General features: G+C 56.2%; 59 protein-coding genes and 1 other annotated feature (1 of these 60 cut by a window edge). Of the genes, 22 read left to right on the top strand and 37 right to left on the bottom strand.

Annotated elements, in window-relative coordinates:
• Nucleotides 1–785, top strand: partial view of an AAA family ATPase gene (locus tag IM299_RS17390; protein ID WP_193357863.1) — the 3' portion only. It extends 304 nt beyond the left edge of the window; 785 of the gene's 1,089 nt are visible here — the last part of the coding sequence; its start codon lies off the left edge, out of view; its stop codon occupies nt 783–785.
• Between the two features lie 186 nt (nt 786–971).
• Nucleotides 972–1,775, top strand: a complete 804-nt coding sequence (locus IM299_RS17385) for a DUF4225 domain-containing protein (protein WP_041911687.1) — start codon at nt 972–974, stop codon at nt 1,773–1,775.
• Here the strand turns inward: IM299_RS17385 and IM299_RS17380 are convergent.
• The 5 genes from IM299_RS17380 to IM299_RS17360 form a co-directional block, all read right to left on the bottom strand.
• Nucleotides 1,753–2,082, bottom strand: coding sequence for a hypothetical protein (locus IM299_RS17380; protein ID WP_041911688.1), 330 nt, complete (start codon nt 2,080–2,082; stop codon nt 1,753–1,755). The two genes, IM299_RS17385 and IM299_RS17380, sit on opposite strands and share 23 nt — an antisense overlap.
• A gap of 234 nt (nt 2,083–2,316) precedes the next feature.
• Complete coding sequence (locus IM299_RS17375; RefSeq protein WP_193357862.1) at nt 2,317–3,276, bottom strand: GlxA family transcriptional regulator; 960 nt, start codon at nt 3,274–3,276, stop codon at nt 2,317–2,319.
• Between the two features lie 26 nt (nt 3,277–3,302).
• Nucleotides 3,303–4,082 (bottom strand): MBL fold metallo-hydrolase, encoded by a 780-nt coding sequence (locus tag IM299_RS17370; protein WP_041911690.1) that lies wholly within the window; start codon nt 4,080–4,082, stop codon nt 3,303–3,305.
• A gap of 122 nt (nt 4,083–4,204) precedes the next feature.
• Entirely contained in the window at nt 4,205–5,005 is an 801-nt protein-coding gene (gene nlpA, locus IM299_RS17365; RefSeq protein ID WP_028014989.1) for a lipoprotein NlpA, read from the bottom strand.
• Nucleotides 5,006–5,152: 147 nt separating this feature from the next.
• A complete protein-coding gene (locus IM299_RS17360; protein WP_041911691.1) occupies nt 5,153–5,572 on the bottom strand; it encodes a GNAT family N-acetyltransferase in 420 nt (139 codons plus the stop codon).
• 186 nt (nt 5,573–5,758) lie between these two features.
• Between IM299_RS17360 and IM299_RS17355 the strand changes: the two genes are divergently transcribed.
• The 5 genes from IM299_RS17355 (at nt 5,759) to IM299_RS17335 (ending at nt 12,490) form a co-directional block, all read left to right on the top strand.
• Nucleotides 5,759–6,328 (top strand): TetR/AcrR family transcriptional regulator, encoded by a 570-nt coding sequence (locus IM299_RS17355; protein ID WP_028014987.1) that lies wholly within the window; start codon nt 5,759–5,761, stop codon nt 6,326–6,328.
• 148 nt (nt 6,329–6,476) lie between these two features.
• On the top strand, nt 6,477–7,598 hold the full coding sequence (locus IM299_RS17350) for an efflux RND transporter periplasmic adaptor subunit (protein WP_193357861.1): 1,122 nt from the start codon (nt 6,477–6,479) through the stop codon (nt 7,596–7,598).
• Entirely contained in the window at nt 7,598–10,708 is a 3,111-nt protein-coding gene (locus IM299_RS17345) for an efflux RND transporter permease subunit (protein WP_193357860.1), read from the top strand. Before IM299_RS17350 ends, IM299_RS17345 begins: the two co-directional genes overlap by 1 nt.
• A complete protein-coding gene (locus IM299_RS17340; RefSeq protein ID WP_193357859.1) occupies nt 10,708–12,072 on the top strand; it encodes an efflux transporter outer membrane subunit in 1,365 nt (454 codons plus the stop codon). The genes IM299_RS17345 and IM299_RS17340 overlap by 1 nt, the downstream gene beginning before the upstream one ends.
• 121 nt (nt 12,073–12,193) lie before the next feature.
• Nucleotides 12,194–12,490, top strand: coding sequence for a YicS family protein (locus tag IM299_RS17335; protein ID WP_193357858.1), 297 nt, complete (start codon nt 12,194–12,196; stop codon nt 12,488–12,490).
• Between the two features lie 44 nt (nt 12,491–12,534).
• On the opposite strand, the gene IM299_RS17330 is transcribed toward IM299_RS17335, so the two are convergent.
• Nucleotides 12,535–13,485, bottom strand: a complete 951-nt coding sequence (locus IM299_RS17330) for a LacI family DNA-binding transcriptional regulator (RefSeq protein WP_041911696.1) — start codon at nt 13,483–13,485, stop codon at nt 12,535–12,537.
• 293 nt (nt 13,486–13,778) lie between these two features.
• Here IM299_RS17330 and IM299_RS17325 point away from each other — a divergent pair, with 293 nt between their 5' ends.
• The 6 genes from IM299_RS17325 to IM299_RS17300 all read left to right on the top strand — a co-directional run bounded on the left by IM299_RS17325 (nt 13,779) and on the right by IM299_RS17300 (nt 19,673).
• On the top strand, nt 13,779–14,093 hold the full coding sequence (locus tag IM299_RS17325) for a PTS sugar transporter subunit IIB (protein WP_014830072.1): 315 nt from the start codon (nt 13,779–13,781) through the stop codon (nt 14,091–14,093).
• 11 nt (nt 14,094–14,104) lie between these two features.
• The gene (locus IM299_RS17320; protein WP_041911697.1) at nt 14,105–15,430 is read left to right on the top strand and encodes a PTS sugar transporter subunit IIC; all 1,326 of its coding nucleotides are present in this window, start codon (nt 14,105–14,107) and stop codon (nt 15,428–15,430) included.
• Between the two features lie 17 nt (nt 15,431–15,447).
• Nucleotides 15,448–16,824 (top strand): glycoside hydrolase family 1 protein, encoded by a 1,377-nt coding sequence (locus tag IM299_RS17315; RefSeq protein ID WP_136344023.1) that lies wholly within the window; start codon nt 15,448–15,450, stop codon nt 16,822–16,824.
• 5 nt (nt 16,825–16,829) lie between these two features.
• On the top strand, nt 16,830–17,132 hold the full coding sequence (locus tag IM299_RS17310; RefSeq protein WP_028014979.1) for a PTS lactose/cellobiose transporter subunit IIA: 303 nt from the start codon (nt 16,830–16,832) through the stop codon (nt 17,130–17,132).
• A 138-nt stretch (nt 17,133–17,270) separates the two neighbouring features.
• Complete coding sequence (locus IM299_RS17305; RefSeq protein WP_193357857.1) at nt 17,271–18,650, top strand: carbohydrate porin; 1,380 nt, start codon at nt 17,271–17,273, stop codon at nt 18,648–18,650.
• A gap of 117 nt (nt 18,651–18,767) precedes the next feature.
• Nucleotides 18,768–19,673, top strand: coding sequence for an EamA family transporter (locus IM299_RS17300; RefSeq protein WP_048957721.1), 906 nt, complete (start codon nt 18,768–18,770; stop codon nt 19,671–19,673).
• A 1-nt stretch (nt 19,674) separates the two neighbouring features.
• Here IM299_RS17300 and IM299_RS17295 read toward each other — a convergent pair whose 3' ends face one another.
• From IM299_RS17295 to nepI, 3 genes are read right to left on the bottom strand one after another with little or no spacing between them, the layout of a single operon-like run.
• Nucleotides 19,675–19,941: a Txe/YoeB family addiction module toxin gene (locus IM299_RS17295; protein WP_041911701.1), complete on the bottom strand. Its 267-nt coding sequence runs from the start codon at nt 19,939–19,941 to the stop codon at nt 19,675–19,677.
• Nucleotides 19,916–20,188: a type II toxin-antitoxin system Phd/YefM family antitoxin gene (locus IM299_RS17290; protein WP_045631197.1), complete on the bottom strand. Its 273-nt coding sequence runs from the start codon at nt 20,186–20,188 to the stop codon at nt 19,916–19,918. Before IM299_RS17290 ends, IM299_RS17295 begins: the two co-directional genes overlap by 26 nt.
• A gap of 56 nt (nt 20,189–20,244) precedes the next feature.
• Nucleotides 20,245–21,435, bottom strand: coding sequence for a purine ribonucleoside efflux pump NepI (nepI, locus tag IM299_RS17285; RefSeq protein WP_193357856.1), 1,191 nt, complete (start codon nt 21,433–21,435; stop codon nt 20,245–20,247).
• Between the two features lie 207 nt (nt 21,436–21,642).
• Between nepI and IM299_RS17280 the strand changes: the two genes are divergently transcribed.
• On the top strand, nt 21,643–22,641 hold the full coding sequence (locus IM299_RS17280) for an aldo/keto reductase (RefSeq protein ID WP_193357855.1): 999 nt from the start codon (nt 21,643–21,645) through the stop codon (nt 22,639–22,641).
• A gap of 62 nt (nt 22,642–22,703) precedes the next feature.
• On the opposite strand, the gene IM299_RS17275 is transcribed toward IM299_RS17280, so the two are convergent.
• Genes IM299_RS17275 through IM299_RS17240 form a run of 8 tightly spaced genes read right to left on the bottom strand, consistent with a single transcriptional unit; the run spans nt 22,704 to nt 28,628 of the window.
• The gene (locus IM299_RS17275) at nt 22,704–23,879 is read right to left on the bottom strand and encodes an acetyl-CoA C-acetyltransferase (RefSeq protein WP_193357854.1); all 1,176 of its coding nucleotides are present in this window, start codon (nt 23,877–23,879) and stop codon (nt 22,704–22,706) included.
• Complete coding sequence (locus IM299_RS17270; RefSeq protein WP_028014973.1) at nt 23,876–24,289, bottom strand: carboxymuconolactone decarboxylase family protein; 414 nt, start codon at nt 24,287–24,289, stop codon at nt 23,876–23,878. The genes IM299_RS17275 and IM299_RS17270 overlap by 4 nt, the downstream gene beginning before the upstream one ends.
• A complete protein-coding gene (locus IM299_RS17265) occupies nt 24,276–25,496 on the bottom strand; it encodes an MFS transporter (protein WP_041911706.1) in 1,221 nt (406 codons plus the stop codon). Before IM299_RS17265 ends, IM299_RS17270 begins: the two co-directional genes overlap by 14 nt.
• Before the next feature lie 21 nt (nt 25,497–25,517).
• Nucleotides 25,518–26,168: an HAD family phosphatase gene (locus IM299_RS17260; RefSeq protein ID WP_045260826.1), complete on the bottom strand. Its 651-nt coding sequence runs from the start codon at nt 26,166–26,168 to the stop codon at nt 25,518–25,520.
• A gap of 3 nt (nt 26,169–26,171) precedes the next feature.
• Entirely contained in the window at nt 26,172–26,396 is a 225-nt protein-coding gene (locus IM299_RS17255; RefSeq protein WP_041911708.1) for a 2-hydroxymuconate tautomerase, read from the bottom strand.
• Nucleotides 26,397–26,403: 7 nt separating this feature from the next.
• Nucleotides 26,404–27,237, bottom strand: coding sequence for a hypothetical protein (locus IM299_RS17250; RefSeq protein WP_028014969.1), 834 nt, complete (start codon nt 27,235–27,237; stop codon nt 26,404–26,406).
• Nucleotides 27,230–28,006: an AfsA-related hotdog domain-containing protein gene (locus IM299_RS17245; protein WP_028014968.1), complete on the bottom strand. Its 777-nt coding sequence runs from the start codon at nt 28,004–28,006 to the stop codon at nt 27,230–27,232. The genes IM299_RS17250 and IM299_RS17245 overlap by 8 nt, the downstream gene beginning before the upstream one ends.
• 10 nt (nt 28,007–28,016) lie before the next feature.
• Nucleotides 28,017–28,628, bottom strand: coding sequence for a hypothetical protein (locus IM299_RS17240; protein ID WP_193357853.1), 612 nt, complete (start codon nt 28,626–28,628; stop codon nt 28,017–28,019).
• A gap of 187 nt (nt 28,629–28,815) precedes the next feature.
• Here IM299_RS17240 and IM299_RS17235 point away from each other — a divergent pair, with 187 nt between their 5' ends.
• The gene (locus tag IM299_RS17235; protein ID WP_028014966.1) at nt 28,816–29,736 is read left to right on the top strand and encodes a LysR family transcriptional regulator; all 921 of its coding nucleotides are present in this window, start codon (nt 28,816–28,818) and stop codon (nt 29,734–29,736) included.
• Here IM299_RS17235 and IM299_RS17230 read toward each other — a convergent pair.
• The 11 genes from IM299_RS17230 to IM299_RS17180 form a co-directional block, all read right to left on the bottom strand.
• Nucleotides 29,733–30,185: a DUF1198 domain-containing protein gene (locus IM299_RS17230; protein WP_045260830.1), complete on the bottom strand. Its 453-nt coding sequence runs from the start codon at nt 30,183–30,185 to the stop codon at nt 29,733–29,735. The genes IM299_RS17235 and IM299_RS17230 overlap by 4 nt on opposite strands.
• A 151-nt stretch (nt 30,186–30,336) precedes the next feature.
• On the bottom strand, nt 30,337–31,341 hold the full coding sequence (locus IM299_RS17225; protein WP_045630908.1) for an alpha/beta fold hydrolase: 1,005 nt from the start codon (nt 31,339–31,341) through the stop codon (nt 30,337–30,339).
• A gap of 163 nt (nt 31,342–31,504) precedes the next feature.
• Entirely contained in the window at nt 31,505–32,896 is a 1,392-nt protein-coding gene (uhpT, locus tag IM299_RS17220; RefSeq protein ID WP_028014963.1) for a hexose-6-phosphate:phosphate antiporter, read from the bottom strand.
• A gap of 132 nt (nt 32,897–33,028) precedes the next feature.
• A complete protein-coding gene (locus IM299_RS17215) occupies nt 33,029–34,339 on the bottom strand; it encodes an MFS transporter (protein WP_028014962.1) in 1,311 nt (436 codons plus the stop codon).
• Nucleotides 34,332–35,837 carry a signal transduction histidine-protein kinase/phosphatase UhpB gene (uhpB, locus tag IM299_RS17210; RefSeq protein ID WP_193357852.1) on the bottom strand — a complete coding sequence of 502 codons (1,506 nt, stop codon included), beginning with the start codon at nt 35,835–35,837 and terminating at the stop codon, nt 34,332–34,334. Before uhpB ends, IM299_RS17215 begins: the two co-directional genes overlap by 8 nt.
• Nucleotides 35,834–36,427, bottom strand: coding sequence for a transcriptional regulator UhpA (gene uhpA / locus IM299_RS17205; protein WP_022646555.1), 594 nt, complete (start codon nt 36,425–36,427; stop codon nt 35,834–35,836). Before uhpA ends, uhpB begins: the two co-directional genes overlap by 4 nt.
• Before the next feature lie 82 nt (nt 36,428–36,509).
• Nucleotides 36,510–36,797, bottom strand: coding sequence for an acetolactate synthase small subunit (ilvN, locus tag IM299_RS17200; protein WP_028014960.1), 288 nt, complete (start codon nt 36,795–36,797; stop codon nt 36,510–36,512).
• A gap of 3 nt (nt 36,798–36,800) precedes the next feature.
• On the bottom strand, nt 36,801–38,489 hold the full coding sequence (gene ilvB, locus IM299_RS17195) for an acetolactate synthase large subunit (RefSeq protein ID WP_059353827.1): 1,689 nt from the start codon (nt 38,487–38,489) through the stop codon (nt 36,801–36,803).
• A gap of 106 nt (nt 38,490–38,595) precedes the next feature.
• A complete protein-coding gene (gene ivbL / locus IM299_RS17190) occupies nt 38,596–38,694 on the bottom strand; it encodes an ilvB operon leader peptide IvbL (RefSeq protein WP_072251942.1) in 99 nt (32 codons plus the stop codon).
• 107 nt (nt 38,695–38,801) lie between these two features.
• Nucleotides 38,802–39,281, bottom strand: coding sequence for a type VI secretion system tube protein TssD (locus tag IM299_RS17185; protein ID WP_063943320.1), 480 nt, complete (start codon nt 39,279–39,281; stop codon nt 38,802–38,804).
• A 208-nt stretch (nt 39,282–39,489) separates the two neighbouring features.
• Nucleotides 39,490–40,194, bottom strand: a complete 705-nt coding sequence (locus tag IM299_RS17180) for a hypothetical protein (RefSeq protein ID WP_063943322.1) — start codon at nt 40,192–40,194, stop codon at nt 39,490–39,492.
• Between the two features lie 689 nt (nt 40,195–40,883).
• Between IM299_RS17180 and tisB the strand changes: the two genes are divergently transcribed.
• The 4 genes from tisB (at nt 40,884) to emrD (ending at nt 43,740) form a co-directional block, all read left to right on the top strand.
• Nucleotides 40,884–40,973, top strand: a complete 90-nt coding sequence (gene tisB, locus IM299_RS17175; protein WP_045260836.1) for a type I toxin-antitoxin system toxin TisB — start codon at nt 40,884–40,886, stop codon at nt 40,971–40,973.
• A 64-nt stretch (nt 40,974–41,037) separates the two neighbouring features.
• Entirely contained in the window at nt 41,038–41,484 is a 447-nt protein-coding gene (locus tag IM299_RS17170; RefSeq protein ID WP_028014956.1) for a GNAT family N-acetyltransferase, read from the top strand.
• A gap of 62 nt (nt 41,485–41,546) precedes the next feature.
• The gene (locus IM299_RS17165; RefSeq protein WP_028014955.1) at nt 41,547–42,380 is read left to right on the top strand and encodes an EamA family transporter; all 834 of its coding nucleotides are present in this window, start codon (nt 41,547–41,549) and stop codon (nt 42,378–42,380) included.
• Nucleotides 42,381–42,555: 175 nt separating this feature from the next.
• Nucleotides 42,556–43,740, top strand: coding sequence for a multidrug efflux MFS transporter EmrD (gene emrD, locus IM299_RS17160; protein ID WP_039024559.1), 1,185 nt, complete (start codon nt 42,556–42,558; stop codon nt 43,738–43,740).
• On the opposite strand, the gene IM299_RS17155 is transcribed toward emrD, so the two are convergent.
• Nucleotides 43,643–44,731, bottom strand: coding sequence for a glycoside hydrolase family 5 protein (locus IM299_RS17155; RefSeq protein WP_193357851.1), 1,089 nt, complete (start codon nt 44,729–44,731; stop codon nt 43,643–43,645). The two genes, emrD and IM299_RS17155, sit on opposite strands and share 98 nt — an antisense overlap.
• Nucleotides 44,732–44,815: 84 nt before the next feature.
• Nucleotides 44,816–45,742, bottom strand: a complete 927-nt coding sequence (gene dsdC / locus IM299_RS17150; RefSeq protein ID WP_193357850.1) for a DNA-binding transcriptional regulator DsdC — start codon at nt 45,740–45,742, stop codon at nt 44,816–44,818.
• A gap of 204 nt (nt 45,743–45,946) precedes the next feature.
• Between dsdC and dsdX the strand changes: the two genes are divergently transcribed.
• Together dsdX and dsdA are read left to right on the top strand one after the other, a co-directional pair.
• The gene (gene dsdX / locus IM299_RS17145; RefSeq protein ID WP_193357849.1) at nt 45,947–47,284 is read left to right on the top strand and encodes a D-serine transporter DsdX; all 1,338 of its coding nucleotides are present in this window, start codon (nt 45,947–45,949) and stop codon (nt 47,282–47,284) included.
• 17 nt (nt 47,285–47,301) lie between these two features.
• The gene (gene dsdA, locus IM299_RS17140) at nt 47,302–48,588 is read left to right on the top strand and encodes a D-serine ammonia-lyase (RefSeq protein ID WP_193357848.1); all 1,287 of its coding nucleotides are present in this window, start codon (nt 47,302–47,304) and stop codon (nt 48,586–48,588) included.
• A 35-nt stretch (nt 48,589–48,623) separates the two neighbouring features.
• On the opposite strand, the gene IM299_RS17135 is transcribed toward dsdA, so the two are convergent.
• The 4 genes from IM299_RS17135 to IM299_RS17120 form a co-directional block, all read right to left on the bottom strand.
• Complete coding sequence (locus IM299_RS17135; protein WP_045630897.1) at nt 48,624–48,971, bottom strand: DUF202 domain-containing protein; 348 nt, start codon at nt 48,969–48,971, stop codon at nt 48,624–48,626.
• Nucleotides 48,961–49,308 (bottom strand): YidH family protein, encoded by a 348-nt coding sequence (locus IM299_RS17130; RefSeq protein WP_028014948.1) that lies wholly within the window; start codon nt 49,306–49,308, stop codon nt 48,961–48,963. Before IM299_RS17130 ends, IM299_RS17135 begins: the two co-directional genes overlap by 11 nt.
• 92 nt (nt 49,309–49,400) lie before the next feature.
• Nucleotides 49,401–50,723 (bottom strand): 6-phospho-alpha-glucosidase, encoded by a 1,323-nt coding sequence (locus IM299_RS17125; RefSeq protein ID WP_041911724.1) that lies wholly within the window; start codon nt 50,721–50,723, stop codon nt 49,401–49,403.
• Nucleotides 50,720–52,342, bottom strand: a complete 1,623-nt coding sequence (locus IM299_RS17120) for an alpha-glucoside-specific PTS transporter subunit IIBC (protein WP_193357847.1) — start codon at nt 52,340–52,342, stop codon at nt 50,720–50,722. Before IM299_RS17120 ends, IM299_RS17125 begins: the two co-directional genes overlap by 4 nt.
• Before the next feature lie 221 nt (nt 52,343–52,563).
• Between IM299_RS17120 and IM299_RS17115 the strand changes: the two genes are divergently transcribed.
• On the top strand, nt 52,564–53,310 hold the full coding sequence (locus IM299_RS17115) for a GntR family transcriptional regulator (RefSeq protein ID WP_028014945.1): 747 nt from the start codon (nt 52,564–52,566) through the stop codon (nt 53,308–53,310).
• Here IM299_RS17115 and IM299_RS17110 read toward each other — a convergent pair.
• From IM299_RS17110 to ibpA, 3 genes are all read right to left on the bottom strand, one after another.
• Nucleotides 53,278–54,939, bottom strand: coding sequence for a putative transporter (locus IM299_RS17110; protein WP_028014944.1), 1,662 nt, complete (start codon nt 54,937–54,939; stop codon nt 53,278–53,280). The two genes, IM299_RS17115 and IM299_RS17110, sit on opposite strands and share 33 nt — an antisense overlap.
• 129 nt (nt 54,940–55,068) lie before the next feature.
• Nucleotides 55,069–55,497: a small heat shock chaperone IbpB gene (ibpB, locus tag IM299_RS17105; RefSeq protein ID WP_028014943.1), complete on the bottom strand. Its 429-nt coding sequence runs from the start codon at nt 55,495–55,497 to the stop codon at nt 55,069–55,071.
• Nucleotides 55,498–55,633: 136 nt separating this feature from the next.
• Nucleotides 55,634–56,044, bottom strand: a complete 411-nt coding sequence (gene ibpA, locus IM299_RS17100; RefSeq protein WP_008500162.1) for a small heat shock chaperone IbpA — start codon at nt 56,042–56,044, stop codon at nt 55,634–55,636.
• Nucleotides 56,038–56,109 (bottom strand) — a sequence feature (ROSE (Repression Of Heat Shock gene Expression) occurs in the 5'-region of heat shock genes and acts as an RNA thermometer to modulate expression.). It overlaps the preceding gene by 7 nt.
• Nucleotides 56,110–56,169 lie beyond the last annotated feature (60 nt).

The raw sequence follows: 56,169 nt of genomic DNA, 5'->3' as shown, positions 1-56,169 counted from the left end.
ATCCCTCACAGTTTCAGCTCGACCCGGTGATCAAAGAGGAGTCCATCTGGCTGAGCGGCCAGCACCGTCGTCCTTCGTCACAGCTGATGAAGCGCAGGAATCAGGCCGTGTTTCTGAACAACGTGCATCATGAAAAAGTGACCCACAGCGGCACGCTGTACGAGAACGAATCGGTATTCGGGCAGCTTGGCGAACCGCACCTTTACCCGGAAGTGTCGCAGATGCGCGAGTCCCTGCGTAACTGGCGCTTTTATCATGAGTTTTCTGTATCAATCGGCTCGGCGATGCGCGCCCCGCAGGTCGGTTTCCGCTCCCCGGTGCTGGCCAGCGACGGTGCCAACCTGGCTGCGGCGTTTCAGACCATCGTGGAGATTGGCGACGAGCTGCTGCTGATGCGCATCCTTGACCAGGCCTTCCCCGGCTGCGTGTTTTACAGCGACAACAGCGGCGGACATTTTCGCATGATGATGCAGCGCGAGGGGCTGAGCAGGCCGCTGGAACCGGCGGAGTTCTCCGACGGCACCCTGCGCTTTCTGTGCCTGGCGGTGGCGCTGTTAAGCCCGCGCCCGCCGGCGTTTATCGCGTTAAACGAACCGGAAAACAGCCTGCACCCACAGATGCTGCCCGCTCTGGCGAGCTTAATCGCCGAGGCCAGCCACTACTCGCAGATCTGGCTCACCAGCCACTCGCCGGAGCTGGCGACGTTGATTGAGAAGCACAGATCGTTTTCGCTGTATCAGCTGTCGATGGCGGAGGGGGAGACGAGGGTGGAGAGACTGGGGTAAGTGTTTGTTTCCTTAATTACTTTTCTCCAGTCATCCCTCTCATGGTCGCCATCAACGACGATGATGATTTCCGCAGGTATATGCTTCAGCGAATTCAGGGCTCGCTATACATTATCCAATTTATTGTTGTCAGTTTCTGCTGGCTGGATAATCTGTAAACATTGGTTATCAGATGAGAAAATTAAAATGGATATTGCACTTTTCCCTGGTCAGAACACCCGTGCATGGGCTGAAACAATGATTAACCTTGAAGCCCGAAAGCTTATCAATACTGCGAATATTGTCGGAGGGCAACATCTCAGCGACGGACTCGCACGAATTAAATTTATGGATGATATTCGGCAATTTGTAATGCAACAGTTTAGCGCTACCCGGGCGGCCAGAAGTCATGATGAGTGCATGGAATGCCTGAAAAACATCCGGGCTGAGAACGAAAGTCTTCTTGATCAAAGCAGAATGCTTCGCTCACGTACAGCTCAGCTTTTTGCTCAGATTGAACTGGTTAAAGAAAATAACAAAGTCATCGGTTACTTTATCTCGTCGATAAAGGTTGTACTTTCCGGGTTACAGATTGTTGCAGGCGTTGGTGCAATGATGACAATGAATCCAGTGGGTGCGCTTGCAGGAGCGATTCTGGTTATGGATGGTGCAAATGCTATTTCAAAAGAAATTAACAGAACGCTTCAACATCAACCAAATTCTGAAGGTATGCTGGCAGATGGCGTCATGGATATCGCTCAGTTTATGGGATTTAAACGTGAATCAGCACTGGGAGTCTTCAACAGCGTAAGCCTGGCAGCAAGCGTCTATACGGTATTTGGCGCCATCCGAAAACCCGAATCATGGCGTCTGTTTCGCTATCTCCCGCTGGATTTCTACCGCAAGGTCGACGGTATGAATCGCGCAGCGCTCACTATGAAAATTGTCGGCTGGGGTGTCTCTGCAAAAGTCTCGTTTGATTTAATTTCTAATGCGTCTGGCCAGAACTAATGTATTTCTTTCTGTAGCGCCAGGCTTTGTAGGTAATGACCGGGGGTTGAAAAAACCAGACAATCGCCAACACGATGAAAAGAGAGATGCCCCCGGAAACAAGATTGTAATGTTCAGCGAAAAAAATAAGCGCCAGGAAAATCAGAGCCACAGCCGCAGTAATACACAGAACCATGATAAATCGCTTACCTAACTCAAGCACGACCTCGAGCAAGGATGAACCATAACGACTGATGTTTCGGTTCAGATACGCTAACTCTTTTACGGTGAAACCTGATTCAAGTAACTGCGTTTCAATATTGTTCATGCCACTACCTTTTCTTCTGGAAAGTAACGTGCAATATCTTAACCGGAAGAGATGCGTCTTGTAACCCGTCTGATACATCAGCATTTTCAGCAAAAAAACAGGACCACGCTAAAAAGACACTGGCGCTAAAGTAGAAAATAATAGATTACGGTGTTTAAAGCGCGCTCGTTAGGGGCGTTCGTAGCCGTCACCCCGAAAATGTCCCCCACGCCTTTTTATTCCATCGCGACAGAATTATAAAGACGGATGAACACGGAACGTCTTTCGCCACTCCGCTGGGCTCACCCCAAAGCGCGCCTTAAACTGCTGTCGCCAGGTGACGGCGGAATTAAATCCCACCAGCTCCGCCACGCTCTCAACGGGCATATTTCCGGCTTCAAGCAAAATCTGGCTGCGCCGCAGGCGTTCGGCGGTAAGCCAGTCGGCGACGCTCATCCCCGTGGCTTTAATAAAATGGCGGGTCAGCGTGCGGCGGCTCATCGAAACCACCTCCGCCATCGAGTCCAGACTATGCGGTTCGGTGATGTGCTGCTGCAGGTAGTCGATCAGGCAGTTAATACGTGCGTCACGGGTATCTTTCGGAACCGGCTGGGCGATGAACTGCGCCTGCCCGCCCTCGCGATGGGGCGGGACAATCATCCGACGGGCAATCTGGTTGGCGACGACGCTGCCAAAACGCTGGCGAATGATGTACAGACAGCAGTCCAGCGCAGCCGCGGTACCGGCAGAGGTGATGATATTGCCGTCATCCACGTAGAGGGCATTGATATCCAGCTGGACGTTCGGAAAGAGCGACTGGAAGTGATGTTCAAACTCCCAGTGGGTGGCGGCCCGTTTACCGTCGAGGATCCCCGCCCAGGCCAGCACAAACGACCCCAGACACAGGCCGACAATTTCCGCGCCGTTGTCTCTCGCCAACACCAGGCTGTCGAGCAGCGCCTGAGGCGGCCGTTCAAGGACGTGCTGCCAGTAGGGAACGACAACAATATCGGCCTGCCCGATGGCGGTGTAATCCTGCGTGGCGTTGAGGGCAAACCCGTCTTGTGAGGTAAGAAACCCCGGCGTTTCGGCGCAGATCGTCACGTTAAAGCGCTTTTCGCCGGAGACCGAATCACCAAACAGAATGCAGGGAACGGAGTAGTGGAACGGGCTAAACCCGTCTACCGCGACAATCGCGACGTTGATTAGCGACATCTGTCTCTCCTTTCCCGTTAACGCACTCAGAATATAACGGTTTCGCCATCCTGGGGAATGCTCACCACATCGCTCACCTGGTTGGCTTCGACGTACTCACGCAGCGCGCTGCGGGTCAACAGGCAGTGGTTAATCGCCTCCATGTGGCTCGCGACGATTTTAGCCTGCGGCAGCAGGAAATGAACGTTGAGCACGTCCTCCTGCCCCATAATAATGGGCCCAAAGCCGATGACGTGGGCATAACCGGCGTTCAGTACCACCACATCTGGCTGGTGTTTTTGCAGATCGGCTGCCACCTCTTCGCGCCAGATGGTATCCCCGGCAAGATAGAGCGTCTTCTCATCAGGATGACGCAGCACCACGCCACAGGCCTCGCCCAGCCGCTCCGCCAGCTCCGGCACGGCGTATGCGCGGTCGGTACCGTGCTGGCCGCCGTACGTTTTCGCAATCCGAACCTCCCCGAAGGTGGTCTCGTCGGTCATGATCGTCAGGTTGGTAAATCCCTGGCTGCGCAGCAGCGCGGCGTCACGATCGTTTTGCACGTAGATCGGTTTGTCTTTGGCGATCAGCTCTGCCGCGGTGCGATCCCAGTGATCGTCATGGGTATGGGTGACGATCACCGCGTCAGCGTCCAGCAGCGTATTGACGTCGACGGGAAGTTCGACCGTCGGGTTACGGCGTTCGGCATGCGCCGTACCGGGAAAGCCCGGATAAGCGCCTTTCGGGGCCAGCATCGGGTCGATTAAAAGACGTTTTCCGGCGTAGGTAATCAGCAGGGTGGCATTGCGAATTTGGGTAATGTTCATGGGCTATCCTCCGGTTGGTGTGATAAGGAGGATAGCCAGCCGTCACAATTGGTGCTGTGGGCTAAAGGGCGATTACCGATGGAATTGGGCCATTTTCATCACCGCGTTTTCTGCCGGCACCTTTACCAGCCCGGCACCGCCCCGCCGTTAAAGATCGTTTCTGCCGCTTTCGCCACTTCCGGTGACTGATACGACTGGATAAACGCCTTCACGTTCTCCGCGTCTTTGTTGTCTTCGCGCGTCACCACGATGTTCACGTACGGCGAGTTTTTATCTTCAATAAAGACGCTGTCATGCACCGGCGATAGCCCTGTTTGCTGAATATAGGTAGTGCTGATGATGGCGACATCCACTTTCGGGTCATCCAGCACGCGCGGCAGTTGTGCCCCTTCCAGTTCCATGATTTTCAGCTGCTTAGGGTTGGCGGTAATATCCAGCGCCGTCGGCAGTAGCCCGGTGTCCGGCTTCAGGGTGATGAGCTTCTCTTTTTGCAGCAGCAGCAGCGCGCGGCCAAGGTTGGTCGGATCGTTTGGAATGGCGATAGTCGCCCCGTCCTTCAGGTCAGAGACGGATTTGATTTTGCGGGAATAGCCAGCCATCGGGAAAACAAAGGTGTTCGCCACGGCCACCAGCTTGTAGCCATGCGCCTTGTTATCTTCTGCAAGGAACGGGCGATGCTGGAAAACGTTGGCATCCAGCTCTCCCTGGTTAGTGGCATCGTTAGGCAACAGCGAGCCGCTGAATCCGACCAGCTCCACGTCCAGGCCATATTTTTCTTTTGCCACCTTTTTGGCGACTTCCGCCACGTCCTGTTCAGCGCCGTTGATGACGCCCACTTTTATGTGTTTGGCATCGCTGCCACTTTGATCGCACCCTGCCAGCAGCAGGCCAGCGAGAACCAGAGCACCCAATCGACGTTTCACGAGAAAGTTCCTTTTGCTGAATGTTGTAGTGACTATATCGACAACGAGGCGGTGAAATAAAAAACGAAAAAGAATCAATAAGAAGGATAAGTTATATGCGGGTATGGCCGGGTGACGCTGCGCTTACCCGGCCTACGGATTCAGAGCTTAAAGGGCTTTCGCCAGGTAATGTCGCTGCATGCCCGGGTACGGATAATCCTGCAAAGACATCTGCAGCTGGTACCCCTGTTTTTCATAGAACGGACGCGCCTGGAAGCTGACGGTATCCACCAGCGCGTGCTTGCAGCCTTTGCGTCTGGCTTCCTCTTCCGCCGTTTTGATAAGCTGGCTGCCCACGCCGGTACCCCGCACGGTGTCGCTGACCCAGAGAAAGTCGATATTCAGCCAGTCGCCTTTACGCACTCCAATGAGCCCGCCGAGCATGACGCCTTTATCGTCTCGTACATAAACGCCAATGTCGCCGCTAAAGTTTGTCAGATCGATAAACTGTCCGTTATAGGCTCTTAACCCCACAAATAGCTCTTCTTTTTCTGCGGGTGTTACATTATAAGTAATGCTCAGGTGCATATTTCTCTCCTTATTTTCCGCGCAATTTGAATATCTCACAGCTTAACCTTCATAAAAACTCCTAATTTCCTCCATTTTTTTAATACAGAAACATTCATTCAATAACTAAATAAAAAAAGCCTTTCCAATACGCACCCAAAACGTATACTGAGAACGATCATTCTCACTTTTACACGGTAGACGACGATGAGCACAAAGCTGGAAGAACGACAAAAACAACGTCAGGACGAAATCATCACCGCCGCGCGTCGCTGCTTTCGCGCCAGCGGATTTCACGCCGCCAGCATGTCGCAAATTGCCAGTGAGGCGAAGCTTAGTGTCGGGCAAATTTACCGTTATTTCAGTAACAAAGACGCGATTATTGAAGAGATGATCCGCCGCATTATCGACTCACGCATCGAAGGGATGCAGGACAAAACGGTGGTGGAAGGGATGCCACAGGCGCTCGCCTGGCGTCAGACGCTCAACGAAGACGATGATGCGTTGATGCTCGAAATGTCTGCCGAGGCGACCCGTAACCCGCAGGTGGCGGCCATGCTGATCGCAGCCGATGCCCGGATGTTTACCAACGCCTGTGCGCACCTGAAAAAACAATTTCCCCATCTGAGCGATGAACATATTCGCTGCTGCGTGGAAATTACCGCAGTGATGATCGAAGGCACGATTTACCGTCGACTCGCGCCTTTAAAAGTACCGTCAGAACAATTAGAGCCTATCTATCAGAATATTTTAAATATGCTTTTCTCTGCGAAGTAATCGCATGTGAATAATTAGCGGGAATAAGTAATTTCCCAACTTAACATTTCCGGCCACGCCGGAGATGCGGTATCGCTGTGCCTTTAAATAGCCCTCCTCCCTGTTAAGCGATTAACAGGGCAGGCATCGTTCACCCTGGAAAAAGATTATGAAAACCATAACAACCTCCATCGCGGCATTACTCCTCCTGACCGGGTGCGATAATGCGCAAACATCTGCTCCCCAGCATCCTCTTCCGGATGTGGGGATTGTCACCCTCATGAGCCAGCCGGTCTCCGTCGTCAGCGAGCTCACGGGCCGCACCACCGCCGCCATGAGCGCCGAAGTGCGCCCGCAGGTGGGCGGCATTATTCAGAAGAGGTTGTTTACCGAAGGCGATACCGTGAAGGCCGGACAGGCGCTGTATCAAATTGACCCTTCCAGCTACCGCGCGGCGTTTGATGAAGCCGCCGCGGCGCTGAAACAGGCCCAGGCGCTGGTGCAGGCCGACTGCCAGAAAGCCCAGCGCTATGCGCAGCTGGTGAAAGACGACGGCGTGTCGCGTCAGGACGCAGAAGACGCGAAGTCCACCTGCGCGCAGGACAAGGCCAGCGTTGAATCAAAGAAGGCCGCGCAGGAGAGCGCGCGCATTAACCTCAACTGGACCACCGTCACCGCGCCGATTGCCGGACGCATCGGCATCTCCTCCGTCACCCCCGGCGCGCTGGTCACCGCCCAGCAGGATACCGCGCTCGCCACCATTCGCGGGCTGGACAGCATGTACGTCGACTTAACCCGTTCCAGCGCCGATCTGCTGCGTTTACGCAAGCAAACCCTTGCCACCAATAGCGATACGCTAAGCGTGTCGTTAATCCTCGAAGACGGCAGCACCTACAGCGAGAAAGGCCGCCTGGCGTTAACCGAAGTGGCGGTGGATGAATCAACCGGCTCGGTCACGCTGCGCGCCGTCTTCCCGAACCCGCAGCATCAGCTCCTGCCGGGCATGTTTGTCCGCGCCAGGGTGGATGAAGGCATCATGAGCGACGCGATCCTCGCGCCGCAGCAGGGCATTACCCGTGACGCCAAAGGCACCGCTACCGCTCTGGTGGTCAATGCCAGCAACAAGGTCGAGCAGCGTCAGCTGGAAACGGGGGACACCTACGGCGACAAATGGCTGGTGCTGAGCGGGCTGAAGGCGGGCGACAGGCTGATTGTGGAAGGTACTGACAAAGTCACCGCCGGGCAGGAAGTGAAGGCCGAAGAGATGAAAGCCAACGGAGGAAACGCCTGATGTTTTCCCGTTTCTTCGTGCGTCGCCCGGTCTTTGCCTGGGTTATCGCTATTCTTATCATGCTCGCCGGGATGCTGGCCATCCGCACGCTGCCAGTCGCGCAGTACCCGGACGTTGCGCCGCCGTCGATCAAAATCTCCGCCACCTATACCGGTGCCTCCGCGCAGACGCTGGAAAACAGCGTGACGCAGGTGATCGAGCAGCAGCTGACCGGGCTGGATAACCTGCTCTACTTCACCTCCACCAGCAGCTCGGACGGATCGGTGAGCATTACCGTCACCTTCGAGCAGGGCACTGACCCGGACACCGCTCAGGTGCAGGTGCAGAACAAAGTCCAGCAGGCGGAATCGCGCCTGCCCACCGAGGTGCAGCAGTCCGGGATCACCGTCGAAAAATCCCAGAGCAACTTCCTGCTGATCATGGGCGTGTACGATAAAACCGACGCCGCCAGCAGCTCGGATATTGCCGACTGGCTGGTGAGTAATATGCAGGATCCGCTGGCGCGCGTGGAAGGCGTCGGGAGCCTGCAGGTGTTCGGGGCGGAATACGCGATGCGCATCTGGCTCGATCCGGCGAAGCTGGCGTCCTACTCGCTGATGCCGTCCGACGTGCAGAGCGCGATTGAAGCGCAGAACGTGCAGGTCTCCGCCGGTAAAATCGGCGCGCTACCCTCGTCTAACGCCCAGCAGCTGACCGCCACCGTCCGCGCCCAGTCGCGCCTGCAGACGGTGGATCAGTTTAAAAACATCATTGTGAAGAGCCAATCCAACGGCGCGGTGGTGCGCATCAGCGATGTCGCCCGCGTGGAGATGGGCAGCGAAGATTATACCGCCACCGCGAAGCTCAACGGCCACCCGGCGGCGGGTATGGCAGTCATGCTCTCACCGGGTGCGAACGCGCTCAACACTGCGACGGCGGTGAAAGACAAGATTGCCGAGTTCAAAAAGTCGATGCCGGAAGGCTACGACGTGGCCTACCCGAAGGACAGCACCGAGTTCATCAAGATCTCCGTTGAGGACGTGATTCAGACCCTGTTCGAAGCCATTGTCCTCGTGGTGGTGGTGATGTACCTGTTCCTGCAAAACATCCGCGCGACGCTGATCCCCGCGTTGGCGGTACCTGTCGTTCTGCTGGGTACCTTCGGCGTACTGGCGCTGTTCGGCTACTCCATCAATACCCTGACGCTGTTTGCGATGGTGCTGGCGATAGGGCTTTTGGTGGATGACGCCATCGTGGTGGTGGAAAACGTCGAGCGTATTATGCGCGACGAGGGGCTGCCCGCCCGGGAAGCCACCGAGAAATCGATGGGCGAAATCTCCGGCGCGCTGGTCGCCATTGCGCTGGTGCTCTCTGCGGTATTCCTGCCGATGGCCTTCTTCGGCGGCTCCACCGGGGTGATTTACCGTCAGTTCTCGGTCACCATTATTTCGGCGATGTTCCTCTCCGTGGTGGTGGCGCTGACCCTGACGCCCGCGCTCTGCGGCTCGATTCTGAGCCACACGACGCCGCACAAAAAAGGCTTCTTCGGCGCGTTTAACCGCTTCTACAGCAGGACCGAGCGCGGTTATCAGAACAAGGTGCTGCGCGCTCTGCGCCGTTCCGGCGGCATGCTGGTCATCTACGCCCTGCTCTGCGGCGCGATGGGCTTCGCCATGCTTAAGCTGCCGGGCAGCTTCCTGCCGACGGAAGACCAGGGCGAAATCATGGTGCAGTACACCCTGCCAGCCGGCGCGACGACGGTACGTACCGCCGAAGTCAGCCGCCAGGTGCGCGAGTGGTTCCTCACCAAAGAGAAAGCCAACACCAACGTGATCTTCACCATTGAAGGCTTCAGCTTCAGCGGCAGCGGCCAGAACGCCGGGATGGCGTTTGTCTCCCTGAAGAACTGGTCAGAGCGTAAAGGCGATGCAAACACAGCTCAGGCCATCGCCCTGCGTGCCACGCAGGAACTGAGCACCATCCGCGATGCGACCATCTTTGCGATGACGCCGCCGGCGGTGGATGGCCTGGGCCAGAGCAACGGCTTTACCTTTGAGCTGATGGCCAGCGGCGGCACCGACCGCGACGCGCTGCTGAAACTGCGTAACCAGCTGATTGGCGAAGCCAACCAGGACAGCTCGCTGCACGCCGTGCGCGCCAACGATCTGCCGCAGATGCCGCAGCTTCAGGTGGATATCGACAACAACAAGGCCGTGTCGCTGGGGCTGTCCCTGAGCGACGTCACCAACACCCTCGCCAGCGCCTGGGGCGGGACCTACGTGAACGACTTTATCGATCGCGGCCGTGTGAAAAAGGTCTACATCCAGGGCGACAGCGACTATCGCGCCGTGCCGTCCGATCTCAACAAATGGTATGTGCGCGGCAGCGACAGCACCATGACCCCGTTCTCCGCCTTCGCCACCACGCGCTGGGAGTATGGCCCGGAAAGCCTGGTGCGCTACAACGGCTCGGCGGCGTATGAGATACAGGGCGAAAACGCCAGCGGCGCGAGCTCCGGCACGCCGATGAGCAAAATGGAGCAGCTGGCAAACAGCCTGCCGTCCGGCAGCACCTGGGCGTGGAGCGGTTTGTCCTTACAGGAAAAACTGGCGAGCGGTCAGGCAATGAGCCTTTATGCCCTCTCGATCCTGGTAGTGTTCCTGTGTCTGGCGGCGCTGTATGAAAGCTGGTCGGTGCCGATTTCGGTCATCCTGGTGATCCCGCTTGGGGTGCTGGGTGCGGCGCTTGCCGCCTCCCTGCGCGGCCTGAGCAATGACGTCTACTTCCAGGTGGCGCTGCTCACCACTATCGGCCTGTCGTCGAAGAACGCCATCCTGATTGTCGAGTTTGCCGAAGCCAAAGTTGCAGAAGGTTACTCCCTGACGCGCGCCGCCCTGCGTGCCGCCCAGACGCGTCTGCGTCCCATCATCATGACGTCGCTGGCGTTTATCGCAGGGGTGACGCCGCTGGCCGTTGCAACCGGTGCCGGTGCCAACAGCCGCGTGGCAATTGGTACCGGCATTATCGGCGGAACGCTGGCCGCGACGCTGCTGGCGATCTTCTTCGTCCCTTTATTCTTTGTACTGGTGAAACGTCTGTTCTCCGGTAAACACGCGAACCGGAGGTCATAATGTTTCGTGTCACTGTTTTAGCGTTAGCCCTGCTGAGCGCAGGGTGTGTGTCGTTAGACCCTACCTATCAACGCCCGGACGCTCCCGTCCCGGCGACCTTGCCCGGCGCGCACGGCGAAGCCACCGCCGTGCTGAGCCAGTGGCAGCAGGTGATGAACGACGCGAGGCTGAAAAGCGTGGTGACGATGGCGCTGAACAGCAACCGCGACGTGCAAAAAGCGATCGCGGATATCGACGCCGCCCGCGCACAGTACGGTGAAACGCGCTCGTCCCTGTTTCCGACGGCGGACGCCGAGCTGAGCCACACCCGCAGCCGCACGCTGGCAAGCGGCGTGACCACCAGCGACGAAGCCAACGGCGCAGTCTCCAGCTTCGAGCTGGATCTGTTTGGCCGCAACCAGAGCCTCTCCCGCGCCGCGCGTGAAACCTGGCTTGCCAGCGAGTTCACCGCGCAGAACACGCGCCTGACGATGGTTAGCGAGCTGACCACGGCCTGGGTGACGCTGGCGGCGGATAACAGCAACCTGGCGCTGGCGAAATCCACAATGGAGAGCGCGGCAAACTCGCTGAAGATTGTGAAGCGCCAGCAGGAAGTGGGCGTCGCGGCGGCTACGGACGTCAGTGAAGCGATGGCGGTTTACCAGCAGGCGCGCGCCAGCGTAGCGAGCTACCGGACGCTGGTGATGCAGGATAAAAATGCCCTCAATCTGCTGGCGGGCGATACGGTGCCGGAGAACCTGCTGCCCGGTACGCTGGAGAGCCTGAGCAACAACGCCATCACGCTGATCCCGGCGGGCGTCAGCTCCAGCGCGCTGCTGCGCCGCCCGGACATTCAGGAAGCGGAACATAACCTGCTGAGCGCCAACGCCAATATCGGCGCGGCGCGCGCCAACTTCTTCCCGACCATTTCACTGACCGCCAGCGCGGGCGTCGGCAGCGACTCGCTCTCCTCCCTGTTCAGCCACGGGATGAAGGTCTGGTCATTCGCGCCGTCCATCACCCTGCCGCTGTTCAGCGGTGGCAACAATCTGGCGCAGCTGCGTTATGCAGAAGCCGAGAAAAAAGGGTTAATTGCGACCTACGAAAAAGCCATCCAGAGCGCGTTTAAAGACGTGGCCGACGCGCTGGCGCGCCGTGAAACGCTCAGCGAGCAGCTTGATGCCCAGCGAGAATACGTGGCGGCCGAGCAAAAAACGCTGGATGTGGCAACGCGCAGCTATAAGGCGGGCGCGGGGGATTATCTGACGGTACTGACCGCGCAGCGGTCGCTGTGGTCGGCGCAGGAATCGCTGATTGCGCTGCAGCAAACCGACCTGGAGAACCGCATCACGCTGTGGCAGTCGCTGGGCGGGGGGATCCAGTAACCTTATCGGTGGGCGATTCTCATGCGCAGAAAAGAGAAAATCATACTTTCGACTGGAATCGCTACACTGAATGTAACGATATATTTCATGGGAAGCCTGTGACGTCTAAAGGGGGTTGTTGATGAAAGCTGCGCACCTGGTCTGCCTGCTGGTTTGTCTGCTCTTCGCCGCGTTTGTCCATGCTCAGGAAAAAGAGGATCCGTCGAAAGAGGCGCAGATTAAGCAGCAGGTCCTTAAAGATATTAAGAAAACCTGTACGCCACAGAAAAAGCAGAGCGATAAGGCCTGGCAGGAGATGATTTTGTCGTCCGAGGCCAATCAGCTGCTGATCAAAAACGCCATCACCGCCGTGAAGCGCGACAACCTGGACGCCTACTGGGCTGCGGTTGGTCAGGTGGATTGTCTGGAAGATTATTGAGTTCTCGCCGGGTGGCGCTGCGCTTACCCGGCCTGGAAAATGTTTTAACGCTTCCGCACGTCCGGAATGATGAGATCCCCGCGCAGAACATAGGACCCGAGCATCTGCGTTTTCTCCGTCAGCCAGCTTACGATACGCGCCGCCATGGCATCCATTGAATATTCAATCGCCGGTATCACCGGAATACCCGGCAGGTGCAGCGAGCCGGCCAGGCTAAAGACCATAATGTCGTCCGGTACGGATTTATTAAACGCCTGCAGCTGCGGGATCACCCGCTGGGCTTCCTGCTCGTCCGCCACCAGCAGCGCGTTGAAGTTCAGCGTGGACGCGTTGTTGAGTAATTCCTGAAGCGCAACGGACGAGGAGGTCGCGTCCATAAAGACGAGGTTGCGATTAAAGGGCAGGAAATTTTTCTCCAGCGCGTGCTTATAGCCAAGCAGCACCTGGTCGGCAAACCCGCTGCCGTGGGGATGGATCAGCGCAATCTGGCGACGCCCCTGGCTGGTCAGATAGTTACAGGCGGTTTCGGCGGCAAAGGCGTGATCGAACTGGATGCTGTTGGAGTTATCAGCCTCCATGCAGTCCACCAGAATGACGTTGTCCATATCCACGTCCAGCGGGAAACGTGCGCCAATCACCAGAATGTCGTCACACAGGCCGCAGGAGAGTTCTTCGAGAGCATTCATCACTTCCGCTTTGCTATGGGCGAAGCGCAGCAGCAGGTGTTTTTGGTGCTGGCTGAGCTGTTTTTCCAGCGCGTAAAGATACCCGGTGGTCTGGTTAATGTTTTCCTGCGCGCAAATCACCCCAATGCAGCCCGTCGACTGGCTCAGCAGCGACTGGGCAATCACGTTAGGCCGGTAGTTCAGCTCATCCACCGCCTTCAGCACGGCCTGACGGCTGGCTTCCTTAACGCCACGTGACCCACTCAACACTCGCGATACCGTGGCTTTAGACACCCCGGCCAGACGTGATACATCATTGATTGTCGACATCTCTTTCCCCTGGCAGGCTAACCTCGCGCCTGCAAATTCCATGACCGCTACGGCTCACATTATAGCCAGAACGGAGTATATCCGTTTCCGTTTTTCATGGAAACCGATTTTCCGTTTCCACTCAAAATGATGTTAAAACAGCCAAATTATGTGACACACATCCGGTTAATTAGCCTCATAAGTATTGGATCTTGATGGTTATCACAGTTCTGCTTTTTATAAATGGAAACCGGTTTCCGTATCATGTCCAATCATCCTCGCAATAACTATTTACATTTAGAGGATGGTTGTCGATGTTCAAGATTATGCTGTGTTGCTCTGCCGGGATGTCCACCAGCCTGCTGGTCAGCAAAATGGTCGATGTCGCGAAAGAACGTGGTTTGCCGGTGAAGATTGATGCGTACGGTGTTTCCGAATTTGATACGCAGTTTCCGCAATACCAGGTGGTACTTCTCGGACCGCAAGTGAAATACATGTTACAGACACTCTCAGACAAGGCGGCTACGAAAGGCATTCCGGTACAGCCCATCGACATGATGGACTACGGCATGCAACGTGGCGATAAAGTACTGGACTATGCTCTGTCGCTCATCGAAGCGGCACACTAAAAGGTGTTCACATGAGTTCGTTATATCAATCCATGGTCGCGGTGATTGAGCAGTCAATTACCCCGCTGGCCGCAAAGCTGGGTCAGCAAAAGTATGTGATTGCCATCCGCGACGGCTTTACCGCCGCGCTACCGTTTATGATCATCGGCTCGTTTATGCTGGTGTTCATCTTCCCGCCGTTCTCGGCGGATACCACCAACAGCTTCGCCCGCGGCTGGCTGGATTTCTCCCAGACCTACCGCGACCAGCTGATGCTGCCGTTTAACCTCAGCATGGGCGTGATGACCTTCTTCATTTCGGTGGGGATTGGGGCGAGCCTGGGGCGTCAGTTTAACCTCGACCCGGTGATGTCCGGCCTGCTGGCCTTTATGGCCTTCCTGCTGGTCGCCGCGCCGTATGCCGACGGTAAAATCTCGACCCAGTATCTCTCCGGTCAGGGCATCTTTACCGCGCTTATCACCGCGATTTACGCCACCCGCGTCTATGCGTGGCTGAAGCAGAACAATGTGACCATCCGCCTGCCGAAGGAAGTGCCCACCGGCGTGGCGCGTTCGTTTGAGATCCTGATCCCGGTGATGGTGGTGATCGGTACGCTGCACCCGCTGAACCTGTTCATTGAAGCGCAGACCGGAATGATCATCCCGCAGGCGATCATGCACCTGCTGGAGCCGCTGGTATCCGCATCTGACTCCCTGCCCGCGATACTGCTCTCCGTGCTGCTGTGCCAGATCTTCTGGTTTGCCGGTATTCACGGCTCGCTGATTGTCACCGGCATCATGAACCCGTTCTGGATGGCGAACCTCTCCGCAAACCAGGCGGCGCTCGCCGCAGGCGCGGCACTGCCGCACGTTTACCTGCAGGGCTTCTGGGATCACTACCTGCTGATTGGTGGCGTAGGCTCCACGCTGCCGCTGGCGTTCCTGCTGCTGCGCAGCCGCGCCACGCACCTGCGCACCATCGGCAAAATGGGCATTGTGCCGAGCTTCTTTAACATCAATGAGCCGATTCTGTTCGGCGCGCCGATCATCATGAACCCGATGCTGTTTATCCCGTTCGTGTTTGTTCCGCTGGTCAATGCCTGCCTGGCGTACGGCGCAACGAAGCTCGGCTGGCTGGCTCAGGTGGTGTCATTAACCCCGTGGACCACCCCCGCGCCGATTGGTGCCTCATGGGCGGCAAACTGGGCGCTCAGTCCGGTGATAATGTGCCTGGTCTGTATGGTGATGTCCGCGCTGATGTACCTGCCGTTCCTGCGCGCCTATGAGCGTACGCTGATGAAAAACGAAGAGCAGAAGGCCCAGGCAACCGTCGGTACTGCTGAAGCCGCAAGCAATTAAGTCAAAGAGGAAAGGACATGAAATACGCATTTCCCGATAACTTCTGGTGGGGCAGCGCAAGCTCCGCTCTCCAGACCGAAGGGGCAAGAGAGGGGGAAACCACATGGGATTACTGGTTTGCCCGCGAGCCGAACCGTTTTCACAACGGCGTGGGGCCGCAGCAGACCTCCACGTTTTATCAAAACTGGAAAACGGACATTCAGCTGTTAAAGCAGCTGAACCACAACAGCTTTCGTACCTCGATTAGCTGGGCACGCCTGATCCCCGACGGTATCGGTGAAGTGAACCCGGAAGCGGTCGATTTTTACAATCAGGTCATTGATGAGCTGAATGAACAGGGCATCACGCCGTTTATCACCCTGTTCCATTTCGACATGCCGATGGCGATGCAGGAGATCGGCGGCTGGGAAAACCGTGACGTGGTGGACGCTTACGCCCGCTATGCGCAGATCTGCTTCGAGCTGTTTGGCGACCGCGTGCTGCACTGGTTTACCTTCAACGAGCCGATCGTCCCGGTGGAGGGCGGTTATCTGTACGACTTCCACTATCCTAACGTGGTGGATTTCCGCCGGGCGGCCACCGTGGCGTATCACACCGTGCTGGCCCACGCGAAGGCCGTTCAGGCTTACCGCGCCGGACATTACGCGGGTGAGATCGGCATCGTGCTGAACCTGACGCCGTCCTACCCGCGCTCGCAGAACCCGGCGGACGTGAAGGCGGCACACATCGCGGACCTGATGTTTAACCGCAGCTTCCTTGACCCGGTACTGCGCGGGGAGTATCCGGCCGACCTGGTGGCGTTGCTGAAATCCTACGATCAGTTGCCCGCCTGCAAGCCGGAAGACGGCTTCCTGATTGCGGAAGGGAAAATCGACCTGCTCGGCGTGAACTACTATCAGCCGCGTCGCGTGAAGTGTCGCGACAGCGCGGTGAACCCGCAGGCGCCGTTTATGCCGGAGTGGTTCTTTGATAACTACGAGATGCCGGGCCGCAAGATGAATCCGTACCGCGGCTGGGAAATCTACGCGCCGGGTATTTACGATATTCTGGTTAACCTGCGCGACAATTACGGCAACCCTCGCTGCTTTATTTCTGAAAACGGCATGGGCGTCGAAAATGAACAGCGCTTTATTGAAAATGGCCAGATTAACGATCACTACCGCATCGAGTTTATTTCTGAGCATTTAACGTGGCTGCATAAAGGGATTAGCGAAGGGTGCAATTGCCTTGGCTACCATATGTGGACATTTATTGATAACTGGTCGTGGTGTAATGCCTATAAAAATCGCTACGGATTTATCCAGCTCGATTTAGAGACGCAGCAGCGCACCATTAAGAAAAGCGGAGAGTGGTTTGCCGCCACCGCCTTAAATAATAGTTTTGAAAAAGAGTAATAATGATGATCGCACTAGAAGAAGCCGTAATGGAAATTATCGTCAACGCCGGACAGTCCCGCAGCCTGTGCTTTGAAGCGCTGCACGCGGCGCGTCAGGGCAACTTTGACGAGGCCAAAAGCCTGCTGCACGAAGCCGACGGCTACGCGCGCCAGGCGCACAAGATGCAGACCAAACTGATCGAGCAGGATGCGGGCGAAGGCCGCCAGCCGATGACGTTAATCATGGTGCACGCGCAGGATCATTTAATGAATTCCTTATTAGCGCGTGAATTGTCTGAAGAAATAATTCATTTATATCAGAGATAGTCTATGGCGAAATAAAATTAATGTAATACCTCTGTACCCTAAATAGAGATCCACTTGTTCTGATGATAGCGACATACTCTGTCAGATCGGAGCGGGATGGTTATTGTCTGAATAAAATTAAACTATATTGAGATAACCATGAATACGATTAAAAAACTTCCATTAACCATGGCGGTTATCGCCGCGCTTTGCCCAATTTCCGTACTCGCACAAGAATTTACCCAGGAGCAAATCGACGCCATTGTGGCGAAAGCGGTAGATAAAGCTCTGGCCGAGCGTCAGGCCAAAATGGATGCGGCGGTTGCGAAAAAAGCGGACGTGGTGACCGAGCCGCAAAGCGCGGCGCAATCCCCGGATATGGCGATCCCGTTCGGCATTAAATTCACCGGCTACGCCCGCTACGGCGCGCACTTCCAGGCCGCCGATCAGAAATACGTGGCGGTGGACGGCTCCTACAACGGCGCGTCCGCGATTGGTCGTCTGGGTAACGAAGGTAACGGCGGGGAATTCCAGCTCTCCAAGGTCTTCAAAGGGGACAACGGCGCCATCTGGGACATCAACGTGATGATCGACCACTGGGGCGACGAGGTTAACCTGAAAAAAGCCTACGCGGGGGTGACCAACATTATGGCCTCCAACCCAAATGCCTACTTCTGGGCCGGTCGTGACTTCCACCAGCGTCCGCAGCAGGGCATCAACGATTACTTCTGGATGAACCACGACGGCCAGGGCGCGGGCGTGAAGAACTTCGACATCGGCGGCGTGCAGTTTGACGTGGCTGCCGTGGCGGCAGTCGAATCCTGTAGCCCGGAAGTGATGGAAGATGAAGCGAACCCGTCGCGCATCACCTGTACCGGCGGTTCCGGCACGGGCGACAAGGGCAACTACGCCGCGACCTCCAAAATCCACGGCATGAAGCTCGGCCCGATCGACATGGAGCTGTACGCCAACTACGGCTTTGACTCCAAAGCGGTGGAGAGCGACGAGCGTCTGAACGCCTGGCAGGGCGGCGTGGTGCTGAGCCACACCAACGACAGCGGCGTGAACAAGGTGATCGCCCGCTACTCCGATAACGCGGACAACAGCGTGTTCAACAAAACCGAAGATCTGACCACGGTCTACGCCAGCTTCGAAGGGCTGTATAAATTCACCCAGGCCACGCAGGTGGAGTACATCCTCGCCTTCCACGACTACGACAACAGCCGCGATAAGACTGATAACCGCAAGAACTACAACGCCATCGTGCGCCCGATGCACTGGTGGAACGATGTTCACTCCACCTGGCTGGAAGCAGGCTGGCAGCACGTTGACTACGACAACGGCGGCGACAACAAGGGCTGGAAGCTGACCCTGTCGCAGAACATGTCTATCGCCATGGGGCCTGAGTTCCGTCCGATGCTGCGCTTCTACGTCACCGGCGGCAAGGTGGATAATGAACGCACCGCGCGCGTGAACAATACCAAAGACGAGACGCTCGACGACTTCAACGTCGGCGCGATGTGGGAGGCGTGGTTCTAAGGTCAACAACATGCCGGGTGGCGCTACGCTTACCCGGCCTACGGGGGTGAGGGCATCAAGCCGCACACAACCATGCTATGCTGTTGGCCAATTAACGACAACATAGCAGGGGAGAACATGGGTTCCACACGCAAAGGGATGCTGAACGTCCTGATCGCCGCCGTTTTATGGGGCAGTTCCGGCGTTTGCGCGCAGTACATCATGGAGAAAAGCCACATTTCTTCGCCTTACCTGACCATGATTCGCCTGCTGTTTACCGGCGTGATCCTGCTGACGCTCTCCTTCGTTCACGGCGACAAGATTTTCTCGATCATCAAGCATCGTAAAGACGCCCTCAGTCTGCTGTTTTTCTCGCTGGTCGGCGCGCTCACCGTGCAGCTCACCTTCCTGCTGACGATTGAAAAATCCAACGCCGCTACGGCGACCGTGCTCCAGTTCCTGTCGCCGACCATCATTGTGGCGTGGTTCGCCCTTGCGCGGAAAACGCGTCCCGGCGTGTTTGTCCTGTCAGCGATTTTTACGTCGTTGATCGGCACCTTCCTGCTGGTGACCCACGGCGACCCAACCTCCCTCTCCATCTCCCCTGCCGCGCTGTTCTTCGGCATCGCCTCGGCGTTTGCCGCCGCGTTTTACACAACCTATCCGTCAGCGCTGATTGCCCGCTACGGCACGCTGCCGATTGTCGGCTGGAGCATGTTGATTGCCGGGTTAATGTTGACGCCGTTCTACGCCGGGCGCGGCACCACTTTCGTGATTGACGGCGGCCTGCTGCTGGCGTTTTTCTACCTGGTGGTGATTGGCACCGCGCTGACGTTCAGCCTGTACCTGAAAGGCGCGCAGATGATCGGCGGGCCGAAGGCGAGCATTCTGAGCTGCGCCGAGCCGTTGAGCAGCGCGTTACTGTCGGTGATCCTGCTGGGGGTGGCCTTCACCCTGCCGGACTGGCTGGGAACGCTATTGATTGTGTCGTCGGTGGTGTTGATCTCGATGGATTCGAGAAGACGGATGAGGACATCGGCGTGATCTACGAATAATAGTGGTAGCGGCACATTAAAATAGTAAGAGCGCTATCCGACACCCCGTAAACCAGACGGTCAGTATCATTGATTCGGCGGGACCAGTATCCGGAAAGGTTACCTTTAAGCGGTTCCGGCTTACCCAGGCCATCGAAGGGTTGACGCTTCGCATCTTCAATCAATTTATTGATTCTGCGAAGCGTTTTCTTATCCTGCTCCTGCCACCACAGGTAATCATCCCAGCCGTTATCAGTCCAAATCAGTAGCCTGGTCATCTATCAGATCCCTCTGCGTGGTTTTTCCGGAATTTGCCTGTGCGATTGACTCCATCAGTCGACTGGCGTTGGCAGGCGAACTCATCAGATGGATGGTTTCCATCATTGAGTTGTAGTGCTGCAGAGACATAACCACCGCATCCCCCCCGTTTCGGCGGCTGATGATGGTTGTCTCCACATTGTCATTCACGTCGTCCAACACATCTTTGAGTCGGCTTCGTGCTTCGGTAAACGTCACAACCTGCATATTTCCTCCTGTACAAGTTACGGTACAAGTATATCGATGTAGTGACTGTTTATCAATCAACGCGCCTTCACCTTCCCTGCCACCAGCAGTGCCGTCAGCAGCATCAGCGTACCGGAAATCACCAGTGGTGACGTCAGCCCCAGATGGTCGAGCGCCACGCCGCCAATGGCCGCGCCGCAGGTGTTCGCCAGCTGGATCACCGCCACCTGAATCGACCCGGCTTTTTCCGCCTGATCGGCCAGCGTTCGGGTGATCCACGTCGACCAGCCCACCGGCACCAGCGCAAAGGCAAAGCCCCAGATAATCGCAATCGCCGACGCGACCCACTTATCGCTGCCCCACAGCACCAGCACCGCCGCGCTCAGCGCCAACACCAGCGGCGCCCCCGCCAGCGCCACCTTCAGGGAGCGTTTCAGGAACTGGGACGACAGCGACGTGCCGACAAAGCTGGCGATACCGAAGCTCAGCAGCACCAGCGTCAGGCCGTCCACGTCAAAGCCCGCCATGGTCATAAACACTGGGCGGATGTAGGTGAAAAAGGCAAACTGCCCGGCAAAGGCCATAAAGATGGCGGTCATCCCCGCCAGCACGCCGGGGCGCTTGAGCAGCGCGAACATGTTCTGTTTGTGGTGCGCCGCTTCACCCGGCAGGGACGGCAGCGCTTTCCACACCCAAATGATGCAGAGCAAACCCATCACCGCCGCCGCGTTAAAGACGTTACGCCAGCCGATAATCCCACCGAGGAAGCTGCCCAGCGGCGCGGCAATCACCAGCGCAATAGAGACCGCGCCGAAGATAACGGACAGCGCTTTTGGCACGGTGCGCGCGGGCACAAGGCGCATGGTCAGCGAGGCCGACATCGCCCAGAAGCCGCCTAATCCCAGCCCCAAACAGGCGCGACCGAGCAGCAGCAGGGTGAAGCTTTCCGCGAAGGAGACCAGCAGGCAGGATGCCGTCAGCAGCACGCTGAACAGAATGACCACTTTGCGGCGGTCGATAGTGCCAATGACCTGGGTGATAAACAGGCTGGCGAACATCGCCACAAACGCGGTCACGGTGACCGACTGCCCCGCCACGCCTTCGGAAATGCCCAGATCCTGCGCCATCGGCGTCAGCAGGCTTACCGGTAGAAACTCAACGGTAATCAGGCAGGCGACGCAGAACGCCACGGAGAAAACCGCCGACCAGTTGGGGCGCGACACCTCTTTGGTCTGCGGTCTGGTTGTGGGCTGGATATGTTCTGTCATGGCATCACCTGAAGATAAAAACGTGCGGAAAAGTCGCGCAGTTTATCATCAAAAGTGTGACGAATTTAACGTTTAGACAACTTTTGTCGTTTTTAATGATTCGGAAGGTAGAGCGGCGGTGACTGATACCTTTTCAGCATAACGAAAATGAAAATTCAGTAACCACAATTGAGGTGAAACAATCATAGGGTCTGAAAAGGAGAAACTATGAAAACACGTACTTTATCTCAAAATCTTACCGTCAGTGCCATCGGCTACGGTGCCATGGGTCTGAGTGAATTTTATGGCCAGACTGATGACAAAGGCTCACTGCAGGTATTGCATAACCTCATCGATTTGAACGTGACGTTTATTGATACCGCAAATTTATATGGCCGTGGCCATAATGAAAGGCTAATCGGTCACTTTCTTGCCGGGCTGGATAAAAACACTCGCGACCAGTTCAAAATCGCCACGAAGTGCGGCATCGATCGCTCTCCTGACGACTCCTACGCCCGCACCATCAACAATACGCCGGACTATATCATCCGCTGCTGTAACGAATCCCTTAAGCGGCTTGGCGTGGAGCGAATCGACCTCTTTTACCTTCACAGGGTGAGTAACGCAACCCCGATCGAAGAGAGTATGGATTGCCTGCGCACCCTTGTTAAAGAGGGTAAGATCAACCACATCGGCCTTTGCGAAGTGTCGGCTTCAACGCTGCAACGGGCGCATGCGGTGCATCCGGTCACCGCATTGCAAACAGAATATTCTCTGTGGACACGAGACATCGAGGAAAACATTTTGCCGGTCGTGAAAGCGCTAGGTATCGGCCTGGTGCCCTACTCACCTCTTGGCAGGGGCTTCCTGACGGGAAAATACCTGAACAACAACGATTTTGCAGAAGGTGATTTCCGCAAGAATAACGAACGATTTGTTCAGTCCAGTCTCGATCATAATCGCCAGTTGCTCGATATCATTACCCCGCTGGCGACAAAATACGGCTGTACCGCAGGTCAGATTGCGCTTGCCTGGTTGTTAGCACAATACGATCGGCTGGTTCCCATTCCGGGTACTAAGCACGTCAGCTATCTGGCCGAGAACGCGCGCGCTGCCGATATTGTGCTTGAGAAGAGCGATATCGAATCGTTGAACAACCTTCATCGCCGGGTAGCGATTAAAGGCGATCGTTATTCTGCTGAGGGTATGAAGGGCGTGAATGCCTGATACAGCATCTTGAAAATAAAAAACCGGGTTTCCCCGGTTTTTTTATATCTACAGATACGCCGTTAGCGATAAACGCTCAACGCGACGCCTTCCCCGCCGCCAACGCACAGTGCGGCAACGCCACGCCTGGCATCATTACGGATCAGGGAATGAACCAGCGTCACCAAAATTCGGCAGCCGGATGCACCTATCGCATGCCCAAGCGCGATTGCCCCGCCGTATGGATTGATACGATCCGGGGAAATCCCGGCCCGCTGAATCACGGCCAACGCCTGGGCGGCAAACGCTTCGTTGGATTCGAGATGATCGACATCCTCAGGCTTCCATCCCGAGCGGGAAAGACAGTCGGCAATGGCCTGAATCGGGGCTGCACCCATTAATGCCGGCTGGATACCGGAATTGGAAAATACGCCCAGCGATGCCAGAACCGGCAAACCACGTGCTTCGGCAGTCTCACGCGTACAAAGCAGGACCGCCGCAGCACCGTCATTCAACGATGAAGCATTTCCCGCCGTCACCGTACCCTCTTTTCGGAAGACAGGCTTCAGTTTCGTCAATTTTTCGATACTGGTTGCACGGGGTCCTTCATCCCTCTCCACGCTGATCGTTTCACCTTTTCGCGTCTGCCATTCAACCGGGACAATTTCACACTCAAAAATGCCACGCGCCTGCGCTTCAAGCGCATTGTGGTGAGAGACAAGGGCATATTCATCCTGCATTTCGCGGCTGATACCAAACTCCGTCGCAACATTCTCTGCAGTGATACCCATGTGATAATCGTTGAAGGCATCCCAGAGCCCGTCAGAAACCAGGCTATCTTTGAGAGTAATATCACCCAGCCGCGTTCCGCTACGCGACGTCGTGGCGATATGCGGCGCGTTGGACATGCTCTCCTGACCACCGGCGATAACAAACTCAGCCTCCCCCGTCTGCAGCGCCTGCATGCCAAGATGGACCGCCTTAAGCCCGGACCCGCACACTTTGTTTACCGTCAGACATTGCGTATCTACGGGCAACCCAGCATTCAGTGCCGACTGTCGGGCCGGGTTCTGGCCGCACCCCGCAGTAAGTACCTGTCCCATAATGACCTGAGAGATATCACTGGCTTCTACGCCAGATTCTTTCAGGAGCGCCTGAATAACGCGGCTTCCCAGGTCAGAGGCTGAATGCTCCGCAAGCGCGCCCTGAAATGCGCCCGTCGCCGTGCGGCGGGCTGCAATAATAACAATCTCGCTCATGCGTCGCTTCCCTTCAGTCCTGGCAAAGTATGGCCCGTCGCGGCCATTGCCGCGCGGTATGCAGTAAGACCATTCATGCAGGCGGGAACGCCAGCATATACCGCCATCTGTATCACAATTTCAAGCAGCTCTTCCGGCGTCACGCCGGTATTGAGCGCGCCTCGCATATGCAGTTCTAGCTGCGGCATGGCATTACCCAGCGTCACAAGCGAGGCGACGGTCAACATTTCGCGCGTTTTGAGATCCAGTCCCGGACGACCCACCACATCCCCGAACGCATAGTCGGTAATCAGGGCGGGCAGCCCCGGGTCCAGCTCGCTCAGGCGGCGGGTGACTTTATCCGCGAGCCCCGCTTCAAGACGGTCCATAATCTCTCTGCCATAGCGCGTGCGGTCATTAATTTGACTCATAAGATTTCTCCATACGGGATTGTTTTGCGGTTAACGTTGCCGGAATAACCGCGACAAGCAGAACGGACAGACCGATGGCCGTACCGGCGACGATATACAGGAGCGGCATTGAAAATGATGAAACCATCCAGGCACCGACTGACGCACCGATACCAATGGCGGTATTGAAAAATGAAACGTAGATTGCGGAGGCCGGGAAGGCTTTATCCTCTGCCATACGTAAAACCCACGTCTGGAAACCGACAAATATTCCTGATACGGCGACACCCCAGACAACCATACTGGTAAATATCAACGCAGCAGAGAGCGAGGAACCAGACAGGCCCAGGAACAGCAGCACTGCACAGATCAGCAGTACAGACAAAGAGACCGTCAGCTTGAGATACTTATCAATCAACACGCCGGTCAGGAAATTACCTGCCAGACCCGCGATGCCGTAAACAAAAAGCACAGCAGGAATAATGGTGGTGGACAGTAAACTCTGCGTGTGTAGCCAGGGTTCAATGTACGTAAAGGCAGCAAAGTGAGCCGTCACAGCCAGCAAGGTTGCTGAGTAAATTTTCCATAATGTTGACGATTTCAGCACGCCTTTAAGCGCATCCAGCCCGAGCGCGCTTTTGCTGGTAATCCTGGGAACAAGAACGCTAATACCCACAAAGGCAATTACGCTCAGCGCGGCCATCAGCCAAAATGCCTGCCGCCAGCCGAAGTGAATACCAATATAGTTGGATACCGGTACGCCAAAAACGCTTGCTGCGGAAACACCACCAAATACGATTGACGTCGCCGCCCCTATATATCTGGCAGGGACCATAGCCACCGCCGTTGCGCCGATCATCGCCCAGAATGCGCCGTGAGCAAGCGCTCCCAGTACGCGGGCGCTAAGCAGCATGCTATAGACGTTTACCGTCGCAGCCATAACGTTAGAGACCAAAAGTACCACGGTGAGCACAAGTAAAAGCCGCTTCTTGGCCACATTCCCTAAAAAGACGGAGGCAAACAGCGCACTCAACGCCCCCACCCAGGCATAAAGCGACACGGTCATGCCCACCGCAGATTCCGAAGACTGTAGCCCCTCTGCGATTGGCGTTAATAATCCGACTGGCGCCAGTTCGGTGGTGACAATAGTAAAGGTTGAAATTGCCAGAATGAATAAAGCAAGCCATGACCTTAACGTCATATTCTGCGGAGTGAGTTCTGAAGTCATACTACTTACCTCAATAAGGATTTAAATAATGTGCCAATTTTTTTCAGTTGCATATCTGGTAAGCGCGGAATGCTCTCCCACACAGACGGGATGGCCAGTGGCTTCCAGCATTGGAATATCCGAAAGATCGTCGCCGTAGGCATAACAATCCACGGGGTTAATCTCTTTATCATCGCAAAAGGCGATAAGCGCGTCTTTTTTACCTGTTCCAATTGTTTGAGGCAGGCCGATTTCACCCGTCAACTCACCTGCGTCATTTATTATCACCGGCGCACAGAGTACTTCCGTTACTCCAAGATATTTTGCAATGGGTGAAAGAATCGGAAGCATAGAGCCCGATATAAATACGGTATACATGTTCTGGTTCTGATGTTTTTTAAGGGCTGAAACAGCACTCTCAATAAAAAACTCGCTTTCCAGCTTACGCCTGAACCACTTCTCACCCATTTCTTCCAGATAACGACAAGACACACCTTTAAACTGACGATAATAATCTCTGTTCAGGGCTTCCCTTGGCACGCCGTTTTTCACGTCGGTGCGAAAACGAGACATATAGCGTTGAAGACGATCGTTTTGATTATTTTCCCTGCACCAGAAATCATAGAAATCAAACATGCTTTTAATATTTATAAGCGTTTCATCAACATCAAAAAAAGCGGCATGTTTACGCAAATTTTATTCCTCGTAGTTTTTTCTTCGACTCTTAACCGGAAAATCTCTATCCGTACCAGACACGCCTGCATCCGCCCAGCGGGAAGGCGCAATTTCAGAAACCACCACGGAAATTTTATCCAGCGGCGCACCCGTGTTTTTGTGAACGGCAAATGTAATATCTTCCTGGAGTCTGATGATTTGATTTTCATCTTTCGCAGGCCAGGTCATAACATGAACAAATGGCATATTTTTCTCACTCTATAGTTGTAAATTCATCGAAGGAACGGCCTTTGAGTTTTAAATGGGCATGGATATCGCCTCCAAGACCATAAAAGCCAATTGCACCGCCATAGCTCTGACGCGAGCTCATATAAAGTACGACTACGTTAATAATTCTGTTTCCTTTCCTCGCCGGAGCCGGGAAAGGATCGGTTAACTCTGCCCAATATTCGGCATTACCTTCGCTATCGGTTATAAATACGTTGGGTATTCCCAGCGGACCTGGCCTGCTCGGATCCTCCGAGGCTAGATCGTTTTCCCTGAGACTCATCACGGTGTAAACGCTATCCGGAACAAGGCTCCGGAACGAAAACGTGAACCGGGCTCGTTTCTTATCTTCGGACAATGTGACCTCAAAGGTGCCCTCTGCCTCGAGCCAGGCAGCGAGGGTCACTGGCTCGATCTCTCGCTTTCCATCGCTGCTGCGATAATCCGCGATATAGCCTTCATGAAGTGGCAGGCCAGGCCTTATTTCATTATTGGCCTGCGGCCGCTGTTCTGGTGCGAAAACCATCCGATAGTTGTTCATCGGAATGGGTAACGGAAGAGTATGAAGAATGATGTCCTTCAACGCGTCCTGAGGCATCTTGTCCAGATCGCACAGAATGTTATAGGGTGCGACTTCCCCAAATGCCGGAAGCGGGCTGTCCGGAGAGACAATGACGCTTCGCCACTGCAGTCCGTTATCCCCTGGTACCATGCCAACCACGACAAAATTACCCTTCCCGTCCATGACCTCCGCAGGGGGGTAAAGCGGCCCCTGCGTGGTCGCAGCCAGACGGTATTTCTGGCTACGTAATTCAGGCATGCGTTACCCCCTGAGTCACCCCTTGCTGCTCAACAATGGTCGCCTGCATGGCAACCTCAGCCAGAGATTTCTCTTTCTCTGTAATCAGGGCGGAAGGATAGACGGTGAACGAGACATCCATTGTCGCGCAAAGCGTTTGGTGCTGAGTGACGCGAACCTGAGCCTTGAAACGCCCCCGGCGGTCGTTAATATCTTTTTCAAGAAATTCAAAGTGGACCAGCGCCGGTAAAGGGAACAGGAAACTGGCGAAATTGATTGCCATGCTATTAATGACGTAATAGCGTCCACTTTCCTGCTGGTAAATAAATTCTTCGGTGACACCGATAAAGGCCTGTCGGCTGGCTTCAACCAGGAGCATTCCCTGAATATGCTGCCCCGTCTGATGATCCGCCATCAATTCGCAACGCTCATCGATTAACAGCGGCATCGCATAAAGGTCGTGGTTATGCTCAGCTTGTTCCGCAGGTCCTATAAGTACATTCTGTTCCAGTCTTTTATGGCAATAAGCATTTTTTTTGTCGCTAACCAGTTTTTCCAGAGAGCACATTTTTAACTTATTACCATGAATCGCATTTCTTGCCTGGTTTGAAATTACCTTTCCGGCAAAATCCTTGCGCACGCCCTGCCCAACAATAATTTCATGTTCTTTATCAATGATATTCGCAGGGATTTGAGTCAATAATTCTAGCTGAGATATAGTCAGTACATCTTTACCATTAGCAAATTCATTAAATTTATCGCCAACAACTACCAACTTTTTACAGTTCATTCATTGTCCCTCAACAACAGCAAGCACGATAGATACGTGTATAAAGGCCGTCATTACCGCCAGTAATAAAGTTATCGCCGGCCTGTTGAATGATTTCCTGATAACGCGCATTGGTAAATGCTTCTTTATATGCTGCTTTATCGCCGTTGAATGAGGAGATAAACATTACACCCGGAACGCCACTGATCAGTGAATGAAATGCTTCGAAACTTTCAATCTTATCTTTGTTATCTCTTACAACATTAAAAATGGTTTCATCGCGCCACTGACGGTACTGCTGATAGTTATGCGCAGGCACTTCGACGTGTCGGAGTTGAATATAATTTGATTGTGGCAAGCTATTTTTATTATCAATTGGGGATTCAACAAACTTAAGCAGTTCGCGACGGATATCGGCAGAAAGAACTTCAGAGAAACGATGGAACATGGATTCCATTTCACTTTCAACCCATGCAATTTCTTTAATATCGTTGAATGCGCGTAATTCCAGCAATTCATTAATGCCGTTTTCTTCACAGGTATAGTAGCGAACGTTTTCATTGCTTTTTAAGGAAGTAAATTCTTTTTCAGAAAAAGTGTTTTTTAATGGGAAGCGTGATACCAGTACATATTTAGACGACATAATTACTCCGAGTATTGATTAAGTGAGGATTCGGATAGAAATTTATCAATACAGGAAACTATTGGAATTGTTAAATTTGTAATATATTTTTTGTATTACTGTTAAAACGGGTTTTGCTGCCAGCATTTAGCGTGTAATATCGAAATGGAAAAAAGACGAAATACCTTTTCGCATTTAGGACCCACGTATGGCTACAGCAGAACATTTAATCAGCAATAACCTGCCCAGTATCAAACAATTACAATGCTTTCTCGCTGTTGCACATGAGCTGAACTTTCGTAAGGCTGCCGAACGTCTGCGCATGACTCAACCGCCTCTGACGCGTCAGATAAAATGCCTTGAAGCGGTGTTGAAACGTCAGTTGTTCAGTCGCAGTACGCATGACGTTAGCCTCACTGAAGCAGGCCGAGCGCTGGTCGTTCAGGCAGAAAAAATACTCAAAGACATCAGCAGCTTAAAAGAAGACCCTCACTCTTCAGAAACGAATCTGCGCATCGGTCTCACGCGCACGCTTAATTTTGAATATATTGAACCTGTAAATACCCAGCTTCAAAAAATGAACGCCGGAGATGACGTTGAAACGCCCGACCTGACGTCAGCACAGCTGCTGCAAAGCTTGTCTAAAAATATGCTGGATCTGGTGCTGACCGGGGAAAAAGGAACGGGTCATGAAGACATTGTTCAATACCGCTGGGTCTGCCAGGAACCGTTGCTCATCGCAATGCCTTCTTTACATCCTGCCAGTCTGAAAGAGAAAGTCTCGCTGGAAGACATTAGCGATCTTCCACTTTTTTGGTTTTCGAGAAGCGCTAATCCGTCATTCTATGATAAATGCGAAAGCTACTTTGACACGCTGAAAACGCCGCTGAAGCGTATTAAAGAGCCGGATGATTCCCTCGTGATGCTAAGCCGTATCGCAAGAGGGAAAGGGTTTGCGCTGCTGCCTCAGTCAAAATGCACCTTCAATCAGGAGGGGCTATGCTATCGCGAACTAACGGACGATGAGGCAAAGAGATTAAATATTGATATCTATGCCGCAACTCGCCTCAATGAAAACAGAGAGGAGATCCTGAACGCTCAGAATATCTTGTGCGGCAAAAAGGCTTAATGCAGATAAAACACGCCTTCTTCCGGCAGAAATAGCTGGTTATAGCGCAGCTGGAAGACGTTCAGCTCCTGCGGATCGGGCTCCATTTCGCGCATAAAGCCAAGTGCCAGACGAATTTGCGCATCGGTAATGGGTGCAGCAAGGCGGGCTTTACGCAGCATACGGTGCCAGGTATGCAGATTCTCTTCGCTACCGTCGACAATACAGACCTGCCAGATGAGCAGCACCTGCGCGGCGTTTTGCAGATGCGCCTCGTCAGGCCGCTCAAGGTAGCGGATAAATTCATTGCCCGGTGTTTTACCGAACTGGTCAATCATCGACTCGATCGGCATCGGGGTAATCCCCAGCCGTTCGCTTAAACGTTTGATGGCGCGGCGGGAATCTGAGGTCAGGACACGAAATCCCACCACAAACACCACGGCAAGCGTTGCCAGCATTATCCAGACCATGCGTTCTCCTTAGACTAGCCGCTCATCATAGCGGGAAACGCAGCGTGTCGACAGCGGGTACGGCCAGAATAGTGAACCGAAAAAAGCTGGATAAATGCGATAAAAGCAATCCCGCGCAGGCGTGGCTGCGCGGGCTGTTGCTGGAGACCCGTCAGCGCGCCTGAAGCCCCTTCAACAGCGCCTCGTGAAAGCGTGCGGGATCCTGCATCTGCGGCGCGTGGCCCATGTCGTTAAACTCCACCAGCGTCGCGTGCGGGATGCGCTTCGCCGTCTCTTTGCCCAGCACCGCATAGTTGCCGAGCGTCTTGCGGACCTCCGGCGGGGCGAGGTCTTTCCCGATGGCGGTGTTGTCCTTCGTGCCGATCATCAATAATACCGGCATCTTCAGGTCGCTAAATTCATAGATGACCGGCTGGGTGTAGATCATGTCGTAGAGCAGCGCCGAGTTCCACGCCACGCGCGCTTTGCCCGGCCCGTTGTTCAGCCCGGCAAGCATGGTCACCCAGCGCTCGTATTCCGGCTTCCACTCCCCGGCGTAGTAGGTGTTTTTCTCGTACTGGCGAATGCCGTCGGCGCTGACCTTCAGCTCGCGCTGGTACCACTGGTCAACCGTGATATGCGGCACGCCGCGGGCTTTCCAGTCTTCCAGGCCTATCGGGTTCACCATCACCAGCTGCTCTACCTGCTGCGGCCACATTAGCGCGTAGCGGGTTGCCAGCATGCCGCCGGTCGAGTGGCCGATAACCGTCGCGCGATCGACGCCAAGCGATGTGAGCAGCGCGTGGGTATTGTCCGCCAGCTGCTGGAAGGTGTACTGATAATGGTCCGGCTTGGTGGATTTACAGAAGCCGATCTGGTCGGGTGCGATCACGCGATACCCGCTGGCCGACAGCGCACGGATTGTGCCGTCCCAGGTGCCGGCGCAAAAGTTTTTGCCGTGCATCAGCACCACGGTACGTCCGTTGGGTTTTTCCGGCTTCACGTCCAGGTAAGCCATATCCAGAGACTGGTTTTGCGAGGTAAAGGTAAAGTGTTTTACCTGCCAGCCGTAGTCGAAACCTTCCAGCTTCTCGCCGTAGGTGGGGGCATCCGCGGCCATTGCGGGGGACGCCAGCGCCATCAGCAGCGCCAGGCAGGACAATCGTCGGGTTAACATGCAAGCTCTCCGTTAGCAAAAGGGGCTAAGGCTGCACGAAAGGCGGCAGCAAAAAACACTGTAGAGCATGGAGAGGAGTGGGTGTGTAAAGCGGGGTAAAGGTAGGACGAGCAAATAAAAAAAGCCCGGCATCACACACCGGGCAAAGAAGTTACCTGCACACTCAGGCCGCTTTTAATTTCTGCGCGCGGTTCTCGCGGCGAATTTTACGTTCTTCCAGCACCGCGACCATCGCCATCAGGACGATACAGCCGATCGCTGCCGCATCCAGCGCCGCGAAGGTGCCCGCCCAACCGGTGAGGCCGAAAATCGGCGTACCGTCGGCGATCATCCCCAGGCCAAGCTTGGCGAAGCTGTCGCCGATCAGGTAGGCGAAGGTGCCTTTAATCCCATCGGCGGCGCCGATCGCTTTTTTCGGCACGAACCCTACGGCCGCCACGCCAATCAGCAGCTGAGGGCCAAACACCAGGAAGCCGAGCGCGAACAGGGACGCCAGGTAAACGTACTGGTTGCTGGCGTGCTGGTAGATGCCGAGCGTGGCGATAATCAGCGCCAGCGCGACGCAGGCCACCAGCGCGCGACGGCCGTTGGCGAGGTCGGAGAGCCAGCCCCACAGCAGCGTGCCGACCAGCGCGCCCACTTCGAACAGGGTGAAGCCCTGAATCGCCACCTCTTTCGACAGCTTCAACTCCTGGAAGGCGTACACCGTTGACCACTGGTCGATGCCGATGCGCACCACGTACAGGAAGATGTTTGAGAAGCACAGCAGCCAGATCACTTTGTTTTTCAGCACGTACTCAACAAAGATCTGCCATTTGGACATCTCGTTCTCTTCGGTCTCTTTGTCCTCTTCGCTGATCTCCTCCCCGAACAGCTCTTCGGCTTTGCCGAGGCCGTACGATTCCGGGGAGTCGCTGCCGAAGCGCAGGCCGATAAAGCCGACGATCAGGGCGATTATCGACGGGAAGATAAACATGCCGATCACGTGGCCGTCGAACAGATAGTTCGCGCCGAACAGCGCCACGCCTGCCGCACCCGCCCCGCCGAGGTTATGGGAAATGTTCCACATGCCGAGGTACGAACCCCGCTTGCGGCGCGGCGTCCATTTGGTGATGGTGGAGTAGCTGCACGACCCGCCGGTGCTCTGGAAGAAACCGCTCAGGGCGTAGAAGGCGATCATCAGGAACAGGCTGACGGAGCCCGCGCCCATGCTGGCGCTGAAGCCGAGCATACAGATGGCGGAGAGGATCAGCATAAACGGCAGGAACTGCTTGGTGTTTTTACCGTCCGCGTAGTAGGACACAACCGTTTTCCCCACCCCGTAGGTGATGGAGAAGCCCAGGCCAATCATCCCCAGCTGCGTCATGCTCAGCCCGTAGGTGGAGATCATGTCGTTCTGCGCGATGTTAAAGTTTTTGCGGATCAGGTACATGGTCAGGTAACCGATGAAAACCACCAGATAAGACTGCATGAACGGTTTGAACCACATCTTGCGCCGCACGTCGAGCGGCAGATCCAGGGTCGGCTTGCGCACCTGGTTTAAGAAGGCCAGCATGGTTGGTTTACTCCTGAGCTGATTTTTGCAGCATTGTAAAAATCAGCCGGGAGAGATTCCTGAGACAGCGTCCAGGTGAAACCGGGAAAATTTCCTAGTTTTGCGCCATTCGGCAACAAAAGGTGAGGCACGTCACGCTTCGCGCGGCGCCTGGGCGTGCAAAAACGGCAGCAGCAGCAAGGCCGAGATGCCCGCCGCGATGGCGATCGCCGCGAAGAACCCGCTCCAGTGCCAGACGTCGATGACCCGCGCCAGCGGCCAGCCGGAGAGCGACGCGCCGAGGTAGGCAAACAGCCCGACAAAGCCCGTTGCCGCGCCTGCCGCCTCCTTGTGCGAGCACTCCGCCGCCGCCATGCCGATCAGCATCTGCGGGCCAAAGACAAAAAAGCCGATGGTGAAGAAGCACGCCGCCTGCATCACGTAGCTGGCGAACGGCATCAGCCACAGCGAGCCGACGGAGAGTAAAATCCCGGCGGCAAAAATCAGATTCATCGGGCCGCGGTTGCCGTTGAACAGCTTGTCCGAGCCCCAGCCCGCCACCAGCGCGCCGATAAACCCGCCCAGCTCAAACATCGTCACCGCAGAGTTAGCGGTCACCAGGTCCACGCCGAGCGTCTCGGACATGTACAGGTTACCCCAGTCGTTGATCGCCGCGCGCACCACGTAGACCAGCACGTAGCAGAGGGACAGCAGCCAGATGTACGGGTTTTTCAGCACGTATTTGGTGAGGATTTCCTGGCGGGACAGCCCGGCGCCCTCCTGCTGCTGGGCGATCTCCATCTCGTCGTGCCGCCAGTCGCCCACCGCCGGTAGGCCGACGGTTTGCGGCCTGTCGCGCAAGCGCCAGCAGAGGAACAGCCCGGCGACAATCGCGAGGGCACCGGCAATCATCATCCCCGTGCGCCAGCCGTAGTGCAGCGCGGCAGCCCCCACCACCATCGGGATCAGTGCCCCGCCGACGTTATGCGCGGTGTTCCAGATTGCCCACCATCCGCCGCGCTCGTTGCGGGAGTACCAGGCGGTGAGCAGGCGGGCGCAGACCGGCGCACCCCAGCCCTGGAAAAAGGCGTTCAGCGCCCACAGCAGGGCAAAGGCCCACAGCGAGGTGGAAAAGCCAAACAGGATGTTCACCACGCCGGTGGCGATCAGCCCAACGCCCATGAAATAGCGCGCGTTGGAGCGGTCGCTGACGATGCCGGAGAAGAACTTCGACAGCCCGTATGTGATGTAAAACAGCGTCGCCAGCAGGCCGATATCGGTGCGCGTCATCACGCCGCTGGCGAGGATTTCCGGCGCGGCGGCGTTGAAGCTTTTACGGGTGAAGTAGAACAGCGCGTAGCCGAGCCAGATGGTGATCAGGATATGGCGACGCCAGTAGCGGTAGCGGGCGTCGATTTCCGCCTTGTCGCGCAACGGAGCCGCGCTGGTTGGGGTTTTAAACATGGTACGTCCTTAACGGCAAACTGACGCTGACGCGCGTCCCGTGGGTGCAGGAGAGGGTCAGCGTGCCGCCCAGCGCCTTGACGCGCTCGCGCATGCCCGCCAGGCCAAAGCCCTGCTGGCCGGAGCCCGGCGGCAGGCCGCAGCCGTCGTCTTCAATCACCAGCATCAGGCGCTCGTCCTGCTGCCAGCCCTGGATCGTCACCGCGCTGGCATTGGCATGTTTAACGATGTTGTTCAGCCCCTCCTGACAGACGCGGAACAGCGTCACGCGCTGGCCTTCGCTGAGCAATGATTCATCAATGCGCCAGTCGAGATGGCTGACAATGCCGCGGCTTTCCAGCTCCATCTCGCGCATCAGGGAGCGTATCGCCTGCTCCAGCGACAGGTCATCAAGCTGGCGCGGACGTAGCCGTCCCAGCAAGCGGCGAACGGCGTCATAGACACCCAGCGAAAGCTGTTCGATATGCGCCCCGCCCTGCTTCACGCCCGCGTTATCCGCCGCCAGGCGCTGAACAATGCCCGCCTGCGTGCGGATGGCGGTAATGGTCTGGCCGATATCGTCGTGCAGCTCGCGAGCCACCTCCTGACGCACGCTCTCCTCGGTCTCCAGCAGACGCTCCGCCAGACGACGGTTGCGCGCCAGCTCGGCTTGCAGGGACTGGTTCAGCTCGCGCAGGCGCTGAATGCCCGCGCCGAGCAGCAATCCGGTCAGGCTCTGGGCCAGCAGCGAGAGCAGCAGATCCACCGGATGATCGTGCCAGGTCTGGCTGGCGATCAGCGCGATGGCGTTCATCAGCGTGGCGATCAGCGCCCCCTGCCAGCCGTAGTGCCAGGCCAGAGCGATGATCGGCAGCGCCAGGCAAAACGGCGTGAAGCGCGAAAGCTCGGCGGGCAGACCAAGCTGTAGCCACAGGCTCACCATAAACAGCAGCAGATACCAGATGAGGTGCCGGGCGCGCCAGTTCACCGGCTGGGAGACCAGCGCGGGGCCGAGCGGTTGCCAGACGGTGCTGGTGAGGTAGTGCCAGAAAACCAGACAGGTCGGCGCGAGGGTCAGACCGCCGGTCAGGGTCAGAAGCAGGGCGTTAAGCATCTCCTTCTCGCCGATCCACGGCAGGGACTGTAACAGCGCGGCGGCAATCAGCGCCGCCCCCTGACGCAGCAGCGTGCGCCAGTCGCGCTGGTGGCGGTAGCGGGAAATCAGGGCAACGGGGAGAAGCGTGAGCAGGCTTCCGGTCATCAATAAGGGAAGATGCGCGAGGGCCACCTCCTGCGCCAGCCAGATCAGCATCAGCCACTCCGCGCCGAGCAAAACGGGCCAGTAGCCGCGCGGGCACTGGAGCATTAGCCCCAGACGCAGGCCGAAGGGAAACAGCAGCACCGCCAGCTCCGGGCGCTCCACCAGGTGCAGGCTGATGCTCCACAGGCAAAACCACGCGGCGGAGAAGATAAAAAAGCTGGCGACGACGGCGATCAGCCGCGAAAACATGGGACTCATTGCCAGCTGTCGAACATGCGGCGCGCCAGCTCGACGTCGTTGCTGACGTTGAGTTTTTCCATCAGGTTGGCGCGGTGGACGTGCACGGTTTTCGGCGACAGATCCAGCTCGGCGGCAATCTCTTTCACCGACATGCCCTGGGCAAGCTTCTCCGCCACCTGGCGCTCGCGTCTGGTGAGCGGATCCTGACGTCCGGCCGCCAGCTTGATGGCGATATCCGGCGTCAGGTAGCAGCCGCCGGTGGAGACGGTGCGCACGGCAGCGATCAGCTCGTCCGGGCTACAGCGTTTGGAGAGGAAGCCGCGCGCCCCCGCGTTGAGCGCCTGCTCGACCAGCGCCGGGCTGTCGTGAACCGAGAGCATGATCGTCGCCATCCCTTTCGGCAGCTGGCTCAACAGCTCCAGCCCGGAGAGATCCGGCATCGAGATGTCACAGATACAGACCTGCACCCCGCGCCCCGGCAGGCCCGCCAGCGCCTCGCGACCGGAGCCAAACTCGGCCACAACCTGAAAATCCGGTTCGAGGTTAAGAAGCTGGGCAAAGCCGGAGCGGACGATGAGGTGGTCGTCGATAAGAGCGATGGTGGTCATGTGTGTTCCTGCGGTCTGAAAAAGCCGGATGACGCTGCGCTTATCCGGCCTACAAGAGCGAAAGACGCTTACCTTAAGCGATTTACTCGAAAAACACCGCAATTTTGTTAAACATGGTGGGATCGGACTGGTTGCGCGCCACTTTGGTGACGTCTTCCAGCTTGTCGATCTGCGCTATCATCTGCTCCAGACGCTGGTCGTCATTAACCAGTAGCCAGATGCGGCTGTGCTCGCTGCCCTGAATCGGCAGGCAGAGAATACCTTCCACGTTAAATGCCCGGCGGGCAAACAGCCCACAGACGTGGGTCATAACGCCAGGGTGGTTGCGGACGGTGAGTTCCAGAATGACGTTATCATGTTGTTTCTGCATGGTTTATTCCCCCACCATCTCAGTATTGGCCGCACCCGGCGGCACCATCGGATACACTTTTTGTTCAGGGTCGATACGCACGTGGATCAGCGCCGGGCCGGGGCGAGAAATCGCCGCCTGCAGCGCCGCGTGGGCGTCTTCTTCCGCGTTCAGATCGCAGGTGTGCAGACCAAAGCCGGCGGCAATCTGCATAAAGTTAATCATCCCCGGATAGGTCGCCGCAAACACGCCCTGCTTGTAGAACAGGCTCTGCTGCTGGTGTACCAGACCCAGCGCCTCGTTGTTCATCAGGATGATTTTCACGTCTAACTGGTTTTCGGCCGCGGTGGCCATCTCCTGAATGTTCATCATCAGGCTGCCGTCGCCGGAGAAGCAGATAACCTTGCGGTCCGGGTTGGCGAGCGCCGCGCCTACTGCCGCCGGCAGGCCGAAGCCCATGGTGCCGAGGCCGCCGGAGGTCAGCCACTGGCGCGGACGGTTCAGCGGATACGCCTGCGCGGTCCACATCTGGTGCTGGCCCACGTCGGTGGTGATAATCGCGCTGTCGTCCACGCAGGCGGCCACGGCGTTGATCAGCCCGTAGTGGCTCAGCGGGTCGCCCTCAGCTGGGATGGCGCCCGGGAACTCGCGTTGCAGATCCGCCACCAGCTGACGCCAGTCGGCCCGGTCAGTTGCGTCCGTCTGCGGGATCAGCTGCGCCAGCACTTCGGCCACGTCGCCCTGAATCGCCACGTGCGGCTGTTTGATTTTACCCAACTCGGCGCGGTCGATATCCACGTGAATGATTTTGGCGTTCGGGCAGAACTCCTCGGTTTTGCCAATCGCCCGGTCATCAAAACGTGCGCCCATAACAATCAGCAAATCCGCTTCTTGCAGGATGTAGTTGGTGCTGCGCGCACCGTGCATGCCCAGCATACCTAATGACAACGGATGCGCTTTAGGCAGCATACCCAGCGCCATCAGGGTCATGGTGGTCGGCAGGTTGGCCTTTTCCGCAAACTGGCGGATTTCATCCGCAGCGTTAATCGCCCCGCCGCCCAGATAGAGCACCGGGCGTTTCGCTGCATTAATCATGGCGGCGGCGTCGCGCACGCTTTCAGCGCTGAATTCCGGCGCGGGGGCGCGCTCGCCCGGCTCCGGCAACACGTCGATCTCGATCTCTGCGGTCTGGACATCCTTAGGAATGTCTATCCACACCGGGCCCGGGCGGCCAGACTGCGCAATGCGGAACGCATCGCTGATAACCTGAGGAAGCTCGCTGATATCGCGAACTAAATAGTTATGTTTGGTGATGGGGATAGAGATGCCGTAGGTATCCACTTCCTGAAACGCATCGGTACCGATCATCGAGGACGGTACCTGGCCGGTAATGCAGATCAGCGGAATGGAGTCGAGGCGCGCGTCGGCGATGGCGGTCACCAGGTTGGTTGCGCCGGGGCCGCTGCAGGCCATACAGACCGCCGGTTTGCCCTGCGTACGCGCCATGCCCTGAGCGATAAAGCCTGCCCCCTGCTCGTGACGCGCCAGCACGTGGCGGATCTGCGTGCTTTGGCTTAACGCATCGTACAGCGGCAGCACGGTTCCACCCGGGATACCCGCAACCGTGGTGATGCCCTGTCGTTCCAGTAAATGAACAATCAGCTGCGCGCCTGTAAAACGCGTCTTTGTGGATGTTGTGCCCGAACTTGCCATGCTCCAGTCCTTTTCTTCTGGGCCGACTTTCCGGGGAGGGTCCTAAACGAAAAACCCCGCCCGGTTTGCGCCGGCGGGGTTTTGGATTCGTGTGTTGATCCAGTCCCTACGGCGCATTGCCGACGACCACCACCACACGCACGACGACCACTGCGGCTGGTTGCGCAGTTTTTAGTAGGGTCGTAGTGAAGATGGATGAAGTCATTGGGGACCTGTGTTTGGAATCATTGATTGAATTTATACAAACACAGGTTTTCGGGCGTGACAATGGAAATATTTTCATCTGCGCAAAAATGCGTCAGGGATCACGTTTCAGTACGTTGCTCGCTCATTCCAGGAGTCACTATAGATGACATTGCCGTCGCAATGCTTCCAGGTGATTTTCTCATAGCGTATGAGAACCGTTTCAAGGTGTGTTCCCGTGTTTGCGCCGGGATACAGGTCAGGTGTGATTGAAGTTATTTTCACATTCTCCAGGAGGATATTAAAATATTCCTGTTCTAAACCCGCCTCATTAATCTGATACATCTTAATGGTGGCTGACTGGAGTGTTCTTCCCGTACTCAGCGCGCGAAAGAGAAGCGGGGTTACACGATCAAATTCTTTCTGGAACATGATGGGCATGTGTATGCGCGTGCCCGTCAATTTCCCGGTATTCCCATCGACTGGAATGTTGACATTATGAGTGAATGATTTGAGTTCAATTGCACCTTCACGCCCTGTCACAAGGCAGGGGCCAACCATGGGGGAACCATTTTCATCTGTAAGAAATAAATAAGCCGGATTTGACATAAAGAATACCTTTTTTTTTAAAAATCAATCGTACTTATCAAAACGACCAAAAATTATTGGATGAACAAGAATAAATACACCGATAGCAATAAATGTGAGTAATACCCAGTGGTCAGGTATCAACCATAGAAAAAAAGAGGCGCATACAAAAACATAAACGGGAAATAAAATATCCGTAAATAGAATTGATAACAGACTATTAAACACGCTACTTGTCCCTTAAGTCGTCATAAATCGCTTCAAAATCCCTGTAGAAACCCATTTGAACCTTCTTAATCAGTTCAGACAGGAATGGTTCAATAAAGTAATAGAGCATTTCCAGTTGTGCGGCATAGAGGGTGGCGTAATACTTTGGGTCCAACGTTTTCAGGCGACGAGCAGCAAGCGCGCACTTCTGGTCCGTGCCAATCAATTGAAATGCCATGACAACGTTCGGTACGCGACGTGCAAGCCGTTCGACGACGATTTCTGAGAGCAGGCCAGATTTGGAAAGATATATTGCCAACCCCCATGCTATTGCTAAACGCGCTGCTTTGCTTGTCGGGATATTTTTAACAAATCCGGTTACTTGTGAACCCGTCTTGCGGGCGCGATTTTGTTCATTTCCATTTTCAGAGTCATTTAGAACACTTTTAAAATAAAGATAGAGCATCTGTGCTATTACATCACGATAACGGTAAAGAGACACAATGGAGAGGTACATTCTCTTTTCTTCTGAGAGAAGCTCATCACATACATCGTGATAGCTGGGGATTAAGCATGATGAGTACCAGCTTACACGCTCCATTCCTGAATAGATATCAGAGCCGATTCCCTTTAATGCTTTCCATGTCCCGGCAACGCCTTGCTGTCCATAAATAGCCAACTGTCTGTCGCCCTGGAACTTCATCTTCAAATAATCCGATGCTTGCATAAGATATCCATATCATGATTGTGGCTATAAAAATATACAATGAAAAGCAGTGTAATTCAAACTAGTGAATTGCCTCAAAAATACATTCACGAGAAAAATAATTCGATTGAATATTATTTTTTAAGGCTATATACGATGCGGTTTTAATATCCTGGCGAGTCTGTTTTTTATATTAAATGACTTATTTGGTGCTGCATCTCGTAAAACTATCCCGGTTCCCCTGCATAAAATTGATTTCTTAAGAGGCCTGACCAGGCCACCGCTTATCCCGGTATTTTTTGTGGGCAGACCAGAAAACAAAAAACCCCGCCGGAGCGAGGTTTTTATCAGGGTTTTGCGGTTGGTCGCCGCAGAACACACTGTGTTACGTCAACGCGAAAAGTATACGCGATAGAACTCGAACGCGCAATTCCGGCACGGATTTTGACGTTTTTGAGTATGGATCACCTTCCAAATTTTGTCCAAAAAATACTGTTCATAAATACAGTATTTATCTATACTGAGGGTGTTCGCAGTGAGCGAGGGGGCCGCAGTTTACCGGCGCAACGAAGTCCTGGCTGAAACGGGTGGTGCCGTCAGTGCCTTAACCCCTGAAGTGAGCACACTGTGTTACGTCAATCCAGGTGCTGGCAACAGGCGGCGGAAAGGTACGCCAGCATCGTGCTCCTTTTAACCAAAAGGAGACGCGTATGAGCGTAGTGGATATGGTGATACTTATCCTCAAACTCATTGTTGCAGTACTGCAACTGCTTGATGCTGTCCTGAAATACGTTCGGTAATTCAGGTTCAAGTCGCACCTGAGAGGGGCGGGCAACCGCCCCTCTTTAATAACGAGGGAATGCTATGTCGCGTCTGTTAATTGAGCCTGTCACACCGGATGAGCCGGGGTATATCGCCCTGAAGGCGGAAAGTATCGCGCTGAATTTCAACATGCTGCGCAGGCTGGAAGAGAACTGGCTGCGGGGTGAGAACCGCTTTAACGCGCCGGGTGAAAAGCTGCTGGGTGCGTTTCTTAACGGCAAGCTGGTGGGCGTGTGTGGCCTCAACCGCGATCCGTTCAGCCAACAGCCGCGTGCCGGACGCATTCGCCATCTCTACGTCAGCGAGAAGTGCCGCGGGCTGGGCATTGGAAAACAGCTTTTAACCGTAGTGATGGCGGATGCCAGCATCTGGTTTGATTTTCTGAATACTCACGCGCCGGACAGCGCGTACGGATTTTACAATCGAGCCGGTTTTACGCTGGTCTCAGACGAACCACGGGTGACGCACCGCCTTTTTTGTGCGGTGTAACCGGCTGGCGGCATCAGGATGTGAATGTTACAGTTGAGTGACAATTCATCACCCAATACGCCATGACCATCACCGTTTTCTGCATTTTGCTTTTCGCCGCACTGCTGCATGCCAGCTGGAACGCTATCGTTAAAGCCGGAACGGATAAACTCTACTCTGCGATCGGCGTTAGCGGCTCAGCCGCGATTATTGCCCTGATTTTACTGCCCTTCTCACCACAGCCTTCTGCGGCAAGCTGGCCGTTTTTGATCGTCTCCTGCGCCTTACAGGTGGTCTACACCGTGCTTGTGGCGAAGACCTATCAGGTCTCGGACATGAGCCAGACCTATCCGCTGATGCGCGGCACCGCCCCGCTGCTGGTGGCGCTGATCAGCGTGCTGGCGCTCGGCGACCATCTCTCCTGGCTCGCCTGGTCCGGTATCGGAGTCATTTGCCTGTCGATTCTGGCGATGGCGATGAACGGCCGCATGCAGTCACGCAGGGGGATCTGGCTGGCGCTGCTGAATGCCTGTTTTATCGCCGGGTATACGCTGGTGGACGGCACCGGCGTGCGGCTGTCGGACACCGCGCTGGGCTACACGCTCTGGACCTTCTTTATGAACGGCTTCTGCCTGCTGGGCTGGGCGATGGTGGCGCGTCGGCGCGAGGCGTCCAGCTACCTGCGCCTGCACTGGAAAAAAGGGCTGCTCGGCGGGGTGGGGACCATGGGCTCTTACGGTCTGGCCCTCTGGGCGATGACGCAGGCGCCGCTGGCGGTGGTCGCCGCGCTGCGTGAAACCTCGATTCTTTTCGGGGCGCTAATCGCCTTTGTCCTTTTAAAAGAGAAGGTTGCGGGCCTGCGCATCGCGGCAGCGCTGGGTATTGCTGTCGGCGCAATTCTGCTGCGTCTGGCGTAAATCGCTGGCAACATTAGTTGCCGTTCTTGTTTACAAATCCTGCCTTTCCCGGTTTTTTCATTCACCGCAACAATGCTTAAATCGTCATCTGTCTGTGGTAGATTCCTCGCGCATTTATGGGAATGCGTAGTCACTTATTCTTCATTTCTCTCTTTTGGCAAAAGTATTCAGCGACATGAAAAAGCAAAGGAACGTTAACTTATTGTTGATGCTGGTGTTACTGGTGGCCGTCGGTCAGATGGCGCAAACCATCTACATTCCGGCGATTGCCGACATGGCAAAGGAACTGAACGTCCGCGAAGGCGCGGTGCAGAGCGTGATGGCAGCCTACCTGCTGACCTATGGCGTTTCACAGCTCTTCTACGGCCCGCTCTCCGACCGCGTCGGGCGTCGCCCGGTGATCCTGGTGGGCATGAGCATTTTCATGGTAGCGACGGTGATTGCCATTACCACCCACAGCCTGACCGTACTGATTGCCGCCAGCGCCCTGCAGGGCGTTGGGACGGGTGTCGGCGGGGTGATGGCGCGAACCTTACCGCGCGATATGTATCAGGGCACCCAGCTCCGCCACGCCAACAGCCTGTTGAATATGGGCATTCTGGTCAGCCCGCTTCTCGCTCCGCTGATTGGCGGCCTGCTGGACACAATGTGGTCCTGGCGCGCCTGTTACGCCTTTCTGCTGGTGCTCTGCGTAATTGTCACCTTCAGCATGGCGCGCTGGATGCCGGAAACCCGTCCAAAAGACGCGCCGCGCACGAAGCTTCTCACAAGCTATAAGACGCTGTTCGGCAATGGCGCGTTTACCTGCTACCTGCTGATGCTGATCGGCGGCCTGGCGGGTATTGCAGTGTTCGAAGCCTGCTCCGGCGTGCTGCTGGGCGCGGGTCTGGGCCTGAGCAGCATGGTGGTGAGCATTCTGTTTATTCTGCCGATCCCGGCGGCGTTCTTTGGCGCCTGGTTTGCCGGGCGTCAGAACAAACGCTTTTCAACCCTGATGTGGCAGGCCGTGATCAGCTGCCTGCTGGCGGGTCTGATGATGTGGATCCCGGGGCTGTTTGGCGTGATGACCGTCTGGACGCTGCTGATTCCGGCGGCGCTGTTCTTCTTCGGCGCGGGAATGCTGTTCCCGCTCGCCACCAGCGGCGCGATGGAGCCGTTCCCGTTCCTCGCCGGCACGGCGGGCGCGCTGGTGGGCGGTTTGCAGAACATCGGTTCCGGCGCGCTGGCCTGGCTCTCCGCCATGATGCCGCAGACCGGGCAGGCTAGTTTGGGCCTGCTGATGACGCTAATGGGGCTGCTGATTTTACTGTGCTGGCTGCCGCTGTCGTCGCGCGTTCCGCATCACGAGCAGCCGGTTTAACCGCATGATGGCCCGGCTTCTCGCCGGGCTTTTCACAGACGGGCGCAATCATCGCCTGCAATAATGGCTCCGGCGCAGGCCGCCAGGCCCCCTCTTCCCCGTCGTAAAACTGGAAATCCGCGTTAAGCGCATACGGGATTTTCGCCTTTTGCAGCTCGCAGGCCATAAAGGTGGCGAAGGCCATTTGCGAAGCGGTTGGCGTGAGGTGGTTTGACTCCCCCACGCCCCAGCCCCCGACCCAACTGACGTGCCCGGTTTTTTGCTGCCAGCGCAGCGCGGTGCTGATGCGGTTACGGATAGCCGCCTTCTCCGCCGCCGTGCCGGACGTCCACGGGTATTTACCGCTATTTTTCAGCGGCCCCCACGGGAAAATATGCCACTCCGCCAGCAGGTAGTTTTGACTGTGCGCAGGTAGCTTCAGGCCGGATAAATCTTCCGGCGCGGCACGCAGGCGCGGCGCAATGAAAATCATGCGCTGCGGGTCGATGTCGTGGATCGCTTTAATGGTTTTTTCATACACGCGGTTTAACGACGCGAGGTTGTGGTTAAGCTTGTCGGCTGGCTCATAGATGAGATCAAAACCCAGCAGCGGATAGCTCTGGCCGAAATAGTGCGCCACGGCAATCCACCAGTTGATCGTCTCTTTCTCGTTATCGGCTTTGGGGTCGTTTTTATATTCATCGGCCTGATAAGCGATAATCGGGATCACGCCATACTGCTCGCAGGCTTCCACCAGCTTGCGCAGGTGGATCAGCCGCGCTTCCGTCGGCTCATCGGCGACGCGAATGCGCACGTGGGTAATGCCTTTTGCGCGAAAATCGCGAACCACCAGCGGGTCGAACTCGCGTATGCCGCGCTCGGTGCGCGCCCAGTCCACATCCATCCCGACGCCCAGCTGCTGCGCATAGTGGGCAGCCGTCAGCGGCGGCTCAGCGGCAATGGCCCAGCCGGAAGAGATCAGTAACGCGGTAGCAATGAGAGGCTTTAGCACGGTTTACCCTGGATAAATCGAAAGCATTACCTGTATTTAGCACGCTTTTTCACATTTGGTGTAGAGCGAAAGCGTAATAATTCTTCAACCTGCCAGCTCTCTCAGCCAGCCGACAAAGGCATCTATTTTCGGCCACTGACGACCAGAAAGCGTCGAGATATAGTAGTGCTGATGACACTTGAGGGTCTTTTCACCAAACGGGGCGATCAGTTCGCCCCGTTCAAGCCGTTTTTGCACCAGCCGCTTTCTCCCCATCGCGATGCCGACGTGGTTGATGGCCGCAATAATCGCCAAATCCGACCGATCAAAGCCAATGCCCGACGATGACGGCATATTTACCCCAAAATGCTGCGCCCAGCTCAGCCACTCATCCGTACCAGAATCATTACTCCAGGCCTGACGATCGTGGAGTAATGCGCAGTGATTGAGGTTATCGGGGTTTTTCAGCAACTCATGTTCGCGGGCATACTGCGGTGAGCAGACGGGCAGAATCTCCTCGTCCATCAGGAAGTGATGAGCAAGGTGGTTTGGCGGCGTATCGTCAAAATAGAGCGCCAGATCGACGCCGGTTCGCTGCATATTGACGTAATCATTGCCGGTCAGGATGGTGAGTGAAATCGACGGGTAGCGGCGGGTAAAGTCGCCCAGCATGGGTACCAGCCAGCACTGGGCAATCGACGGGCGGGAGTAGACCGTCAGCGTGCCGGAGAGCGCCTGGTTTTTGATATCCAGGATCTCCTGATTCAGGATGTCGAGGGACGATTTTAGCGTCCAGTAAACGCGCTTTCCCTCCTGCGTCAGCTCGACTTTACGGTGCGAGCGGACAAACAGCTGAATACCCAACTCCTCTTCCAGCAGGTTGATGCGGTGGCTCACCGCGCTGGGGCTGAGCGACAGCTCCTCCGCCGCCAGGGCGAAGGACTCATGCCGGGCAGCCACTTCAAAGGTATACATTTTCGACAGCTGCCAGCCGTTTAACAGCCGGTTTCTGGCTTCATTTGCATCGGTCATCACAATTCTCACGCGGGGTTTCTGCGCTCAGCATACCGCTCAAGGGTGAATTTATGTGAACCTAATACGAATTAAGTGCACTTTTTAGAGCGTAGTCACTCAGTTGATCCAATCTGGCTCACCTGAACGCCAATTTATATCGTTTGTCAGCCCCCGCCGTTTTTTCGTCCAATACCCACAGATGACATAAGGGTGAGGTGAGATATGGGATCTCAGGTCTGGGTTGTGGCAACGCTGCTGGTCAGCATTGTGTTGATTGTTTTAACCATCGTAAAACTGAAGTTTCACCCGTTCCTCGCGCTGCTGCTGGCGAGCTTTTTCGTTGGCGCGATGATGGGGATGAGCCCGCTGGATATGGTGAACGCCATTGAGAGCGGGATTGGCGGTACGCTGGGCTTCCTGGCGGCGGTGATTGGTCTGGGCACCATTCTCGGCAAAATGATGGAAGTCTCCGGCGCGGCGGAACGCATTGGCATTACGCTGCAGCGCTGCCGCTGGCTGTCAGCAGACGTGATTATGGTGCTGGTGGGCCTGATCTGCGGCATTACGTTGTTCGTGGAAGTGGGCGTGGTACTGCTGATCCCGCTGGCGTTTTCCATCGCCAAAAAGACCCACACGTCGCTGCTCAAGCTGGCCATTCCGCTCTGTACCGCGCTGATGGCGGTGCACTGCGTGGTGCCTCCGCATCCGGCCGCGCTGTTTGTGACCAATAAATTAGGGGCGGACGTCGGGACGGTGATTGTCTACGGTTTGATGGTCGGCCTGATGGCCTCTCTGGTCGGCGGCCCGCTGTTCCTGAAGCTGCTCGGTAATCGTCTGCCGTTTAAACCGGTTCCGGCGGAATTTTCAGACCTGAAGGTGCGGGAAGAGCACACCCTGCCGTCGCTGGGCGCTACCCTGTTCACGGTGCTGCTGCCAATTGCCCTGATGCTGGTGAAAACCATTGTCGAGCTGAATATGGCAAAAGAGGGCACGCTGTATACGCTGCTGGAGTTTATCGGCAACCCGATCACCGCGATGTTTATCGCCGTGTTTGTCGCTTACTACCTGCTGGGCATCCGCCAGCACATGGGCATGGGCGCAATGCTGACCCATACGGAGCGCGGCTTTGGCTCTATTGCCAACATTTTGCTGATTATTGGGGCGGGCGGCGCGTTCAACGCCATCCTGAAAACCAGCGGGCTGGCGGACTCGCTGGCGCATATTCTCTCGAACCTGCACATGCACCCTATCCTGCTCGCCTGGCTGGTGGCGCTGGTGCTGCATGCCGCCGTAGGCTCCGCCACGGTCGCGATGATGGGCGCCACGGCGATCGTCGCGCCGATGCTGCCGCTCTACCCGAATGTGAGCCCGGAGATCATCACCATTGCCATCGGTTCCGGCGCCATTGGCTGCACGATCGTGACCGATTCTCTCTTCTGGCTGGTGAAGCAATACTGCGGCGCGACCCTGAATGAGACCTTCAAATACTATACGACGGCGACGTTTATCGCCTCGGTGCTTGCACTTGGCGGCACATTCCTGCTTTCCTTCATTATCTGAGCGCGAAGAGACGTATTATGGAAAACGCAACTATCACTACTTTAACCGCACAGTTTCCTCTGGTTGAGGATCTGATTGCCCTGAAAGAAACCACATGGATTAACCCGCGTACCACAACGCTGGCGGAAGGATTGCCGCATGTCGGGCTGACCAAAGCCGACGTGGACGACGCGCACGCTCGCCTGAAACGCTTTGCGCCGTATCTGGCGAAAGCCTTCCCGGAAACGGCGGCAACGGGCGGGATTATTGAATCCGAACTGGTCGCCATCCCGGCAATGCGGGCGCGGCTGGCGAAAGAGTCCGGCAAACCCATTCCCGGCAGTCTGCTGCTGAAAAAAGACAGCCATCTGCCGATCTCCGGCTCGATTAAAGCGCGCGGCGGCATCTACGAGGTGCTGACCCACGCGGAAAAACTGGCGCTGGACGCCGGGTTGCTGAGCGTTGAAGACGACTACAGCGTTCTGCTGGAGCCGCGCTTTAAGGACTTCTTCAGCCAGTACAGCATTGCGGTGGGCTCAACCGGCAACCTGGGGATGTCCATCGGTATCATGAGCGCCCGCATCGGCTTTAAGGTGACGGTGCATATGTCCGCCGACGCCCGCGAGTGGAAGAAAGCCAAACTGCGCAGCCACGGCGTCATCGTCGTGGAATATGAGCAGGATTACGGCGTGGCGGTGGAGCAGGGACGCAAAGCGGCAGAAAGCGATCCGAACTGTTTCTTCATTGACGATGAAAACTCCCGCACCCTGTTCCTGGGCTACGCGGTGGCAGGCGAGCGGCTGAAGGCGCAGTTTGCCGAACAGGGCCGCGTGGTGGATGCCGAGCACCCCCTGTACGTCTACCTGCCGTGCGGCGTCGGCGGCGGCCCCGGTGGGGTGGCGTTTGGCCTGAAGCTGGCCTTTGGTGACAACGTCCATTGCTTCTTCGCGGAGCCCACGCACTCCCCGTGCATGCTTCTGGGCGTCTACACCGGCCTGCACGACGAGATTGCCGTACAGGACCTTGGCATTGATAACGTGACGGCAGCGGACGGGCTGGCGGTAGGACGTGCGTCCGGCTTCGTGGGCCGCGCGATGGAGCGCCTGCTTGACGGGTTCTATACGCTTTCCGATCAGAGCATGTACGACATGCTCGGCTGGCTGGCGCAGGAGGAAGGCATTCGGCTGGAACCGTCCGCGCTGGCGGGCATGGCCGGACCGCTGCGCGTGCCTTCAGATGCTAGCGTTACCCACCTGGTGTGGGCGACTGGTGGCGGCATGGTGCCGGAAGACGAGATGGCAAAGTATTTAGCAAAAGGCCATTAATCGTAGGCCCGGTAAGGCGTAGCCGCCACCGGGCTTTAAAAGCTCACAATTTGCTGAATGTGAGTCACTGCGAAGAGTAAAGACAGAGACAGCACAGCCAGGGCGATCAGGAACTTATCCCTCACCGCCTTCGGCTGGACAAAGTCGTTCTGCGCCACGTCCATCAGATTACGGCTGCGGGTATAGCGCCATAAAATGATGGCCACCAGCGCCAGCACAATAATAGAGATCCAGAATGGCACCCCGGTTCGGTGCCAGTTGTGCTTAATCGCCAGGGCAATCAGCGCGCCATACCCCAGCAGCGTGCGCAGCCAGGCCAGCGACGTCCGCTCCGGCTGCAGGCCGGGGTCCGCTTCGCGCCGCGCTTTGCGGCTATCCGCCATAGAACACCAGCCCCATCACCACGCCCGCCACCGCAAGCAGAATCACGCTGATGATGAGCAACCCGCGCGTATAGGGCAGATCCTGCTTCAGGCGCATCGCCTTCTCATTGCGCAGCCATCGCAGGTAGCCGTAAATCGCCAGCACGCCCGCGAACAGGCACAGCAGCAGCGCCAGCACTTCACGAATCAGCGGCGTGGCAAAATCGGGGGCGAGCTGGTCAAGGCCGACGCCTGCGGCCAGAAAGCCCAGTGCGGTGCGGATCCACGCTAAAAAAGTGCGTTCATTAGCCAGAGAGAAGCGGTAGTCCGGCGCTTCACCGAGGCGGGAAATTTTCATTGAGATTCCTTGTCGTGCTACGGGCAGGCTTCAGCATAGCGTAAATCGACAAGGACAAGGAGACCGGCATCGGGCGATGCCGGTCAGGACGATTAATGCAGCTCTGGCCAGTACTCTTTGTTGGCCTCGATCAGGTCATCCAGAATCGCTTTCGCGACGGAGGCGCTCGGCACGGTTTTCGACAGGGTAATGGCCTGCCAGAGCTTCTGGTACGAGCGCTGCTCCCAGGCATCCACCACCAGTTTTTCCACCGCCACCTGCTGGCTCATCAGCCCTTTCTGGAAGTGCGGAATATCGCCCACCGTAAGCGGCTCCGGTCCGTTATGGCCCACCAGGCACGGGATCTCCACCATCGCGTCAGCATCAAAGTTATGGATGGCACCGTTGTTTGGCACTATCAGCAGCATCCGCTCCTGGGTGTTAAAGGCAATCGCAGTCGCCAGATCGACGATGTACGACGCATGTTCGTCGATTTCCAGCTCACCGGCGGCGGAGTTGCCGGCTTCGATAATCGCCCGACAGGCGCTAAACACATGCTTCTCACGGTGATCCATAACTTCATTGGCGCGGGTCCGTTCCGGGTTGGAATGCGCGACCACGTAGTCCGGGAACAGGTAATACTTCAGGTAGGTGTTCGGCATGGTGTCCGGATCCAGCGCCTGCACGTCTTTAGCTTTGGCAAAGGTATCGTTCCAGCTCGCTTCGGTATGCGCATCTTCCGAAGGCGGAACATAGCCGTTTTTCGCCACGTATTCGCGCAGCTTCGGCATCAGATCGGTGCCGTTCAGGTCTTCAATCGACGTCCACCAGCCGAAGTGGTTCAGGCCGTAGTAGCGCACGCGCATCTCTTTGCGGTCTTTCAGGCCGACAATCTGCGCCATGCGCCCTTCAATGCCGATCGGCATATCGCAGATGTTGAGGATTTTAGCGTTCGGACGCAGGCGGCGCGTGGCTTCTGCGACAATCGCCGCCGGGTTGGAGTAGTTCAGCATCCACGCGTTCGGGGAGTACTGCTCCATATAATCCACCAGCTCCAGCACGCCGCCGATAGAGCGCATGCCGTAAGAGATACCGCCCGGTCCGCAGGTTTCCTGGCCCAGCACGCCGTGGCGCAGCGGGATTTTTTCATCTTTTTCGCGCATCGGGTATTTGCCCACGCGGATGTGCGCCATCACGAAATCGACATCGGTAAACGCCGCTTTAGGATCGGTGGTGTAGCTGAATTCAATCTCCGGGGCCTGCTCCTTAAGGATGATTCTGCACGCTTCGGCGATGGTCTCCTGACGCGCGCCATCGTTGTCATAGAACTTCAGGGCGCGCAGCGGGAAACGGTCACGGTTGGCTAACAGCATCAGGACGATACCAGGCGTAAAGGTGCTGCCGCCGCCTGCAATGACAACTGAGAATTTTTTCATGATATAGCCTCTGTCAGGGTGGTTTGTTCATTTGTTAAAGGAGTTTTCATCAGCGATTCCAGCTGGTCGCGCACCTGAGGAACGTGCAGGCCGACAATCACCTGAATGCCGTTGCCGCGTCGCACTACGCCGTGTGCGCCCAGGGCTTTGAAGACGTCGTCGCTTTGGGTTTTCGCCATATCCACCAGCGCGATACGCAGGCGGGTGGCGCAGTTATTGATGCTTTCGATATTTGTTGCACCGCCGAGCGCCTGCAGGAATCCGGCGGCTTGCCCAACCTGCTGGCTGGCCGCCGCCGGGGCGGTGGTTTGCCCGCGCGCCGCCTTATAGTCGGCCTTGCTGTAGAGTTTGATTTCGCTCTCTTCCCGGCCCGGCGTTTTCAGGTTCAGACGCTCAATCAGCGTTTTGAAGATCACGAAGTAGATGCCGGTGAAGCAGATGCCAATGCCGATCTGGGTGAACACCGTCGAGGCGTGGTTATGGAACATCGGGATCCAGTTTTGCGGCAGGAACTGGTCCAGCAGGCCGCCGCCCATGTTCCCCACGACGCCGAAGGCGTACATCACCGTCGCCATGGTGGCCGCCAGCACGGCGTGCACGGCGAACAGCAGCGGCGAGATAAACAGGAAGGTGAACTCAAGCGGTTCGGTAATGCCCACCAGCACGGCGGTGAGCGTGGCCGGAACCAGCAGGCCCGCCACCTTGACGCGATTTTCTGGCGACGCGGTGTACCAGATAGCGAAGGCAATCCCGACCGAGCCAAACACTTTTGAGTTGCCGTGCAGTGCAAAGCCACCTTCCGGGAAGAGGGTCTTCAGCGGCAGGGTGCTCTGGCTGAATTCCTGCAGATGCTGCGCCCAGTAGACCTGAATACCGCCCTCCACCGCCGCCGGGCCGAAGATGAACGGACCGTAGACGAAGTGATGCAGGCCAGTTGGGATCAGAATGCGTTCCAGGAAGGTATACACCCACACGCCCAGCGCACCGGCAGAGCGCAGGAACGCCTGCAGGGACTCAATACCCATCTGCACCTTCGGCCAGCCCAGCAGCGTCAGCCAGGCACAGGGGATCATCACGAAGAACGCGAGGATAACGACAAACGAGCTGCCCTGGAAAATCCCCAGAAAGACCGGCAGCGGCTTGTCGAAATAGCGGTTGTGGATGGCGGTGACGATGCCTGAGATCACGATGGCACCGATGATGCTGGTATCGAGTGTTTTGATCCCGGCAATCATCGCCAGCCCGCTTCCCGCCGTCGGTTCGGCGGAGAAGTCGACGCCAAAGAAAGGCCCCCAGGTCATGCCCATCGCGTTAATGAAGTAGTTCCAGGTCAGGAAGCTAATCAGCACCGCCAGGCAGGCGCGACCCTGGGCCTGCTTCGCCAGCCCAATCGGCAGGCCGACGGCAAAAATCAGCGGCATATTGCGAAACACCGCCCAGCCGCCCTCTTCAATGATGTGAACGATCTGCGCGAAAAGATGATCGGGGGCGGTTAAGGCTTCGCCGACAAACAGCGGGTTGCGAAGCATGATGGCGATTCCCACCACGATCCCGGCAAACGGAAACAGCAACACCGGGGTAAACATGGCACCGCCAAAACGTTGTATTTGACTGAGCATTTTTAAATCCTCACGTAACAACCTGTAGGGGTAGAGGCCTTTATGGTTTTGTGCTGGCCTGAGGTGAGCATAAGAACTTACTGATGCGCGAACATGGCGTGCCGCTGCGATTCGTGATCGCATTCATGGTTTTATTTTGACCAGTCAGGTCTACTTCTTGCGGTAAATATGGACATGTCAGGACGCATTCCACGCCCTGATAAGGGCAGAGAGGTCTACTGGTGATCTACAAATCAATTGCTGACAGGTTGCGGCTGCGGCTGAATTCATCGGACTACAACATCGGCAGCCCGCTGCCTGGTGAAAAAGCGCTGGCGCAGGAGTTTGGCGTGGCGCGCATGACCATCCGCAAGGCGCTGGATCTGCTGGTGAGCTGGGGGCTGGTTGAGCGCCGGCACGGCAGCGGAACGTTTGTCTCGCGCAAAGACGTTCACCACGAAACCACTAACCTGACCGGGCTGGTGGAGGTGCTGCGTCAGCAGGGAAAAGAGGTGCAGAGCAAGGTGCTGCAGTTCGAAGTGATGCCCGCCCCGCCCGCCATCGCCAGCCAGCTGCGGATCCAGGTGGATGAGCGGATCTACTTTTCACGGCGGGTGCGCTACGTGGACGGAAAGCCGCTGATGCTGGAAGACAGCTTTATGCCGGTGAAGCTGTTCCGCAACCTGTCGCTGGCGCATCTTGAGGGGTCTAAGTTTGATTACATTGAGAAGGAGTGCGGGATCACCATCAGCGGCAACTACGAGAGCCTGACGCCGGTGCTGGCAGATAAACAGCTGGCCGGTTATATGAATCTGCCGGAACAGACGCCGCTGCTGCGAATTACCTCTCTCTCCTACAGCGACAGCGGCGAGTTCCTCAATTATTCCGTGATGTTCCGAAATACCAGCGATTACCAGGTGGACTACCATCTGCGGCGCATCCACCCGGAAGAGCTGCTAGCCCATCCCCCAGAACAGCACCGCCAGTAGCTGCGGTGTGATGATGCGCAGGAACATCACCAGCGGGTATACGGTGGCATAGGAGAGCGCGGCCGCGCCGCTGGTGGCGTGCAGGTTGTTGGCAAAAGCGAGCGCTGGCGGGTCGGTCATGGAGCCCGCCAGCATGCCGCACAGCGTCAGGTAGTTCATTTTGGCGAACATCCGCGCCAGGATTGCCACCGTCAGCAGCGGGATCGCCGTGATAAAGATGCCGTAGCCGACCCAGCTCATCCCTTCGCCCTTGACCAGGGTATCGACAAAATCCCCGCCGGACTTCAGCCCGACAACCGCCAGGAACAGCACGATGCCCAACTCGCGCAGCGCCAGGTTAGCGCTCGGCGGCATAAACCAGTAGAGCTTCCCGATACAGCCGATACGCCCGAGGATCAGCGCCATAATCAGCGGCCCGCCCGCCAGGCCGAGCTTGAGCGCCACCGGGAAGCCCGGCACGTACAGCGGAATAGAGCCGAGCAGCACGCCAAGCCCGATGCCGATAAACACCGGCAGCATCTGCACCTGCTGCAGTTTTTGCTGGGCGTTGCCCACCATGTCCGCTACGGCATCGATGGACGACGGGCGTCCGACCAGGTTGAGGATATCCCCGAACTGCAGGCTGGCCTCCGGGCTGGCAACCAGTTCGACGCCCGCACGGTTGAGGCGGGAGATGACCACGTCGTAGCGCTCTTTTACCTGCAGATCGCGTATTTTTTTGCCCAGAACGTGCTCGTTGGTCACCACAACGCGCTCGACGCGCATATCGGTGCCACGGGTTGAGAGCGAAGTATCCACTTCCTGACCAATCACCAGCCGCGCGTTGTTTAAATCCCCCGGCTGGCCGACCAGGTGCAGCAGGTCACCCTGCTGGATCATCGTGCCGGGCGCAGGAACCATCAGCACGTCGTCGCGCTTAAGGCGGGAACAGATAATATTGGCGCTGTTCAGGATCGGTACGTCCTGAATCGCCATATTGTTCAGGTTGGGGTTATCGACGCGAATGTTGATGGTTTTGATCGGCATGTGGCCATTGGTGAGCGTGGTTTCGTGATCCTTCGCCTCTTTGTCGACGTTAACGCGAAACAGGACGCGGACCAGCCACATGGAGAGCAGAATGCCGCAAATCCCAAACGGATAGGCCATGGCGTAGCTCATCCCCATTTGGTCGACAATGCCGGGTTCAATGCCCAAATCGCGAAGGATTTGCTGCCCGGCTCCGAGCGCCGGCGTGTTGGTAACCGCACCGGAAAAAATGCCCAGCACCACGGGCAGCGGGATAGCAAAGATTTTGTGCAGGATCGCGGTGACCAGCCCGCCCATCACCACAATGCCGAGGGCAAACAGATTGAGCCGTAGCCCGGAGACGCGCAGGGAAGCGAAAAAGCCCGGCCCAACCTGAATCCCGATGGTGTAGACGAAGAGGATCAGGCCGAACTCCTGAATAAAGTGGAGCATATCGGCGCTGAGAACCAGCCCGAGCTTGTCAGCAAAATGCCCGACAAAAATGCCGCCAAACAGCACCCCGCCAATTCCAAACCCGACGCCACGGATTTTGATATTGCCAATCCATAGCCCTACAACCGCGGCCAGGGCCAACACGCTTACGGTTAACGCGATATCACTCATGATCCACATCCTTGGCATAACCTTAGTTATAACAAGGATTTTCTCAGAGCCGGATGCGGTTGTATGGGCGATGGCGCACAAAAAAGCCCTGCTGGAGCAGGGCTTTGTGCAGTCTGTGAGTAAAGCGGATTAGCTGTTCAACGCCGGCCGCTCGCTAATGGCGATACGCTGCGGCGCGATGGCTTCCGGCACGTTACGGATAAGATCGATATGCAGCAGCCCGTTGGTAAACGTCGCACCGGACACTTCCATATGGTCTGCCAGGGTAAAGCTCAGGCTAAACGGCTGATTAACCAGACCCTGATGCAGCCACCGGGTTTCGGTCTCTTGTTTTTCCGGCGTACCCTTCACGGTCAGGCGCGCGCCTTCAAGCTGGATATCCAGATCTTCCTGGCGGAACCCGGCCAGCGCAAGGGTGATGCGATAGTGGTTATCGTCGCTTTTTTCAATGTTGTACGGCGGAAATGTCTGTTGCTCGGTGGTGCTTTGCAGGGCATTAGCCAGTTTGTCAAAACCAATCCACTGACGCAGCAGGGGGGATAAATCATAGTTACGCATACTAAATCTCCTTCTGAGAAGCGAGTTCGGCACAGTTTAATTTTGTGCACAGTTGTTCCTGCAAATCCGGATGGATTCGCATATGCTCCCGTTACGGCAAGCAAGTCTGGGTGGGCCGCTCGCGCGACCCGCATAATTAGTTAATTTCGATACGACGCGGTTTTTTCTCTTCCGGAATCACGCGTTCCAGTTCGATAAACAGCAGGCCGTTAACCAGGTTCGCGCCTTTAACGTGAATGTTCTCGGCTAACTGGAACTTGCGTTCAAAGTTGCGCTCGGCGATGCCCTGGTAAAGGTAGGTACGTTCTTTCTGCTCGGCCGTATGGGAACCTTTCACCACCAGCAGGTTGTCCTGCGCGGTGATTTCCAGCTCGTTTTCTGCAAAACCGGCGACGGCAATGGCGATGCGGTAGTGGTTTTCGTCAACCAGCTCAACATTGTATGGAGGGTAGCCGTTGCTCTGGCTTTGGTTATTTTCTAAATGGTTAAACAGGCGGTCAAAACCAATTGCAGAACGGTATAGCGGAGAAAGATCGAAGTTACGCATAGATAATACTCCTGAAATCAGCGAGAAATTGTAGCCTTCCACCATGGACAGGCCTTTGCGCCCCCGAGCACCCATCAGGCGTGTTCGTTATCGGGTCACATTCTTAAAATGGGTCTGGAACCGGG

This window comes from Enterobacter cloacae complex sp. P47BA (assembly GCF_014930485.1).
GTDB lineage: Bacteria > Pseudomonadota > Gammaproteobacteria > Enterobacterales > Enterobacteriaceae > Enterobacter > Enterobacter bugandensis.
The sequence above is the reverse complement of the archived record's forward strand: the minus strand, read 5'-3'. Positions and strand labels throughout refer to the sequence as shown.

Coding starts and splice junctions, on each gene's coding strand:
- IM299_RS17385 (WP_041911687.1), top strand. CDS start 972: ATGGATATTGCACTTTTCCCTGGTCAGAACACCCGTGCATGGGCTGAA.
- IM299_RS17380 (WP_041911688.1), bottom strand. CDS start 2,082: ATGAACAATATTGAAACGCAGTTACTTGAATCAGGTTTCACCGTAAAA.
- IM299_RS17375 (WP_193357862.1), bottom strand. CDS start 3,276: ATGTCGCTAATCAACGTCGCGATTGTCGCGGTAGACGGGTTTAGCCCG.
- IM299_RS17370 (WP_041911690.1), bottom strand. CDS start 4,082: ATGAACATTACCCAAATTCGCAATGCCACCCTGCTGATTACCTACGCC.
- IM299_RS17360 (WP_041911691.1), bottom strand. CDS start 5,572: ATGCACCTGAGCATTACTTATAATGTAACACCCGCAGAAAAAGAAGAG.
- IM299_RS17355 (WP_028014987.1), top strand. CDS start 5,759: ATGAGCACAAAGCTGGAAGAACGACAAAAACAACGTCAGGACGAAATC.
- IM299_RS17350 (WP_193357861.1), top strand. CDS start 6,477: ATGAAAACCATAACAACCTCCATCGCGGCATTACTCCTCCTGACCGGG.
- IM299_RS17345 (WP_193357860.1), top strand. CDS start 7,598: ATGTTTTCCCGTTTCTTCGTGCGTCGCCCGGTCTTTGCCTGGGTTATC.
- IM299_RS17340 (WP_193357859.1), top strand. CDS start 10,708: ATGTTTCGTGTCACTGTTTTAGCGTTAGCCCTGCTGAGCGCAGGGTGT.
- IM299_RS17335 (WP_193357858.1), top strand. CDS start 12,194: ATGAAAGCTGCGCACCTGGTCTGCCTGCTGGTTTGTCTGCTCTTCGCC.
- IM299_RS17330 (WP_041911696.1), bottom strand. CDS start 13,485: ATGTCGACAATCAATGATGTATCACGTCTGGCCGGGGTGTCTAAAGCC.
- IM299_RS17325 (WP_014830072.1), top strand. CDS start 13,779: ATGTTCAAGATTATGCTGTGTTGCTCTGCCGGGATGTCCACCAGCCTG.
- IM299_RS17320 (WP_041911697.1), top strand. CDS start 14,105: ATGAGTTCGTTATATCAATCCATGGTCGCGGTGATTGAGCAGTCAATT.
- IM299_RS17315 (WP_136344023.1), top strand. CDS start 15,448: ATGAAATACGCATTTCCCGATAACTTCTGGTGGGGCAGCGCAAGCTCC.
- IM299_RS17310 (WP_028014979.1), top strand. CDS start 16,830: ATGATCGCACTAGAAGAAGCCGTAATGGAAATTATCGTCAACGCCGGA.
- IM299_RS17305 (WP_193357857.1), top strand. CDS start 17,271: ATGAATACGATTAAAAAACTTCCATTAACCATGGCGGTTATCGCCGCG.
- IM299_RS17300 (WP_048957721.1), top strand. CDS start 18,768: ATGGGTTCCACACGCAAAGGGATGCTGAACGTCCTGATCGCCGCCGTT.
- IM299_RS17295 (WP_041911701.1), bottom strand. CDS start 19,941: ATGACCAGGCTACTGATTTGGACTGATAACGGCTGGGATGATTACCTG.
- IM299_RS17290 (WP_045631197.1), bottom strand. CDS start 20,188: ATGCAGGTTGTGACGTTTACCGAAGCACGAAGCCGACTCAAAGATGTG.
- nepI (WP_193357856.1), bottom strand. CDS start 21,435: ATGACAGAACATATCCAGCCCACAACCAGACCGCAGACCAAAGAGGTG.
- IM299_RS17280 (WP_193357855.1), top strand. CDS start 21,643: ATGAAAACACGTACTTTATCTCAAAATCTTACCGTCAGTGCCATCGGC.
- IM299_RS17275 (WP_193357854.1), bottom strand. CDS start 23,879: ATGAGCGAGATTGTTATTATTGCAGCCCGCCGCACGGCGACGGGCGCA.
- IM299_RS17270 (WP_028014973.1), bottom strand. CDS start 24,289: ATGAGTCAAATTAATGACCGCACGCGCTATGGCAGAGAGATTATGGAC.
- IM299_RS17265 (WP_041911706.1), bottom strand. CDS start 25,496: ATGACTTCAGAACTCACTCCGCAGAATATGACGTTAAGGTCATGGCTT.
- IM299_RS17255 (WP_041911708.1), bottom strand. CDS start 26,396: ATGCCATTTGTTCATGTTATGACCTGGCCTGCGAAAGATGAAAATCAA.
- IM299_RS17250 (WP_028014969.1), bottom strand. CDS start 27,237: ATGCCTGAATTACGTAGCCAGAAATACCGTCTGGCTGCGACCACGCAG.
- IM299_RS17245 (WP_028014968.1), bottom strand. CDS start 28,006: ATGAACTGTAAAAAGTTGGTAGTTGTTGGCGATAAATTTAATGAATTT.
- IM299_RS17240 (WP_193357853.1), bottom strand. CDS start 28,628: ATGTCGTCTAAATATGTACTGGTATCACGCTTCCCATTAAAAAACACT.
- IM299_RS17235 (WP_028014966.1), top strand. CDS start 28,816: ATGGCTACAGCAGAACATTTAATCAGCAATAACCTGCCCAGTATCAAA.
- IM299_RS17230 (WP_045260830.1), bottom strand. CDS start 30,185: ATGGTCTGGATAATGCTGGCAACGCTTGCCGTGGTGTTTGTGGTGGGA.
- IM299_RS17225 (WP_045630908.1), bottom strand. CDS start 31,341: ATGTTAACCCGACGATTGTCCTGCCTGGCGCTGCTGATGGCGCTGGCG.
- uhpT (WP_028014963.1), bottom strand. CDS start 32,896: ATGCTGGCCTTCTTAAACCAGGTGCGCAAGCCGACCCTGGATCTGCCG.
- IM299_RS17215 (WP_028014962.1), bottom strand. CDS start 34,339: ATGTTTAAAACCCCAACCAGCGCGGCTCCGTTGCGCGACAAGGCGGAA.
- uhpB (WP_193357852.1), bottom strand. CDS start 35,837: ATGAGTCCCATGTTTTCGCGGCTGATCGCCGTCGTCGCCAGCTTTTTT.
- uhpA (WP_022646555.1), bottom strand. CDS start 36,427: ATGACCACCATCGCTCTTATCGACGACCACCTCATCGTCCGCTCCGGC.
- ilvN (WP_028014960.1), bottom strand. CDS start 36,797: ATGCAGAAACAACATGATAACGTCATTCTGGAACTCACCGTCCGCAAC.
- ilvB (WP_059353827.1), bottom strand. CDS start 38,489: ATGGCAAGTTCGGGCACAACATCCACAAAGACGCGTTTTACAGGCGCG.
- ivbL (WP_072251942.1), bottom strand. CDS start 38,694: ATGACTTCATCCATCTTCACTACGACCCTACTAAAAACTGCGCAACCA.
- IM299_RS17185 (WP_063943320.1), bottom strand. CDS start 39,281: ATGTCAAATCCGGCTTATTTATTTCTTACAGATGAAAATGGTTCCCCC.
- IM299_RS17180 (WP_063943322.1), bottom strand. CDS start 40,194: ATGCAAGCATCGGATTATTTGAAGATGAAGTTCCAGGGCGACAGACAG.
- tisB (WP_045260836.1), top strand. CDS start 40,884: ATGAGCGTAGTGGATATGGTGATACTTATCCTCAAACTCATTGTTGCA.
- IM299_RS17170 (WP_028014956.1), top strand. CDS start 41,038: ATGTCGCGTCTGTTAATTGAGCCTGTCACACCGGATGAGCCGGGGTAT.
- IM299_RS17165 (WP_028014955.1), top strand. CDS start 41,547: ATGACCATCACCGTTTTCTGCATTTTGCTTTTCGCCGCACTGCTGCAT.
- emrD (WP_039024559.1), top strand. CDS start 42,556: ATGAAAAAGCAAAGGAACGTTAACTTATTGTTGATGCTGGTGTTACTG.
- dsdC (WP_193357850.1), bottom strand. CDS start 45,742: ATGACCGATGCAAATGAAGCCAGAAACCGGCTGTTAAACGGCTGGCAG.
- dsdX (WP_193357849.1), top strand. CDS start 45,947: ATGGGATCTCAGGTCTGGGTTGTGGCAACGCTGCTGGTCAGCATTGTG.
- dsdA (WP_193357848.1), top strand. CDS start 47,302: ATGGAAAACGCAACTATCACTACTTTAACCGCACAGTTTCCTCTGGTT.
- IM299_RS17135 (WP_045630897.1), bottom strand. CDS start 48,971: ATGGCGGATAGCCGCAAAGCGCGGCGCGAAGCGGACCCCGGCCTGCAG.
- IM299_RS17130 (WP_028014948.1), bottom strand. CDS start 49,308: ATGAAAATTTCCCGCCTCGGTGAAGCGCCGGACTACCGCTTCTCTCTG.
- IM299_RS17125 (WP_041911724.1), bottom strand. CDS start 50,723: ATGAAAAAATTCTCAGTTGTCATTGCAGGCGGCGGCAGCACCTTTACG.
- IM299_RS17120 (WP_193357847.1), bottom strand. CDS start 52,342: ATGCTCAGTCAAATACAACGTTTTGGCGGTGCCATGTTTACCCCGGTG.
- IM299_RS17110 (WP_028014944.1), bottom strand. CDS start 54,939: ATGAGTGATATCGCGTTAACCGTAAGCGTGTTGGCCCTGGCCGCGGTT.
- ibpB (WP_028014943.1), bottom strand. CDS start 55,497: ATGCGTAACTATGATTTATCCCCCCTGCTGCGTCAGTGGATTGGTTTT.
- ibpA (WP_008500162.1), bottom strand. CDS start 56,044: ATGCGTAACTTCGATCTTTCTCCGCTATACCGTTCTGCAATTGGTTTT.